General features: G+C 70.9%; 40 protein-coding genes, 3 tRNA genes and 2 pseudogenes. 22 read left to right on the top strand and 23 right to left on the bottom strand.

What is annotated here, in order from left to right; all coding sequences use genetic code 11:
• Window positions 1–74: 74 nt before the first annotated feature.
• Together IEY55_RS27245 and IEY55_RS27240 are read right to left on the bottom strand one after the other, a co-directional pair.
• Window positions 75–257 (bottom strand): hypothetical protein, encoded by a 183-nt coding sequence (locus tag IEY55_RS27245; protein WP_189061423.1) that lies wholly within the window; start codon window positions 255–257, stop codon window positions 75–77.
• Between the two features lie 462 nt (window positions 258–719).
• Window positions 720–802, bottom strand: a tRNA-Leu gene (locus IEY55_RS27240).
• A gap of 195 nt (window positions 803–997) precedes the next feature.
• On the opposite strand from IEY55_RS27240, the gene IEY55_RS27235 reads away from it, so the two are divergent.
• From IEY55_RS27235 to pknB, 7 genes are all read left to right on the top strand, one after another.
• On the top strand, window positions 998–2,197 hold the full coding sequence (locus tag IEY55_RS27235) for an FHA domain-containing protein (RefSeq protein WP_189061427.1): 1,200 nt from the start codon (window positions 998–1,000) through the stop codon (window positions 2,195–2,197).
• Between the two features lie 46 nt (window positions 2,198–2,243).
• Window positions 2,244–2,702, top strand: coding sequence for an FHA domain-containing protein FhaB/FipA (locus IEY55_RS27230; RefSeq protein ID WP_189061422.1), 459 nt, complete (start codon window positions 2,244–2,246; stop codon window positions 2,700–2,702).
• Window positions 2,699–4,123: a PP2C family protein-serine/threonine phosphatase gene (locus IEY55_RS27225; protein WP_189061421.1), complete on the top strand. Its 1,425-nt coding sequence runs from the start codon at window positions 2,699–2,701 to the stop codon at window positions 4,121–4,123. Before IEY55_RS27230 ends, IEY55_RS27225 begins: the two co-directional genes overlap by 4 nt.
• On the top strand, window positions 4,123–5,592 hold the full coding sequence (locus IEY55_RS27220; protein WP_189061420.1) for an FtsW/RodA/SpoVE family cell cycle protein: 1,470 nt from the start codon (window positions 4,123–4,125) through the stop codon (window positions 5,590–5,592). The genes IEY55_RS27225 and IEY55_RS27220 overlap by 1 nt, the downstream gene beginning before the upstream one ends.
• The gene (locus IEY55_RS27215; protein ID WP_189061419.1) at window positions 5,589–7,061 is read left to right on the top strand and encodes a peptidoglycan D,D-transpeptidase FtsI family protein; all 1,473 of its coding nucleotides are present in this window, start codon (window positions 5,589–5,591) and stop codon (window positions 7,059–7,061) included. The genes IEY55_RS27220 and IEY55_RS27215 overlap by 4 nt, the downstream gene beginning before the upstream one ends.
• A gap of 2 nt (window positions 7,062–7,063) precedes the next feature.
• Complete coding sequence (locus IEY55_RS27210) at window positions 7,064–8,473, top strand: serine/threonine-protein kinase (RefSeq protein ID WP_189061418.1); 1,410 nt, start codon at window positions 7,064–7,066, stop codon at window positions 8,471–8,473.
• Between the two features lie 69 nt (window positions 8,474–8,542).
• Complete coding sequence (gene pknB, locus IEY55_RS27205; RefSeq protein ID WP_189061417.1) at window positions 8,543–10,540, top strand: Stk1 family PASTA domain-containing Ser/Thr kinase; 1,998 nt, start codon at window positions 8,543–8,545, stop codon at window positions 10,538–10,540.
• A gap of 293 nt (window positions 10,541–10,833) precedes the next feature.
• On the opposite strand, the gene IEY55_RS27200 is transcribed toward pknB, so the two are convergent.
• From IEY55_RS27200 to IEY55_RS27185, 4 genes are read right to left on the bottom strand one after another with little or no spacing between them, the layout of a single operon-like run.
• The gene (locus tag IEY55_RS27200; RefSeq protein ID WP_189061416.1) at window positions 10,834–11,475 is read right to left on the bottom strand and encodes an aminodeoxychorismate/anthranilate synthase component II; all 642 of its coding nucleotides are present in this window, start codon (window positions 11,473–11,475) and stop codon (window positions 10,834–10,836) included.
• A gap of 55 nt (window positions 11,476–11,530) precedes the next feature.
• A complete protein-coding gene (locus tag IEY55_RS27195) occupies window positions 11,531–11,710 on the bottom strand; it encodes a hypothetical protein (protein ID WP_189061415.1) in 180 nt (59 codons plus the stop codon).
• Window positions 11,711–13,873, bottom strand: coding sequence for a class E sortase (locus IEY55_RS32325; protein ID WP_229686801.1), 2,163 nt, complete (start codon window positions 13,871–13,873; stop codon window positions 11,711–11,713). It abuts the gene before it with no gap.
• Window positions 13,870–14,625, bottom strand: a complete 756-nt coding sequence (locus IEY55_RS27185; RefSeq protein WP_229686800.1) for a DUF881 domain-containing protein — start codon at window positions 14,623–14,625, stop codon at window positions 13,870–13,872. Before IEY55_RS27185 ends, IEY55_RS32325 begins: the two co-directional genes overlap by 4 nt.
• A gap of 223 nt (window positions 14,626–14,848) precedes the next feature.
• On the opposite strand from IEY55_RS27185, the gene crgA reads away from it, so the two are divergent.
• Complete coding sequence (gene crgA, locus IEY55_RS27180) at window positions 14,849–15,115, top strand: cell division protein CrgA (protein WP_189061414.1); 267 nt, start codon at window positions 14,849–14,851, stop codon at window positions 15,113–15,115.
• 572 nt (window positions 15,116–15,687) lie between these two features.
• On the opposite strand, the gene IEY55_RS27175 is transcribed toward crgA, so the two are convergent.
• Complete coding sequence (locus IEY55_RS27175; RefSeq protein ID WP_189061413.1) at window positions 15,688–16,857, bottom strand: thiolase family protein; 1,170 nt, start codon at window positions 16,855–16,857, stop codon at window positions 15,688–15,690.
• Window positions 16,858–16,932: 75 nt separating this feature from the next.
• On the opposite strand from IEY55_RS27175, the gene IEY55_RS27170 reads away from it, so the two are divergent.
• The 3 genes and pseudogenes from IEY55_RS27170 to IEY55_RS33110 all read left to right on the top strand — a co-directional run.
• Window positions 16,933–17,361, top strand: coding sequence for a PH domain-containing protein (locus IEY55_RS27170; protein ID WP_189061412.1), 429 nt, complete (start codon window positions 16,933–16,935; stop codon window positions 17,359–17,361).
• 100 nt (window positions 17,362–17,461) lie between these two features.
• Window positions 17,462–17,635: a hypothetical protein gene (locus tag IEY55_RS27165; protein WP_189061411.1), complete on the top strand. Its 174-nt coding sequence runs from the start codon at window positions 17,462–17,464 to the stop codon at window positions 17,633–17,635.
• Window positions 17,636–17,707: 72 nt separating this feature from the next.
• Window positions 17,708–18,070, top strand: a pseudogene (locus IEY55_RS33110) (class I SAM-dependent methyltransferase); the annotation flags it as partial.
• 372 nt (window positions 18,071–18,442) lie between these two features.
• Here IEY55_RS33110 and IEY55_RS27155 read toward each other — a convergent pair.
• Together IEY55_RS27155 and IEY55_RS27150 are read right to left on the bottom strand one after the other, a co-directional pair.
• Window positions 18,443–19,318, bottom strand: coding sequence for a rhomboid family intramembrane serine protease (locus tag IEY55_RS27155; RefSeq protein ID WP_189061410.1), 876 nt, complete (start codon window positions 19,316–19,318; stop codon window positions 18,443–18,445).
• A 10-nt stretch (window positions 19,319–19,328) separates the two neighbouring features.
• Window positions 19,329–19,892, bottom strand: a complete 564-nt coding sequence (locus IEY55_RS27150) for a peptidylprolyl isomerase (RefSeq protein ID WP_189061409.1) — start codon at window positions 19,890–19,892, stop codon at window positions 19,329–19,331.
• Window positions 19,893–20,035: 143 nt separating this feature from the next.
• Between IEY55_RS27150 and IEY55_RS27145 the strand changes: the two genes are divergently transcribed.
• Window positions 20,036–20,650, top strand: a complete 615-nt coding sequence (locus IEY55_RS27145) for a hypothetical protein (protein WP_189061408.1) — start codon at window positions 20,036–20,038, stop codon at window positions 20,648–20,650.
• A 279-nt stretch (window positions 20,651–20,929) separates the two neighbouring features.
• On the opposite strand, the gene IEY55_RS27140 is transcribed toward IEY55_RS27145, so the two are convergent.
• The 8 genes and pseudogenes from IEY55_RS27140 to IEY55_RS27110 form a co-directional block, all read right to left on the bottom strand.
• Window positions 20,930–21,484: a DUF2020 domain-containing protein gene (locus IEY55_RS27140; protein WP_189061407.1), complete on the bottom strand. Its 555-nt coding sequence runs from the start codon at window positions 21,482–21,484 to the stop codon at window positions 20,930–20,932.
• Between the two features lie 634 nt (window positions 21,485–22,118).
• A tRNA-Ala gene (locus IEY55_RS27135) sits at window positions 22,119–22,191 on the bottom strand.
• 38 nt (window positions 22,192–22,229) lie between these two features.
• Window positions 22,230–22,346, bottom strand: a pseudogene (locus tag IEY55_RS32315) (DLW-39 family protein); the annotation flags it as partial.
• A gap of 180 nt (window positions 22,347–22,526) precedes the next feature.
• Window positions 22,527–22,600: transfer RNA gene (locus tag IEY55_RS27130), tRNA-Ile, on the bottom strand.
• Window positions 22,601–22,754: 154 nt separating this feature from the next.
• Entirely contained in the window at window positions 22,755–23,456 is a 702-nt protein-coding gene (locus IEY55_RS27125) for a DUF3566 domain-containing protein (RefSeq protein ID WP_308424789.1), read from the bottom strand.
• Between the two features lie 254 nt (window positions 23,457–23,710).
• Window positions 23,711–26,200: a DNA gyrase subunit A gene (gene gyrA, locus IEY55_RS27120; protein ID WP_189061405.1), complete on the bottom strand. Its 2,490-nt coding sequence runs from the start codon at window positions 26,198–26,200 to the stop codon at window positions 23,711–23,713.
• A 167-nt stretch (window positions 26,201–26,367) separates the two neighbouring features.
• Window positions 26,368–28,323, bottom strand: coding sequence for a DNA topoisomerase (ATP-hydrolyzing) subunit B (gene gyrB, locus IEY55_RS27115; RefSeq protein ID WP_229686797.1), 1,956 nt, complete (start codon window positions 28,321–28,323; stop codon window positions 26,368–26,370).
• A 712-nt stretch (window positions 28,324–29,035) separates the two neighbouring features.
• Window positions 29,036–29,332, bottom strand: a complete 297-nt coding sequence (locus tag IEY55_RS27110; RefSeq protein WP_189061404.1) for a hypothetical protein — start codon at window positions 29,330–29,332, stop codon at window positions 29,036–29,038.
• Between the two features lie 129 nt (window positions 29,333–29,461).
• Between IEY55_RS27110 and IEY55_RS27105 the strand changes: the two genes are divergently transcribed.
• Window positions 29,462–30,085 carry a LysE family translocator gene (locus tag IEY55_RS27105; protein ID WP_189061403.1) on the top strand — a complete coding sequence of 208 codons (624 nt, stop codon included), beginning with the start codon at window positions 29,462–29,464 and terminating at the stop codon, window positions 30,083–30,085.
• A gap of 122 nt (window positions 30,086–30,207) precedes the next feature.
• On the opposite strand, the gene IEY55_RS27100 is transcribed toward IEY55_RS27105, so the two are convergent.
• The 5 genes from IEY55_RS27100 to dnaA form a co-directional block, all read right to left on the bottom strand.
• On the bottom strand, window positions 30,208–30,762 hold the full coding sequence (locus tag IEY55_RS27100) for a DciA family protein (protein WP_189061402.1): 555 nt from the start codon (window positions 30,760–30,762) through the stop codon (window positions 30,208–30,210).
• Window positions 30,763–31,033: 271 nt separating this feature from the next.
• Window positions 31,034–32,188: a DNA replication/repair protein RecF gene (gene recF, locus IEY55_RS27095; RefSeq protein ID WP_189061401.1), complete on the bottom strand. Its 1,155-nt coding sequence runs from the start codon at window positions 32,186–32,188 to the stop codon at window positions 31,034–31,036.
• A 6-nt stretch (window positions 32,189–32,194) separates the two neighbouring features.
• On the bottom strand, window positions 32,195–33,106 hold the full coding sequence (gnd, locus tag IEY55_RS27090) for a phosphogluconate dehydrogenase (NAD(+)-dependent, decarboxylating) (protein WP_189061400.1): 912 nt from the start codon (window positions 33,104–33,106) through the stop codon (window positions 32,195–32,197).
• A 222-nt stretch (window positions 33,107–33,328) separates the two neighbouring features.
• Window positions 33,329–34,471, bottom strand: coding sequence for a DNA polymerase III subunit beta (gene dnaN, locus IEY55_RS27085; protein ID WP_189061399.1), 1,143 nt, complete (start codon window positions 34,469–34,471; stop codon window positions 33,329–33,331).
• A gap of 1,785 nt (window positions 34,472–36,256) precedes the next feature.
• On the bottom strand, window positions 36,257–37,849 hold the full coding sequence (gene dnaA / locus IEY55_RS27080; protein ID WP_189061398.1) for a chromosomal replication initiator protein DnaA: 1,593 nt from the start codon (window positions 37,847–37,849) through the stop codon (window positions 36,257–36,259).
• Window positions 37,850–38,357: 508 nt separating this feature from the next.
• Between dnaA and rpmH the strand changes: the two genes are divergently transcribed.
• From rpmH to IEY55_RS27035, 9 genes are all read left to right on the top strand, one after another.
• Window positions 38,358–38,501, top strand: coding sequence for a 50S ribosomal protein L34 (gene rpmH, locus IEY55_RS27075; protein ID WP_189061397.1), 144 nt, complete (start codon window positions 38,358–38,360; stop codon window positions 38,499–38,501).
• Between the two features lie 14 nt (window positions 38,502–38,515).
• Entirely contained in the window at window positions 38,516–38,956 is a 441-nt protein-coding gene (rnpA, locus tag IEY55_RS27070; protein WP_189061396.1) for a ribonuclease P protein component, read from the top strand.
• Window positions 38,953–39,264 carry a membrane protein insertion efficiency factor YidD gene (gene yidD / locus IEY55_RS27065; RefSeq protein ID WP_189061395.1) on the top strand — a complete coding sequence of 104 codons (312 nt, stop codon included), beginning with the start codon at window positions 38,953–38,955 and terminating at the stop codon, window positions 39,262–39,264. Before rnpA ends, yidD begins: the two co-directional genes overlap by 4 nt.
• 4 nt (window positions 39,265–39,268) lie before the next feature.
• Window positions 39,269–40,270 carry a membrane protein insertase YidC gene (gene yidC / locus IEY55_RS27060; protein ID WP_189061394.1) on the top strand — a complete coding sequence of 334 codons (1,002 nt, stop codon included), beginning with the start codon at window positions 39,269–39,271 and terminating at the stop codon, window positions 40,268–40,270.
• A 61-nt stretch (window positions 40,271–40,331) separates the two neighbouring features.
• Window positions 40,332–40,868: a Jag family protein gene (locus IEY55_RS27055; protein WP_189061393.1), complete on the top strand. Its 537-nt coding sequence runs from the start codon at window positions 40,332–40,334 to the stop codon at window positions 40,866–40,868.
• Between the two features lie 1,664 nt (window positions 40,869–42,532).
• Entirely contained in the window at window positions 42,533–42,715 is a 183-nt protein-coding gene (locus tag IEY55_RS32310) for a DnaA ATPase domain-containing protein (RefSeq protein WP_229686796.1), read from the top strand.
• An 878-nt stretch (window positions 42,716–43,593) separates the two neighbouring features.
• Window positions 43,594–44,289, top strand: coding sequence for a 16S rRNA (guanine(527)-N(7))-methyltransferase RsmG (gene rsmG / locus IEY55_RS27045; RefSeq protein ID WP_189061392.1), 696 nt, complete (start codon window positions 43,594–43,596; stop codon window positions 44,287–44,289).
• A 161-nt stretch (window positions 44,290–44,450) separates the two neighbouring features.
• Complete coding sequence (locus IEY55_RS27040) at window positions 44,451–45,323, top strand: ParA family protein (protein ID WP_373290067.1); 873 nt, start codon at window positions 44,451–44,453, stop codon at window positions 45,321–45,323.
• Window positions 45,320–46,321 (top strand): ParB/RepB/Spo0J family partition protein, encoded by a 1,002-nt coding sequence (locus IEY55_RS27035; RefSeq protein WP_189061390.1) that lies wholly within the window; start codon window positions 45,320–45,322, stop codon window positions 46,319–46,321. The genes IEY55_RS27040 and IEY55_RS27035 overlap by 4 nt, the downstream gene beginning before the upstream one ends.
• Before the next feature lie 247 nt (window positions 46,322–46,568).
• On the opposite strand, the gene IEY55_RS27030 is transcribed toward IEY55_RS27035, so the two are convergent.
• On the bottom strand, window positions 46,569–46,940 hold the full coding sequence (locus IEY55_RS27030; protein WP_189061389.1) for a VOC family protein: 372 nt from the start codon (window positions 46,938–46,940) through the stop codon (window positions 46,569–46,571).
• Between the last annotated feature and the right edge of the window lie 484 nt (window positions 46,941–47,424).

Here is a 47,424-nt window from a genome sequence, read left to right as displayed (position 1 = left end):
GTCACAACCCGATCTTGGACACCCTTCGCCTGTCTCCAGGGACCACCCCGACTTCGGAATTACTCGTCTAGTGCTCACGGATCACCCGGGCGGCCGGGGAGCGCGACGCGCTGGGTGAGCAGGCTCGGCAGCAACGCCAAACCCGCGGTGCCCCACCCTCGGCCCAGCCGGCCCACCCGGATCTGCCGGCAGCAGAGCATCACCACCCCGCCCGCCCGAACGATCAACGGGAGCCGGCGGCAACCCCGCGGAGACACCCCCTGAGGTGGTAGATGTGAGCGGCGACACAAATTTGCTCCCGCGGAAAGCGGGGAACCAGAACCCGCCCAACCCACCCACGCCCTGCGATTCCGCGACTACCGCAAACCAAAACCATGGAGAACCGCGCGTCAACCACCACCGAAACCCGCGCGATTCCCTACCCGCCGTCCGCCGTAACCGACCCACAGCAACACCACAACTACAAGACGCAGCAAGGGCCGAAACCGGGACCCTCCCAGCCCAGCACTCGCGCCGCCACGAGCATCCGTTCCGGCGGGCACGCAGTGGGCAACCAAGCCCCCGAGCAGCGGACGCCGTAAGCCAGAACCAGCGAAGGCGACAACAGGAGTCGGTCCGGGGCTTGCCCCAAGGGGTCTGGGCGCAAGCCTCCAGAAAAGACTGAAGGCGACGTATGTTCGCGCTTTCCGCGAACTACGTCGCCCTGTCGTTCGGGTCGGTGGGCGAGGAGGGAGTTGAACCCTCACGTCCTTGCGGACACACGGACCTGAACCGTGCGCGTCTGCCATTCCGCCACTCGCCCGCGGCGGAGTTTCCCCTCGCCGTGGTTGCCGGGAAAGGTTAGCACGGTCGTGGGAGGGGGTGCCGCAAGGGGGGTGACCCGCCCCGAGCTACCCGCTGTGACCAGCGCGTTCACCCCTCCGCGACTAGCTGGCTGTCGCAGTGCGCCGGCACGGATACGATCGGAGACTGGGGAGCCGTACGCGTGGAGGTTGCCGTGGGCCTCGTGCAGCGCTTCGAGCGCAGACTCGAAGGCATCGTGGGCAATACCTTCGCGCGCGTATTCGGCGGCCAGGTAGTACCACAGGAGGTGGCCCAAGGACTGCAGCGGGAAGCCGAGGTGCACGTCAGGGAGCTGGCCGGGGGGCGGCTGCTCGCACCGAACCACTATGTGGTCACACTCGGCCCGGGCGACCACGACCAGCTCGCGGTCGACGAGGACCGCATCACCCACCTCCTCGCCGAGAGCGTCCGGGAACACCTCGAAGAGCAGGGGTGGGACACCTATGGTGACGTCGTAGTCTCCCTGGAGCGCTCCGAGGCGCTGCACACCGGACAGTTCCGAACCAGCTCGTCCGTCGACCCCGACGCATCGCCGAGCCGACGGCCGGCGAAACCTCGCACCGCAGGAGACCGACCCATGAGCCAGCCACCCGGCCAGTACCCCCCACAGGGCGATCCGTACGGACAGCAGCACGGCGGTCAGCAGGGGTACGGCTATGACCAGGGCTACGGCCAAGGCCAAGGTCAGTACGGCTATGACCAGGGCTACGGCCAGCAGCAGGGGTACAACGACCCGAACTACGGCGGCCAGTACGGCGGGCAGCCCGGTTACGACCAGGGGTACGGGCAGGCGCCGCAGGGCTACGGCCAGCCCGGCTACGAGCAGGGCGGCTACGGCGCCCCGCCGCCCGCCCCGGGCGGGTACGACCAGGGGTACGGGCAGGCGCCGCAGGGCTACGGCCAGCCCGGCTACGAGCAGGGCGGCTACGGCGCCCCGCCGTCCCCCCCGGGTGGCTTCGAGCAGGGCGGCTACGGCGCTCCCCCGGCTCCGGGCGGGTACCCCCCGCCGCCGGACCCGGGCGCCGGCGGTTACGCGCCGCCCGCGGTGCAGACGGGCCCGCGGCAGCTCAACGCGATGTTGCAGCTCGACGACGGCTCCAACCGCACCTACCAGCTGCAGCAGGGCAGCAACGTGGTGGGCCGCGGCCAGGACGCGCACTTCCGGCTGCCCGACACCGGGGTGTCCCGACGGCACCTGGAGATCACCTGGGACGGCCAGAGCGCGATGCTGGCAGACCTCGGTTCCACCAACGGCACCACGGTGAACGGCCAGCCCATGCAGACTTGGCAGCTCAACGAGGGTGACGTGATCCGCATCGGGCACTCGACCCTGGTCTTCCGGATCCAGGGCTGACGCGGGCGCTAACGGATCAACGAGGCGACGGGAGCGGCTGCGACAGGTGCCAGAGCTGGTGATGCAACTGACCAGAGCAGGGTTCCTCGCCCTGCTCTGGCTGTTCGTGCTGGCCGCGCTGCGCGTGGTCCGCTCGGACCTGTACGCGGCCTCCGGGCTGCGGGCGACGGTGCCGGGGTTCCGGCGTTCCGCGGGCAAGCCGGTGCGGGGTAAGGCGCCCCGCCAGCTCGTGGTGACCCACGGCGCGCTGGCCGGAACCCGGATCACGCTGGAGGGCCGGCCCATCCTGATCGGCCGGGCCGACGACTCGACCCTGGTGCTCGACGACGACTACGCGTCCACCAGGCACGCCCGGCTCTCGCTGCGGGGCACCGACTGGTACGTGGAGGACCTGGGTTCCACCAACGGCACCTACCTCGACCGGGCGAAGGTCACGGCACCCACCCGGGTCCCGCTCGGCGTCCCGATCCGCATCGGCAAGACGGTGATCGAGCTGCGCTCATGACCCTCGTCCTCCGCTACGCAGCCCGCAGCGACCGGGGCCTGGTCCGCTCCAACAACCAGGACTCCGTGTACGCCGGCCCCCGACTGCTCGCGCTCGCCGACGGCATGGGCGGACACGCCGCCGGCGAGGTGGCGAGCAAGGTGGTGATCGCCGCCCTCGCCCCGCTGGACGACGACGAGCCGGGCGAGGACCTGCTCGGGCAGCTGCGGGAGGCCACGCTGGCCGGGAACGCGGCCATCGCCGAGCTGGTGTCCAGCGACCCCGACCTGGAGGGCATGGGCACCACCCTGACCGCGGTCCTGTTCGCCGGCAACAAGATCGGCATGGTGCACGTCGGTGACTCCCGCGCCTACCTGCTGCGGGAGGGCACGCTCAGCCAGATCACCCACGACGACACCTTCGTGCAGTCGCTGATCGACGAGGGCCGGATCACCGCGGAGGAGGCGGCCACCCACCCGCAGCGCTCGCTACTGCTGCGCGCGTTGACCGGGCACGAGGTGGAGCCGAGCCTGACCGTGCGGGAGGCCCGCGCCGGCGACCGCTATCTGCTGTGCTCGGACGGGCTGTCCGGTGTGGTCAGCGCGGAGACGCTGGCCGAGGCGCTGGGCATCAGCGACCCGCAGGAGGCCGCGGACCGGCTGATCGAGCTGGCGCTCAAGGGCGGCGGCCCGGACAACGTCACGGTGATCGTGGCGGACGTGGTGGACGTCGACTTCGGCGAGGACGCCCCGATCGTGGGAGGCGCCGCCGGGGAGGGTGACGACCCGCCACCACCGGACTCGCCGGCCTCGCGCGCGGCGATGACCACGCCGCGCCCGCAGCAGCCGCCGCGGACCGAGCCGATGCTGCAGCCGCCGGAGGACCCCCCGCGCCGCCGCGGCCTGCGCACGGTGTTGACCAGCCTGGTGGTGCTCGGCCTGCTGGCCGGTGCGTTCTTCGCCGGCCGGTACTGGGTGCTGCAGCAGTACTACGTGGGTGCCACCGAGGACGGCCGCGTGGTGATCTTCCAGGGCGTCCGGGGCAGTTTCCTGGGTATCCCGCTGCACCGGCAGCGGGAGGGTTCGTGCGCCGCCGGCGTACCCAACTGTGAGGAGATCGCCGTCAAGGACCTGGAGCCCGCCGCCCGCGACAGCGTGCGCAGCGGGATCACCAGCTCGAAGGGTCTGGAGGGCGCGCGGGAGACGGTGCGTCGGGTGCGGATGCGGCTGTTGCCGCTGTGCCCGACCGGCACCCAACCGTCCAACACCTCGCCCGGCGAGCCCGGGCAGCCGTCCCCGGCCGGCCCGCCTCCCACGACGCCGGCGGAGCCCGCCGGCCAGAGCCCCTCACCGGCCCACCCGTCGGAGAGCAGCGGACCGGAGGCCACCCCGCTGCCCTCGACGTCACTCAAGCCGGATGTGGAGTGCCGGACGGTGAGGTGATGACACAGCCGACAACCGGTGGAGGCGCGACGTCCACGAACCCCGGCCTGTCGACCAACCCCGGCGCCGTCCCCACGCGCCGGGGCACCGAGCTGATCCTGCTGGCGTTCGCCGCCGGGATCGTGACGCTGGCGAACGTGCTGGTCGAGGCCAACCAGACGGAGAGCGTCACCGCGGACGTGCTCTGGTACGGGCTGGCCTACCTGGGCCTGTTCGGGGTGGCGCACGTGGCGGTGCGCCTGCTCACCCCGTACGCGGACCCGCTGATCCTGCCGTGCGTGGCGTTGCTCAACGGGCTGGGGCTGGTGATGATCCAGCGGCTGGATCCCTCGATCCAGGAGCACCTGCGCGCGCTCGGGGTGGACGAGAGGTTCGTCCCGAACGACCAGGGCCCGAAGCAGGTGCTGTGGACGGCGATCGCGCTGGGCCTGTTCGTCGCGGTGCTGGTGGTGATCAAGGACCACCGCCGGCTGGCCAAGTACGGCTACACCTGCGGCCTGGCCGGCCTGGTGCTGCTGGCGTTGCCGGGCCTGCTGCCGGCCTCCATCTCCGAGGCCAACGGCGCCAAGATCTGGCTGCGGCTGGGCATCTTCTCCATCCAGCCGGGTGAGTTCGCCAAGATCCTGCTGATGATCTTCTTCGCCTCGTTCCTGGTGGCGAAGCGGGACCTGTTCATGCACGCGGGCAAGCGGGTGCTGGGCATGGACCTGCCGCGGGCCCGGGACATGGCGCCGCTGTTCGCCGCGTGGGGCCTGTCGGTCGGCGTGCTGGTGCTGGAGAAGGACCTGGGCACCTCGCTGCTGTTCTTCGGCATCGTGCTGGTGATGCTCTACATCGCGACCGAGCGCGCGGTGTGGCTGGTCATCGGCCTGACCTTCTTCATGGCCGGCTGTGTCATCGCCTACAACCTGTTCAGCCACGTGCAGCTGCGGGTGGACATCTGGCTGGACCCGTTCGCGGACTTCTTCGGCAAGGGCAACCAGCTCGCGCTGGCCCTGTTCGGCATGGGCACCGGGGGCATCTTCGGTACCGGGCTCGGTGCGGGGCGGCCGGAGCTGGTGGCGTTCGCCAACTCCGACTTCATTCTCTCCTCGATCGCCGAGGAGGTCGGTTTCGTCGGGTTCGCCGCGGTGCTGATGGTCTACCTGATGCTGTCGATGCGGGGGCTGCGCAGCGCGCTGGCGGTGCGGGACAGCTTCGGCAAGCTGCTCGGCGGGGGCCTGGCCTTCGCCATCGGTTTCCAGGTGTTCGTGGTGGCCGGCGGCGTGACGAAGCTGATCCCGCTGACCGGTCTGACCGCGCCGTTCCTGGCGCTGGGTGGCTCGTCACTGGTGGCGAACTACGCCCTGGTGGCGTTGTTGCTGCGCATCTCCGACGCCGCGCGGCGGCCGGTGACGGTGCCCAAGCCGCGCCCGCAACAGGCGCCCATTGCCGAAGCGAGCACGATCCTGGTGGAGCGTCCACGATGAACACGCCGCTGCGCCGGGTGGCGCTCTCCGTGATGGTGATGATGGTCCTGCTACTGGCCAACGCCACCTACATCCAGGTCATCAAGGCCGACGAGTACCGCAAGGACCCGCGGAACACGCGGGTGGTGATGGAGGAGTACTCCCGGCAGCGCGGGAAGATCATCGCCGCCGGGCAGCCGCTGGCCGACGCCAAGGAGACCAACGACCGGCTGAAGTACCTGCGCACCTACCCGCAGGGCCCGATGTACGCGCACGTCACCGGGTTCTACTCGCCGCAGTACGGTGGGCGCGGTCTGGAGTGGGCGGAGAACGAGGTGCTCAACGGCTCGGACGACCGGCTGTTCGTGCGCCGGCTGTCCGACCTGATCACCGGCCGCGATCCCCGCGGCGGCAACGTCGAGACGACGATCGACCCGAAGGTGCAGCAGGCGGCCTACGAGGCAATGACCGCCAAGAACTTCAAGGGCGCGGTCGTGGCGCTGGACCCGAAGACGGGTGCGGTGCTGGGCATGGTGAGCACCCCGTCCTACGACCCCAACCGGCTGTCCTCGCACGACCCGGAGGTCGTGCAGCAGGCGTGGAAGGCCTACACCGCGGAGTCGGGGGACAAGCCGATCCTCAACCGCGCGGTGTCCGAGAGCTACCCGCCGGGGTCGACGTTCAAGCTGGTGACCGCCGCGGCGGCGCTGCAGAGCGGCTTCGACAAGAACAGCCAGCTCACCGCGGCGCCGTCCATCCAGCTGCCGCAGAGCACCAAGAGCCTGCCCAACTTCGCCAACATGCGGTGCGGCAGCGGGCAGACCGCCTCGCTGGAGCTCGCGCTGGCGTTGTCCTGCAACACCGCGTTCGCCGAGCTGGCCGGCAAGCTGGGCGAGGACAAGCTGCGGGCGCAGGCCGAGAAGTTCGGCATCAACGGCGCCGAGCAGGAGATCCCGCTGTCGGTGGTGCCCTCCTCGCTCGGCGACATCCCGGACCAGGCCGCGCTCTACCAGACCGGTATCGGCCAGCGGGACGTGCGGATGACGCCGCTGCAGGACGCCGTGGTGGCGGCGACGATCGCCAACGGCGGGATGCGGATGCAACCGCACCTGGTCAAGTCGATCACGTCGGCGGACCTGACCGAGCTGGACACCACCAAGCCGAAGCAGGTCGAGCGGGCGATGAACGCCAACGCCGCGGCCACGTTGCGGGACATGATGATCAAGTCCGAGCAGAACACCAGGGGCGAGGGCAAGATCGCCGGGGTACAGATCGCGTCCAAGACCGGCACCGCCGAGCACGGTGCGAACCCCGAGCAGGTCAACCCGCACGCCTGGTACGTGGCGTTCGCCCCGGCCGAGGACCCCAAGGTGGCGGTGGCGGTGATCGTCGAGGACGGCGGTGACCGCGGCCTGGGGGCCACCGGCGGGGCCGTGGCGGCACCGATCGGCCGGGCCGTCATCCGGGCGGCGTTGCAGGGAGGTGGCTGAGGGTGCTCACCTCCGGGCAGCTGCTCGCTGACCGGTACCGCCTGGCGCGGCGCATCGCCGTCGGCGGGATGGGAGAGGTGTGGGAGGCCGCCGACACCCGGCTGGACCGCCGGGTCGCGGTGAAGGTGCTCAAGCCGGAGCTGTGCGGGAACGCCGAGTTCCTGCACCGGTTCCGCACCGAGGCCAGGACCACCGCCTCGCTCAACCATCCCGGCGTCGCGGCGGTGCACGACTACGGCGAGACGGCGGCGGTGGCCGGCGGCCCGGAGGACACCGCGTACCTGGTGATGGAGCTGGTCGGGGGCGAGCCGCTGGCGGCGGTGCTGGCCCGGGAGGGCCGGCTGGGCCCCGACCGCACCCTCGATGTGCTGGAGCAGGCCGGGCACGCGCTGCAGGCCGCGCACGAGCGGGGCCTGGTGCACCGCGACATCAAGCCCGGCAACATCCTGGTCACCCCGAACGGGCGAGTGAAGATCACCGACTTCGGTATCGCCAAGGCGGCGCACGCGGCGCCGGTGACCCGCTCCGGCATGGTGATGGGCACCGCGCACTACATCGCGCCGGAGCAGGCGGTGGGGCAGGAGGCGGAACCGGCCAGCGATGTTTACTCACTGGCGGTGGTGGGCTACGAGTGCCTGAGTGGGCACCGGCCGTTCCTGTCCGACAACGCCGTCACCGTGGCGATGATGCACATCCGCGACGTTCCGGCGCCGCTGCCGCCGGACGTCCCGATCGGGGCACGCGCCCTGATCGAGGCCACGCTGGTCAAGGACCCACGGCAGCGGTACCGGACCGGCGGGGAGTTCGCCGCGGCGGTGGCCGCCGTGCGGGCCGGTCACCCGTTGCCACCACCGTCCGGGATGGCCCTGGGGGCGGTGCCGGCCGCGGCGGTGCCGGCGATGACCGTCGCCCCCGGCGGGATGCCGGGCGCCCCGGTGTCCGGGGGGTTCCCAATCGTCGTGGCGCCGGCCCCGCGCCGGCACCGGATGTGGGTATGGGTGCTGGCCGTCTTGTTGGCCGTGGCCGCTTTGGTGTTGGGTGCTTGGGGCGTGCGCGAGGTGGTGCGGTCCGGTACGGCCGCGCCCGCGCGTTCGCCCTCCGTGGCCCCCTCCGACGAGGAGGAGCGGGTGCGGGAGGCTGAGTCCGGGCGGATCGGCCGTCCCGGGCGGTCGGGGGTGGCGGCGAACCCGCTGCCCCCGGTCGTGATCGATCGGGAGGATTACGTGGGACGAGCGGCCGCCGACGCCGCCGACCGGCTCACCGGTGCGGGCCTGCTACCGCGGGTGCGCACCGATGCCGGTCGAACACCCCAGGACCTGCACCGGTGCCTGGTCACCGGGGTGGACCCGGAGGGTGCGGCCCCGGTGGGCTCCCACGTGACGGTGTCGTGCAGGCCGGACGAGGGACGCTGACCAAGGCAGCGACCAGGAGCCCAGGCATGATGAGACATCACAGTTGACGAGGAGCGGGACGACGCACCGATGAGCACTCCGCGACTGCTCTCCAACCGCTACGAGCTGGGTGAGACGCTCGGCTACGGCGGCATGTCGGAGGTCCACCGCGGCCGCGACGTTCGCCTGGGCCGTGACGTGGCGGTGAAGGTGCTACGCGCCGACCTCGCCCGCGACCCCCAGTTCCAGCTGCGCTTCCGTCGGGAGGCGCAGAACGCCGCCGCGCTGAACCACCCGGCCATCGTGGCGGTGTACGACACCGGCGAGACCGAGACGGAGTACGGGCCGCTGCCCTACATCGTCATGGAGTACGTCGACGGCCGGACGCTGCGGGACATCATCAAGTCGGAGGGCCCGGTGCAGCCGCGGCGTGCCATGGAGATCATGGCCGACGTTTGTGCGGCGCTGGACTTCAGCCACCGGCACGGCATCGTGCACCGCGACGTCAAGCCGGCGAACGTGATGATCACCCGCTCCGGTGCGGTCAAGGTGATGGACTTCGGCATCGCGCGTGCGGTGGCCGACGGGCAGGCCGCGGTGACGCAGACGGCGGCGGTGATCGGCACCGCGCAGTACCTGTCGCCGGAGCAGGCACGGGGCGAGTCGGTCGACGCGCGGTCGGACGTGTACGCGACCGGGTGCGTCCTGTTCGAGCTGTTGACCGGGGAGCCGCCGTTCACCGGTGACTCGCCGGTGGCCGTGGCCTACCAGCACGTGCGGGAGGACCCGCGGGCGCCGTCGGCGGTGAATCCGCAGGTGCCGCAGACGCTGGACGCGATCGTGCTCAAGGCGATGAGCAAGAACCCGGCCAACCGGTACCAGTCGGCCGCCGAGATGCGGGCGGACCTGGTGCGGGTGTTGTCCGGGCAGCGGCCGTCCGCACCGATGGTGATGTCGGAGGAGGAGCGCACCACGATGATGGGCGCTCCCAACTCCACCCAGGTGATGGGCGGGCGGCACCGGCCGGACGCGCTGGTGGAGGATCCGGAGGACCTCGAGGACGAGCGGGCCGCCCGACGGCGCAAGGGCCTGGTGATCGCGCTGGTGACGGTGCTGTGCATCGGTGTGCTCGCGCTGGCGGCGTGGTTGACCTCGAGCCTGCTGGGTGGCCAGGGCACGGCGGAGAAGATCTCCATGCCGAACCTGGTGGGCAAGCGGGTGGAGGCCGCCCAGCAACAGCTCACCAGCCAGGGCCTGAACAACGTGGCGGTGCAGAACGTGCCCTCCACCCGGGAGCAGGTCGGCTTCGTGGTGAAGACCGAGCCCGGGGCGAACACCCAGATCGACAAGAGCACGAAGATCACGCTGCACGTGGGGCAGGGCCCGGAGACGGTGTCGGTACCGGACCTGACCGGCAAGACCCCGGAGCAGGCGCGGGCCGAGCTGGAGAAGCTCGGGCTGACGTTGTCCGGGAACCAGGGCCAGGAGGAGACGGACAACCCGTCGCTGGAGGGCAAGGTCGTCAAGCAGGACCCGGCGGCGAACGAGACCGCTCCCAAGGGCGCGACGGTGCGCATCACGGTGGGCAGGGCGCCGGAGCTGGTGACCGTCCCGGACGTCACGAACACCCCGGTCGAGCAGGCCAAGAAGAACCTGGCGGCGCTGGGGCTGGAGGTGCAGACCCAGCAGACCGCGAGCGACAAGGACGCCGGGATCGTCCTCCGGCAGGACCCGTCCGGCGGGAACAAGGTGAAGAAGGGGACGACGGTCACGCTGAGCGTCTCCGACGGCAGCCAGAAGGACATGTTGCAGATGCCGTCGTTGAAGGGGATGACCCTGGACGACGCGAAGCGGCTGCTGCGGAGCAAGGGCTGGAGCGGCACGATCGAGGAGCAGGAGGTCCCGGTCAACAGCGCCTCCCAGATCGGTCGGATCCAGGAGCAGGACCCGGCGGCCGGCAACAAGATCGACAAGAACCAGCGCATCCGGGTCGCGATCGGCAAGCGGGCGAGCGCGACGACGTCACCGAACCCGGGTGCGCCGGGCGGCATCTTCCCGCCGGGTAACCGCGAGGGCGACGGCAGCTGACCGGCCGCCCCCGACCGCGTGCGGACGGGCTCCACACCGGATGAGGTGTGGAGCCCGTTTTCCGTTGCGGTGGAGGGGGAAGTGAGCCGGACCCGGTTCCGGCGATGGCTGAGGCTGCCCCCGGAGCAATGCCACCGTCACCATGTGGCTCAGTGAGCGCCAGCTGCCGAGTGAGGGAGCGCCGCAGGCACCGCCGTTCGTCGAGCGCCGCCCGGACACACGTCGTGGCGAGACAGGACAATCCCGTCAGGCGGGGGCGTCGGCCTCGTCGTCCGCCGCCGGGCGCGGGCCGGTCAGACCTGGGCGGCCGAGGCCAGCGAACGCATGGCACCGTCCAGCTCGGCGACCCGGCCGGCGGGGACCTCGTGGCCGCAGGCGGCCATCCAGTTGGCGAGCAGCAGGTGCCCGCCCTCGGTGAGCACCGACTCCGGATGGAACTGCACACCCTCGACCGGCAGTTCGCGGTGCCGCACCGCCATCACCACACCCGACTCGGTGTGACCGGTGACCTCCAGCTCGTCCGGGATCGTGTCGGCCCGGACGGCGAGCGAGTGGTAGCGGGTCGCGGTGAACGGCCGCGGCAGGCCGGTGAGCACCCCGGCCCCGTCGTGGTGCACCTGGCTCGTCTTGCCGTGCAGCAGCTCGGGTGCCCGCTCGACCGTCGCGCCCCACACCGCACCGATCGCCTGGTGCCCGAGGCACACCCCGAGCACCGGCACCCGGCGCTCGGCGCAGCGCCGGATGACGTCCATGCTGGTCCCCGCCCGCTCCGGGGTGCCCGGACCGGGGCTGACCAGCACGCCGTCCGCCGCGTCCACCTCGTCGAGCCGGACCACGTCGTTGCGCCGCACCACCGGGTCGGCGCCGAGCTGGGCCAGGTACTGGACGAGGTTGTAGACGAAGCTGTCGTAGTTGTCGACGACGAGGACGCGCACCCGGCCAGCTTACGGGTCGACGCCAGTGTCCCCGGTCACGGCGGGCCGCGGGCGCTCAGCCGACGGTCACCGGCTCGCCCGGGTCGGTCGTCACCTGGTTGAACGGCAGCATCGGCTCGACCCAGGGGAAGACGACGAACAGCAGCAGGGCGACGACGGCAGCGGTCAGGAACAACGCCTCGACGATCTTCACCACGAGCGGTCCGGGCAGGTGCCGCCAGATCCAGCCGTACACTCAGCCCTCCTTCAGCTCGTCCGGAAGCTTGCCGGGCTCGATATCGCTCTTCTTCATCTCCTTGACCAGCACGGCGTGGATGATGAGCCGCTCCCGGGCCGAGAACTTCGGGTGGCAGGTGGTCAAGGTCAGCAGCTTGAGCTGCTGGTCCTTGGGCAGCCGGGCGTTGGGGTTGTTCGGCACCGGCGCGATGACGTCGGAGCGGTCGGGCGTGACGATCTGCTGCCCGAACGTCTTGGCGTACGGGCCGCCGCCCGGGGCGGAGGTGCGCAGGGGCGTCACCTTGTCGCAGCGCGCCTGGTTGCCCTTGCTGGTGTTGTCCTTGAACCAGCCGTCGGCCTCGGACCGCATCGGCAGGACCCGGTAGACGTACCAGGACGATGCCGTCTCGACGACGACGGCATCGCAGGACTCCAGCACGTCCAGGTCGTTGAACGGCGCCCCCTTGCCGACGCGGTGCCCGGCGACGGCGAAGTTGCCGGGCTGCCCGGGTAGCGCGGTGTCCTTGTAGTGCCCGGGACCGGCCTCGATGGTCTTGTCGTCGGTTCCTTCCAGGACGGTGAACGCGAAGTCGGGGCCGAACTTGGGGATGTACATCTTGGCAAAGCCCTCGCCGGTGGCGAGGTTGAAGTGCTCACCGCGCTCCAGGGGGTCCTGGCCGTCGCGCCAGCGCTGGTCCAGCGCCTGGGTGACGTCGTTCTGCTTGCCCGCCGAGATCCAGTCGGTCACGTAGACCTCGTAGACGACGAACAGCAGCACCACGAGGCCCGCGGTGAGCATCAGCTCGCCGAACGTGCGGAGGGCGATGTGGACGGGATCGCGCTTCTTCGGCTCCGGGCGCTCCTGTGCACGCGCGTCGTCGGAGATCTCGTCCTCGTCGTCGAGGTCGTCGTCGACCTCGGCCACGGGCTCCGGCCCAGGGGTGCGGGCGCGGCGGGGCACCGGGGGCAGGACCTGGGTGAGCTGTGCGTCGGGACCCTGCGGCGCGGGGACGCGCGGCAGAACCACGGTCTCGTCCCCGGCCGGCGGTGGCGCCGGTGGGTGGTGCCGGCGACCCGGCGCCGCGAGCCGGTCGGCCTGCTGGGGGCCGGTCCCGGACAGGGGGTCCCGGTGGGGCGGGCGAGCCCCGGCGAGCGGGTTGGGGTGGAACCGGGTCGGTCCGGCACCGGGGTCCCCGCGGCCCGGACCGGCGAGCAGGTCCGGTGGCTGCGGCCCGGACCCGGTCAACGGGTCGCGCGGCGGGCGGCCGGACCCGAGCGGGTCCCCCTGGGGAGCGGGCCAGGCCGGCCCGGTCGCCGGCGAGCTCGGCGGCCCACCCGGTCCCGTGACGGCCGGGCTTGCCGGCGGCTCCGGGCGGGTCGGTACGCCGGGTAACGAGTTCAGGCCGGGCGCCACCGGCGGCGCCAACTCGGAGCGGACCCGACGCAGGGCCGCACCGCCGCCATGGGCGGTGCGGCCACCGGGCTGCGGCGGGGGTGGCGTGGCCGGCAAAGCGGCCGAGGGCGGCTGTGAGGTGGGGGGTGCGGCCGGTGGCGGAGCACCCTCGTCGTCCTCGGCCCGACGTCGCCTGCGACGGGGCCCCTCCGGGGGAACGACCGGGCGGACCGGTCCAGCCGCCGGCGAGGGGCTCTCGTCGAACCAGCCACGCTCGTTGCCCGCACCCGGGATCGCGTGCCGGCCGGTGCCCGTGGCAGCGGACGCGGACGACTCCGGGACCGCGTGCCGGCCCGTTCCGGTCCCGGCATCCTCCGGGGCAGGGGCCGCGTGCCGCCCGGTGCTCCCGGCGCCGGCGAACGGGTCGAAGGCGGGGTCGAGCGGGTCGACGGCCCGGCGCGCGTGCGGCGTACCCGGCCCGTTGCGCGGCTCGGGCTGCTGGCTCGGAGTTCCGAGGAAGGCGTCGGGCCGGGGACCGGGAGCCGGGAACAGGTCGCCAGCATGCCGGCCGGGACCGTCGAACGGGTCACCGTTCGACCCGGCGAAGGAGGCACCGTGCCGATGGCTCGACCCTGCAAGCAGGTCTCGCGACTGCCCTCCCGAACCCGGCAGCTCCTCCGGCGGGCCCGACGCCCCGGGGAACGTCTCCCGGCTCAGCTGGTCGACGGACGGGGCCGAGCGGGCGGTCGGACGGGGGCGGGGTCGTCGCGCCCTGCGGTCCTCGGTCACCGGGGCACCTCCTGGGCATTGTCGAGCCGCGGCGTACCCGGATAGCCGGGCACCCGGATGTCGTCCGAGCGCTCCACCCGGTAGCCGAGCCCGAAGGTCTGGACGTACTGCCGGAAGACCCGGACGCCGGGCTCGGCGTCGAGGGCGGCGGCCATCCGGTCGGGGTCGCCGATCGCACGGATCACGTACGGCGGAGAGTAGGTGCGGCCGTGCAAGAGCAGCGTGTTGCCAACGCACCGCGGTGCGGAAGTGCTCACCAGGCGCTGGTCGGCCACGGAGACCGCTTCGGCACCACCGGTCCACAACGCGTTCAGCACGCTCTGCAGGTCCTGCTGGTGCACGACCAGGTCGTTGGGGTTCGCGCCGGCCGGGTAACGGCCGTCCGGGCCGCGGGGCGCGTCGGTGAGCGTGACGGTGAGCCCGCCGCCGGCCAGCCCGGTCAGGCCGGCGGCCGGCCCCAGCTTGTCGGCGCGCTGCTGCAGGTCCCGCACCCGCTGGTCCGAACCGCCCGCCGCGCTCTCGGCCTCCCGCAGCTGGGCGCGCAGGTCGGCGAGGTGGTGCTCGGCCGCGCCCACCCTGGCGTCGGCGTCGCGGACCAGCCCGGACAGTTCGGTGGTACGGCCACCGCGGAGGTCGTAGCCGTCGGCCGTGTTGTGCGTGACGGCGAACAACACCCCGGCCAAGAGACAGAGGGCGGGGGCAGCGACCCACCAGCCCAGGGAGGCACCCGGTTGCTGGCTCAGCCGGCGCACGCGGGCTCCTTCCCTCGGTTCAGTGACATCACCGGTCGCGTCCGGCAGGACACGGCGGATTCGCTCACCTACTCGGCTACGTTAACGTGTCGAGTGGGCGGGAGTGTCGCACCAAACGACCAATAGTGGGTCGGGCGGTGTGTCCGACCCGTGACGAACGCGGTGTCCGACAGCACCGGTCGCGGCGCGGCCGGGCTGTCCGGTCAACTCGAGGCGAGGACAGATGCCCAAGTCGAAGGTCCGGAAGAAGGCCGTATACACCCCGCCGCCCGACCGGCGTACCCCCGTGCGGGCGAAGGCCGCGGGCCCGTCGCACCCCGTCTACATCACGGTGATGCTGGGGTTGATGCTGCTCGGGCTGGCGTGGCTGGTGGTCTACTACCTGGCCAGCGAGCAGATCAAGGTCATGGCGGATCTGGGTGCGTGGAACTTCGCGATCGGGTTCGCGCTGATGATCGTCGGCCTGCTGATGACGATGCGCTGGCGGTGAGCCCGCCGGCACCGTCCCGGTGACGAGCACGATGCCGGTCACCAGCACCGGTCGCCGGGTGGTCGCGGGGGCGGAGGGCCCAGCTCCCGCCGAGCGATGTCCCGGCAACCAGGTTCCCGCCAACAGGCCCCCTGTGACAGCCGCGCCGGCGCCCCGGCGTGCGGCGTACGGCCCCGTTGCGGCCCGCGTCCGAGGTAAGCCAGACGGGAGAGGCACACCGGTCGCAAGCCTGGAGAAGATCGCGGAAGGTGACGAAGGCCCGGATGTTCTCGCGTCCGGGCCTTCCGCTTGCGGTGGTTCGCGCGGCGGACCGTAGCTGAACCACATGGTTGTAAGTCATCCCCACTGGGGATAACTCCTGTGGACAACTTGCGATGTTGGCTCGGTTCTTCCACAGCCAAGCCGCAGTTATCCACCGTTCTGTCCACAGAGCCTGTGGACAACTCGGTGACGGCCTGTGCGCTCCGGGTCCCTGTCCGCCCCGCGGATCTCTGGACGGTGATCCAGGTGTACCGAAGGCACCGTTGAGAGATCAATGATCTGGACCAAGCCACACCCGGACGTGTCACCCGTCACACCAACTCGAACAGGGTCGCGTTGGCCATGCCGCCGCCCTCGCACATGGTCTGCAGGCCGTAGCGGATCCCCTCGCGCCGCATGTGGTGCACCAGTGTCGTGGTCAGCCGGGCGCCCGAGGCACCGAGCGGGTGGCCGAGCGCGATGGCACCGCCGAGCGGGTTGAGCCGGTCCGGGTCCGCGCCGGTCTCGGCCAGCCAGGCCAGCGGCACCGACGCGAACGCCTCATTGACCTCGAAGGCGCCGATTTCGGCGATGTCCACGCCGGCGCGGCGGAGCAGGCGGGCGGTCGCCGGGATGGGTGCGGTGAGCATGACGACCGGGTCGTCGCCGGCGACCGCGGTGGCGGCCACCCGCACGATCGGCGTGAGCCCGAGCTGGCCGGCCCGCTCCGGGGTGGTGACCAGTAGGGCGGCCGCACCGTCGGAGATCTGTGAGGAGTTGCCGGCGGTGATGACGCCGTCCGGACGGAAGGCGGGCCTGAGGCCGGCCATCGCCTCCGGCGTGGAGTCGCGGCGCACGCCCTCGTCCGTGGTGAACGTGCCGCCACCGGGCAGCGCGACCGGCACGATCTCGTCGGCGAAGCGGCCGGAGTCCTGGGCCCGGGCGGCCCTGGCGTGCGAGGCCAGCGAGAACTCGTCCAGCCGGGATCGGGACAGGCCCCACTTGGCGGCGATCAGCTCGGCGCCCAGGCCCTGGTTGAACGTACCGCCGGTGGCAACGAGTGACTCGGCGTAACGCGCCGTCGCCGCGGGCCCGAACGGCTCACCCGGGCCGTTGACGAAGTTCGCACCCATCGGCACCCGGGTCATGGCCTCCGCCCCGCCGGCCACGACGACGTCGGCCTGGCCGGACACCACCGCGGCGGCGGCCTGGTGCAGGGCCTGCTGCGAGGAACCGCACTGGCGGTCCACGGTCACCGCGGGCACGCTCTCCGGCCAGCCGGCGGCGAGCACGACCTGGCGCCCCACACAGAACGCCTGTTCTCCCACCTGGGTGACGCAGCCCCAGTGCACGTCGTCGACGAGGGCGGGGTCGACACCGGTCCGCTCGACCAGGCCCCGCAGGGCGGCGGCGCCGAGGTCCACGGCGTGCACCTCGGAGAGCCCACCCCTGCGTCGCCCGACCGGTGTGCGGACCGCGGCGCAGATGACCGCCTGACGCATGGTTACTCCTCAGTAGCCGCCTGTGCCGGCGATGTTACTCGCGTTCCGGGCGGCCGAGGCGGGATGCTGGAGCACGTGACGACCCGAACCTGGTCCCCGGCCGCCGGCCTGGTCGCGGTGGTCTGGGTGCTCCTCGCCGGTGCGGCGCTGTGGCTGGTGTTCACCGGCGACCCGGCCGGCCGGCTGCTCGCCGGGGTGGCGGTGGTCGCGCTGGCGCTGCTGGCCATCCAGGGCACCCTCGGCCGGCCGCGCCTCACCGCGGACCCGGACGGGATCGCCATCCGGTCCCTGTTCGGCCCGCGGCGCTACCCGTGGTCCCGGGTTGACCGGGTCCGTGTGGTGCGGGGCCGCCGGCTCGGCCGGGAGCTACCGGTGCTGGAGATCGACGTGACCGAGGAGGACGGCGGCGAGCATCTGCTCGTGCTCACCCGGCTCGACCTCGGCACCGAACCGGACGACGTCGCGGACGAGCTCACCGAGATCCGTCAGGAAAGCGGGAGCTGACCAATCGGCGAGGTTCGGTCTGCTCCGCCGACCGACCGGCGCGCCCAGAAGGGCCGCGACCACCAGGTCTGACGCATCGTCTTGACGAAGGAGCGGGTACGTGACCGAAAGCCAGCCCATCGCCAATTCCTACAACGACAGCAACCCGTTATTCCGCTTTCTCTGCCACCTCAGCTGGGGCGACCTGCTCAACAACGGCTACTTCACCTGGCCGACGCTGCCCGCGCTCGTCGGAGGGTTGGGCTGGTTCCAGCGCCGGCTGGTAGGCCGGTAGCTGGCGCTGCTGGACGCCCGCCCGGGACACCGCGTCCTCGACGCCTGCTGCGGACGTGGGCTGGCCACGGCGATGCTGGGCGTGAAGGGATGTCCAAGCCTGGGGCTGGATATCCAACCCGAGCAGATCACCGAGGCGCACCGCAGGTTTGGCGACCGGCCGAACACCCGTTTCGCGGTCGCCGACGTCACCGCACTACCGGCCCGGGCGGCCGGCGTCGACCTCGCCGACGGTTCGTTCGACCGCGTCCACTGTCTGGAAGCGGCATTCCACTTCGGCCCGCGGGGGCGACGCGCGTTCCTGGCGGAGAGTTACCGTCTCCTGCGACCCGGCGGCCGCCTCGTCCTGGTCGACGTTACCTGGCCCACCGACGACCCCAGCACCATCGACGCCGTCGACCCCGAGGGTGCTGTCCGGTCCACCTGGTGTTTCCAGGAGTTCGAACCCCTGGACCGCTATCTCGCCCATGCCGCCGAGACAGGCTTCACCGTCCACTCGGTCCAGGACTGGACCCGGCCGGTGCTCCGCCTCCACACGAGGGTGGCACGCCTGTTCGCGTGCCAGCTCGCCACCAGGACAGGCCGCCGGGCCCTGTGCCTGCGCTGGCCAGGCCTACGCGAGTTGAGCCAGGTCGACTGGACGGCCCTCGCCACATCCCTACCGGCCCACATCGGGGTGTTCGGCCGCGTCTGCCGCTATACGGCGCTGGTCCTGGACCGCCGGCCACCGCCGGAGCCGACACCGACCAACGACAGCCGACCGCGTGTCGCCGCTGGCGGATCACGGGCTGCCCCGCGCACGCCCCGATCAGTAGTAGGCGAGGATCCCTACGGATATCAGCACCGCCAGGACAACAGCCACCCCCGCGACGGTCGCCACCTGGAAGGGAGCCCGGTTCCGAGCCGGCGCGTAGACCATGCCGGCGGTCACGGCGGCGCCGGCGACCAGGCCGCCGAGGTGGCCGAGCATCGAGATCCCGGGCAGGAAGCTGATCACCAGGTTGATGCCGAGCACCATCAGGATCGGCCGTAGGTCCAGCCGGAGCCGGAACGCCGCCACGGCGATGCCGCCCAACAGCCCGAAGACCGCGCCGGAGGCACCGGCCACCGGCCCCAGCGGTTCCCCGAACAGCAGCACCGCGGTGGAGCCGCTGAGGAGGGAGAGCACGTAGACGAGGCTGAACCGGAGCCGGCCGAGGATGATCTCCATGTCCCGGCCGAGGATCCACAGCGCGAACATGTTCAACGCGACGTGGAACGGTCCGATGTGCAGGAACCCGCTGGTGATCATCCGCCACCAGTCCCCGGCAGCAACGCCCACCGGGTACATGGCCCACTGCCGGAACAGCTCGGCCTGGTAGTTGACCGCGAAGCCACCGCCCTGGATCGCGGTGATGACGAAGATCGCCAGGTTCACCGCAATGAGTACCGGTACCACGATCGGCTTGGTGCGCAACTCGGCGCCGGCCACGGTGCGTGGCCGGCGCACGGTGCGGCGGCCGTCGGACACGCAGTCGACGCACTGGTAGCCGACGGCCGCCTCGCGCAGGCATTCGGGGCACGCCGGCCGGTCGCAGCGGGTGCAGCGGAGCGCGGTCGTCCGGTCCGGGTGCCGGGGGCACGGCTGTGCCGCCGGCGGGTGGTTGCCCGCCGGCTCCTGGGCGGGGCCGGGTGGGACCGTCACGCTGGTCGCGTCAGCCCTGGACGCGCTCGATCGTGACCTTCTCGATCACGATGTCGTTCACCGGGCGGTCGCCGGGGCCGGTGGTGGCGCGGGCGATCGCGTCCACGACGTCCCGGGACTCCTGGTCGGCGACCTCGCCGAAGATGGTGTGCTTGAAGTTCAGCCAGTTCGTGGCCGTCACGGTGATGAAGAACTGCGAGCCGTTGGTGTTGGGCCCGGCGTTCGCCATCGCCAACAGGTAGGGCTTGTCGAACTGCAGGCTCGGGTGGAACTCGTCGCCGAACTGGTACCCGGGGCCGCCGCGACCGGTGCCGGTCGGGTCGCCGCCCTGAACCATGAAGCCGTCGATGACCCGGTGGAAGATCGACCCGTCGTAGAACGGGCCGGACGCCCCACCCTTGGCGTTCGGCTGGTGGTACTCCTTGTTGCCCTCGGCGAGGCCAACGAAGTTGGCCACCGTCCTGGGCGCCTGGTCGGGGAACAGGTTCAGCCGGATCTCCCCCTGCGTGGTGTGCAGGGTGGCGGTGACCTTCATCCCCACCAGCGACTCGTTGCTCTCTGCCACGACCGCCATCGTGCCATCCACGGCGGGATCACGGGGACGGGGGCACGATGGACCCCGATCGTCACGCACCGAGGGGCGCCGAGCGGGCGCGCCCCGGGGTTGGTGGCCGACGCGACCGGCTACCCGGGGAACACAGCCGAGGAGGCAGGACGATGGATGAGGTGAGGGTGTTGACCCGAGCCGGGGAACGGATCGGACACGCCGTCGGGACCGGGGTCCACCAGGCCAGGCTGTCGGCGGCGCAGGTGGGACGCCGCAGCTACGACGTGTCCCGCCGGATGGCGGCCCAGGCCGCCACGCGGACACGGGAGCGCCTGGCCGAGGGCAACCGGTCCGGGGACGTGGCACGGCAGGTCGTGGCCGGCAAGCAGCTCAAGGTCACGAGCGCGGACGCCCGCAGGGCGTACGAGCGGCAGCGCAAGCGGATCATGCGGCAGATGAAGGACCAGAGGAAGCGGCTCGCCGAGCTGCAGCAGGACCTGAGCCGTGCCGCCGAGGCAGCAGACGTCAGGGGCCGGAAGGTACGCCGCCAGCTGGCCCGGCAGAGCCGGCGGATGCGTCGGGACGTGCGCCGGGCCCTGCGGCCGCGTGCCCGCCGCCGTTGGCCCTGGGTGCTCGCGCTGCTGGTGGCCGCGGGCGCCGCAGTCGCCGCGGTGCTGGCCCAGCGCCCACAGGAGACCGAGCTCGACGAACAGCCGGAGGTGGAGGTGCCCTACAGCAGGGACGGCCAGCTCCGCGATTCCGAGGAGCCGACCTCCGTACCGTGACCCGCTCAGGATGTGCCACCGCGGCTCCAGCCGGCAGGCCGCCGCGGGTGCGCGCGCCTGGGACGGCTCCTGTCGCCGGGCAATCCGGACCGGTCGGTCCGTGAAGGGCTGACTCGTTGGGTGCCGGCGACGCGCGCCCGAGGCCCCGGTGTACCGAAGGCAGGTACACCGGGGCCTCGCCATCCGAGCTTGGCCATCCGAGCTTGGCCACCCGGCGCCTACCAGAGCACCGAGTCTGTGCAACTCAGCCGCGGTGTGACCAGCCAATGACCGGGTGGCTCACAGACCGAGCTTCGCGATCACCTTCTGCGCGATCCGCTGTGCCTTGAAGGTCGTCTCCTGGTTCGACGTGATCACGACGGCCTTGCCGTCCTTGGCCACGGCGAAGACCGAGCCGTTCGAGGTCGGCATGCGGCCGCCCTTCCAGCCACCGGTCAGTTCGGCCTTCGACGACTCCGAGACCGGCGCCGCCTGGTCGACCAGCTCCCTGGCAACGCCCGGGTCGCCCACATAGACGCGGGAGCGCAGCTGCTCCTTGCCGTCGAGCCCGGTGAAGAAGCAGGTCGGGTGCGGCTTGTCCGCAGATACCTTCACGGTGCCGACCTTCTGCCCGTTCGCCTCAGCCACGAACTTGGTCTCCAGGTACGGGCACGGCCCGTCGCGCTCCGGCTTCGGCTCGGCGGGCAGCTCCACCGCGGTCGCCGCCGCGGTGTCCGGCGGCGTGGGCCGCTCACCGGGAGAGGCCACCGGCTGCTCACCTCCGCACGCCGCGAGGAGAGCACCGGCGGCGAGTACCGCGGCCGGAAGCAGGGCACGGGTCGAGGGACGGGTCATGGCTCGCCTGATCCCCTTCGTGGATCGCTCAACCTGGTCAGGTCGCCCCGGGGACGACCCAATGTCTCCGACTTCCCCCTGTTCCCCCAGGTAGGCACCCCCGCCCTCCCTTGGGGGGCGAGCCCCGCGCTCAGCCTATCGGGCTAGGCCCGGTGGACAAATCGGCGGTCCACAGGCCCGACGACTTATCCACAGGAAGGAAATCCCGAGTTGACAGCCAGCGATCCACGGCCGCCCACGTGAAGAAGTCGAGGCGGCCCAGCGGATTCCGTCCTCGCAGGCCGTCCTGGCGACCCGGTCTCCAGCTACTCGTCCCCAGCGGGCTCAGGACTGATGGCGGCGCGCCCACAACGACAAAGGCACTCCCAGACCCGCTGGAAGTGCCTCGATCACGCAAGGCGTCGGAAGCCGATCCGGCGTCCGCTGCCCCACCCGGCCTTGCCGTGGTGACCGCAACCAGTCAGGGTTACCACGGTGGGGGTCCGGGGGCTTGCCACACCCAGCCGCGTCTCGACAACAGTGACCACGCTAGGTCGGGAGAAGCACGCACCGTGGGGGTACGGGGCTCGGCACCCAACGTCATCGACGAGCGACGTGGTCCGCGCTCTCCGCGGACACACCTCCCTTGAGCGAGTGGAGACGAGGGGAATCGAACCCCTAACCCCCGCCTTGCAAAGGCGGTGCTCTGCCAATTGAGCTACGTCCCCCGGTGAGCGGGAGAGGTCCGCTCGTGGTCGGCTCAGCCCTCGGTCGGCGCGGTCGCCTCACGCCAGAGGTCGGCCTCGGCCTTGGCGGAACGGCTACGCCGAACCAGCAGCAGGACCGCGGCAGCCACGGCGGCAAGAGCGAGCAGCTTCTTCACGTCCGGTCGCCTCCTCAGCGGCGCGAGAGCCGGGATAACCCCCACTGCTCCACACTAGGCGGAGCTGATGGGGGTCCGGGGGCTTGCCCCCGGGTAGGGTCTGGGGGCTTCGCCCCCAGTGTGATGACGATCGCGATGAAGGCTCGTTCGCAACGAGCACACCTCATCGAATCGCGATCGTGGGCCTAGCTGGACTTGAACCAGCGACCTCTTCGTTATCAGCGAAGCGCTCTAACCGTCTGAGCTATAGGCCCGTGATCCGTCAGTGAGGTTACCCGACGGCCCCCGGCGTCCCCAAATCGGGGTGCGTGCCTCCCACGGCCGGTCCAAGCGGGGCCACCACCCGTCGAACGGGTGTGTCCCGGGTGCCGCGAGCGGCACCCGGGACACACCCGCCAGGTGAGCTTCTCACTCCCGCTCGGACAGGGTGACCTCCACCCCGCCGACCAGGTCGGCGGAGACGTTGTAGACGAACGCCGCCACGGTGGCCAGCGCGGTGAACAGGACGATGTTGACCGCACCGATGATCGCGGTCACCCCGAACACGCGGCCGGCGCTGATCAGCGGCTCGGCACCCTGGCCGTCGGAGGTCTGCACGAGGTCGCCGTAGGCACCGTTCACGCTCTCCCAGACGCCCATGCCGTTGAGCACGCCGTACAGCACCCCGACGGCGACCATCCAGACGAAGAACAACGCCACGGACAGCACCAGCGCCAGCTTCAGCACCGACCACGGGTCGACCCGCTTCACCTGCAGGCTCGCCCGCCGCGGCCCGCGGCCGGGCCGGCGCGAGCCCGACCCACTGGCCTGCCCGGTGCCCTGGCTCGGCCGGCCCAGGGTGGCGTTGATCCCGCCGAGCTGCACCGTCGTGCGGCCGGTGGAACCACCCGCCTGCCCGGCGGCGGCCCCGGCCGGCTCGGCGAGTGGCGAGCCCAGGCCCGGGGTGGGGCCGGCCGGCGGCTGCCCCAGGCCCATCGGCTGCTGCTCGGTCGGCTGGCTGGTCACGGTGACCCGTTGCCACGGGGGTGTCCCGGCCGACTCCACCGCATCGTCGGCCGGTACGCCCGCCGACCCCACCGGCTGTTGCTCCGGCGGCTCCGGTTGCGTCACCTGCTCCGTCGGCGCCTCGGCCGGTGCGGCCTGCTCCGGGCGCGGCACCGGCTGCTTGACGGTCGGTTGGTCGGCCACCGCGGGCCGAGCCCCCACCTCCCCGTCCCCTTCCGGGCCCGCCTGCTCGTCGGGCTGTGCCGGGTGCGTGATCACCGAGGTCTTCTCGGCGTCACCGGAGGGACGCTTCGGGTCCTGCGGAGAAGTCATGCGCGGTCCTTTGCCGACGGTCGTCTGTCAGTGGACGTGTCTGACGGCTATTTGTTGCCCTCGGCGTCGGGGTCCGACGCCTCGTCGGCGTTGCGGGCGACGGCGAGCAGGGTGGCGCCGTCACCAAGGTTCATCAGGCGCACCCCCTTGGTCTGGCGGCCCGCCTTCCGAACCTCACCGGCGTTGGTACGGATGACCCCGCCCGCCGAGGTAATGGCGTACAGCTCGTCGTCCTCGTCGACGATGAGCGCTCCCACCAGCCTGCCACGACGACGGTCATGTTGAATGGTCAGCACGCCCTTACCGCCCCGTCCCTGGACCGGGTAATCCTCGATCGGGGTGCGCTTCGCATAGCCCCCGTCCGTGGCGACCAGCACGAACCGGCCCTCGCGGACCACGCCCATGGCCAGCAGCTCGTCCCCGGTGTTGAACCGCATGCCCAACACGCCGGAGGTGGCGCGGCCCATCGGGCGCAACGCCTCGTCCGTCGCATGGAACCTGATCGACTGGCCCTCGGCCGAGACCAGCAGCAGGTCGTCGTCGGCGGAGCAGAGCACCGCGCCGACGAGCTCGTCGTCGTCCCGCAGGTTGATGCCGACGATGCCACCCGACCGGTTGGAGTCGAAGTCGAACAGCTTGGACTTCTTCACGTAGCCGCCCTGCGTGGCGAGCACCAGGTACGGCGCGGCGTCGTAGTCCTTGATGTGGATGACCTGCGCGATCTGTTCGTCCGGCTGGAACGCGAGCAGGTTGGCCACGTGCTGCCCGCGGGCGTTGCGGCTGGCCTCGGGTAGTTCGTATGCCTTGGCGCGGTAGACCCGACCCTTGTTGGTGAAGAACAGGATCCAGTCGTGCGTGGAGCACACGAAGAAGTGCGCCACGATGTCGTCCTGCTTGAGCTGTGCACCTTGGACGCCCTTGCCGCCACGCTTCTGCGCCCGGTACAGGTCGGTCTTGGTGCGCTTGGCATAGCCCGTGCGGGTGATGGTGACGACGACGTCCTCGACGGCGATGAGGTCCTCCATGGACACCTCGCCCTCGAACGGCACGATCCGGGTGCGCCGGTCGTCGCCGTACTTGTCCACGATCGCCATCAGCTCGTCGCGGATGATGACGCGCTGCCGCTCCGGCTTGGCCAGGATGTCCTGCAGGTCGGCGATGGTCTTCTCGATCTCGGCCAGCTCGTCGACGATCTTCTGCCGCTCCAGGGCGGCCAGCCGGCGCAGCTGCATCTCGAGGATGGCGTTGGCCTGTGTCTCGTCGACGTCCAGCAGCTCGATCAGGCCGGTGCGGGCCTCGTCGACCGTGGGCGAGCGACGGATCAACGCGATCACGGCGTCGAGCTGGTCGAGCGCCTTGACCAGGCCGCGCAGGATGTGGGCCCGTTCCTCGGCCTTGCGCAGCCGGTATCGGGTGCGCCGGACGATGACCTCGATCTGGTGCTTGACGTAGTGCCGCACGACCTGGTCGAGCCGCAGCGTGCGTGGCACGCCGTCGACCAGGGCCAGCATGTTCACGCCGAAGGAGTGCTGCAGCTGGGTGTGCTTGTAGAGGTTGTTCAGCACGACCTTGGCTACCGCGTCCCGCTTCAGCGTGATCACGATGCGCATGCCGGAACGCTTGTTGGTCTCGTCGGCGACGTCGGAGATGCCGGTGAGCTTGCCGTCCCGGACCAGGGCGGCGATGTTCTCGATGAGGTTGTCCGGGTTGACCTGGTAGGGCAACTCGGTGACGACGAGGATGGTGCGCCCCTTGGCGTCCTCCTCGATGTCGATCACCGAGCGCATCCGGATCGAGCCGCGGCCGGTGCGGTACGCCTCCTGAATGCCCGAGGTGCCCAGGATGAGGCCCTTGGTCGGGAAGTCCGGACCCTTGATCCGCCGCATCAGCTCGGCGAGGGTGGTCTCCTCGTCCACGTCCGGGTTCTCCAGCGCCCAGACCACGCCGTCGGCGACCTCGCGCAGATTGTGCGGCGGGATGTTGGTCGCCATCCCGACCGCGATGCCGCCACCGCCGTTGACCAGCAGGTTCGGGATTCGGGACGGCAGGACGTCCGGCTCCTGGGTCTTCCCGTCGTAGTTCGTCGAGAAGTCGACGGTGTCCTCTTCGATGTCGGCCAGCATGTGCATGGCCAACGGCGTGAGCCGGCACTCGGTGTAGCGCATGGCGGCTGCCGGGTCGTTGCCGGGGGAGCCGAAGTTGCCCTGGCCGTCGACCAGCGTGTAGCGCATCGACCAGGTCTGGGCGAGCCGTACGAGGGTGTCGTAGATCGACGAGTCACCGTGCGGGTGGTAGTTGGCCATCACGTCGCCGACGACGCGCGAGCACTTCACGTAGCTGCGGTCCGGGCGCAGGCCGGTGTCGTACATCGAGTACAGAACCCGGCGGTGCACGGGCTTGAGGCCGTCGCGCACGTCCGGCAGCGCCCGCGACACGATCACGCTCATCGCGTAATTGATGTAGGAGTTCTGCATCTCCTGCTGGATGTCGACCGGGCGGACGCCATCGCTGCTGCCCGGTGGCAGGGTTTCGGTCACGACTGGGAATTCCTTTCGAGCGGAGGGGGCGTCAGCGCCCGCTTCCTGAACCACCGCGACGGGGACTGCAGTGCCTGGGGTCCGACCGCCCGGTCCCGTTGCTGACCGGGCTCCTCTCCGACGGACTCACGGCCGCGATCTCCTCGCCGCTCCAACATGGACGGATGTCACACGTCCAGGAACCGCACGCCCTTGGCATTACGGGTGATGAACGAGCGGCGCGCCTCGACGTCCTCGCCCATCAGCACGCTGAACAGCTCGTCGGCCGTGGCCGCGTCGTCCAGGCTGACCTGGAGCAGGATGCGGTTGGCCGGGTCCATGGTGGTCTCCCACAGCTCGTCGGCGTTCATCTCGCCCAGACCCTTGTACCGCTGGATGCCGTCGTCCTTGGGCAGCCTCCTGCCGGCCTCGGTGCCCTGCTGGATCAGGCCGTCCCGTTCCCGGTCGGTGTAGGCGAACTCCGGCTCGGAGCGGATCCACTTGAGCTTGTACAGCGGCGGCTGGGCCAGGTAGACGTGCCCGTGCTCGATGAGCGGCCGCATGAAGCGGAACAGCAGGGTCAGCAGCAGGGTGCGGATGTGCTGGCCGTCGACGTCGGCGTCGGCCATCAGCACGATCTTGTGGTACCGCAGCTTGCTGAGGTCGAACTCGTCGTGGATGCCGGTGCCCAGCGCGGTGATGAGGCTCTGCACCTCGTTGTTCTTCAGCACCCGGTCCAGCCGGGCCTTCTCCACGTTGATGATCTTGCCGCGGATCGGGAGGATCGCCTGGAAGTAGGAGTCGCGGCCCTCCTTGGCGGAGCCGCCCGCCGAGTCACCCTCGACGATGTAGAGCTCGCACTCGTCCGGCTTGGTGGAGCGGCAGTCCTTGAGCTTGCCGGGCAGACCGCCGATCTCCAGCGCGCTCTTGCGCCGCACCAGCTCCTTGGCCTTGCGTGCCGCGATGCGCGCCTGCGCCGAGGACACCGCCTTGGTGACGATGGCCTTGGCCTCGGTGGGATTGCGCTCGAACCAGTCGGCCAGCCACTCGTTGCAGGTCTTCTGCACGAACGACTTGGCCTCGGTGTTGCCGAGCTTGGTCTTGGTCTGGCCCTCGAACTGCGGCTCGGCGATCTTGATGGAGACGATCGCGGCCAGGCCCTCGCGGACGTCGTCGCCGGTGAGGTTGGCGTCCTTGTCCTTGAGCAGCTTCTTGTCGCGCGCGTACTCGTTGACCACCCGGGTCAGCGCAGCGCGGAAGCCCTCCTCGTGGGTGCCGCCCTCGTGGGTGTTGATGGTGTTGGCGAAGGTGTAGACCGACTCGCTGTAGCCGCTGTTCCACTGCATCGCCACCTCGACCTCGAGGCCGTCGCCCTTGGCGTCGAAGGAGATGACCTTCTTGTGGATGGCGTCGCGGGTGGCGTTGATGTGCTGGACGAAGTCCTCCAACCCGCCCGGGTAGTGGTAGACGCGCTCGCGGACCAGCCCGGTCTCGGCGTCCTCGTCCTCGCTGACCCGCTCGTCGCGCATGACGATGCTCAGGCCCTTGTTGAGGAACGCCATCTCCTGCAGCCGGCGGGCGACCGTCTCGGCGTTGAAGGTGGTGGTCTCGAAGATGTCCGGGTCCGGCCAGAACGTGACGATGGTGCCGGTCCGGTAGGTGACCTCACCCTTCTGCAGCGGTTGCGCCGGCTTGGAGTGCTCGTAGCGCTGCCGCCACACGTAGCCGTCCCGGTGGATCTCCACCTCCAGCACGGTGGCGAGGGCGTTCACCACGGAGACACCGACGCCGTGCAGGCCGCCGGAGACCGCGTAGGACTTGCCGTCGAACTTGCCGCCGGCGTGCAGGGTGGTGAGCACGACCTCGACCGCCGGCCGGTTCTCCACCGGGTGCAGGTCGACCGGGATTCCCCGGCCGTCGTCGTACACCTGCACACCACCGTCGGCGAGCAGGGTGACCTCCACCGTGTTCGCGTGCCCGGCCATCGCCTCGTCGACGGCGTTGTCCACGACCTCCCACACCAGGTGGTGCAGACCCCGCTCGCCAGTCGAGCCGATGTACATACCGGGCCGCTTGCGGACCGCCTCGAGTCCCTCGAGGACGGTGATGGAAGACGCGCTGTAGTCGTTCTTCTTGGCTGCCACGGGCCTCGGTGTCTCCTCGTACAGGGGCATGTTCAGCGGGCGGGGCGCCGACGCGCCGGCGTCGCCGTGCGGCGACGAGCGAACCAGGGGCCGTCGGGGCCGTCCGACCACCCGTGAAGTCTACCGGGCGAGACGGCCGGAAGGGGGTCAAGGACACCCCTGAGAACGTCACAGAGCGCCCGTCGCGAACGCGGTTGGGTTCGGAGAGCCGAGAGAGGGGGTCGGGGCGGCTGCGTGCCTCTCGATCGCCCAATACCGGCTACAACCCGCGAGTGACGAGGTCAGCGCCAGATGCAACCCCTCCAGGTATACCGGCCCACACCACCCGACGGCAGCACGCGTGATCGGGGGGCCCGAACGCCGGGAGCAGGACACCCATGGACTGTGTCCCAGTTCACCCGGTGCCCTTTCCGGCGGCGGGTATCGCGATCCGCCTTCACTGCATCGTGTAACTAGGCGGGCCAACCCGGGAAGAATTACGGTGCGTGCTGATTCAAGCGCGAGGAGTTCCGTGAGGCACGTCGTGGCATGGCGCGCCGGCCGGGCCGGGCGAGGTCACCCCGCGCCGGCGACACCGCGGAGGGCACGGCGATGAGGTGGGCCGAGGATGCCCGCTGGGTGCTCGACGGGATCGGCTACGGGGCGGTGCTGGCGATGCTGGTGCTGGCCGTTCCGGTGCTGCGGGACCTGGCCGCGCTGTGGTCGCTGCGGTTCAGACGGTGGCGGATTCGTCGGTCCCGGGCTCGTCCGGCCCTCGCCGCGAGCCAGGCCGGGTCCACTGCTCCGGCTCCCAGTCCAGGTGCGCGATCCGCTCCTCCACCGTCTCGGCCTCGGCGATGACGGCCCGGGCCTTGGCCGCGGTCAGCGCCATGTCGGCGTAGACGTCGACCAGGAGTTCACGGGCCTCCGGGGAGAGACCGAAGTCGCCACGCGCGATGAAGTCGACGAGCTGGTCGGCGACCATGGTCAGCTCGAGCAGTCGACGCTTGTCATCAGCGGAGATCAACACGGTGCCCCGACGCTAGCACCCCGGGCGCCGGTTCGGATGACTTTCTGCCGCCATTTCGGGCGGTGCCCCGTGGAATCATGACGGTCCCCGCCCTTCCGGCGCGGAAGCAACCGGGGTAGAACGATCACGATGACGGAAATCCTGCTGGCGTTCGCCGCGCTGTCCCTGCTGCTCGCCGTGGCCCCGGGGCCCGACATCCTCCTCGTGCTGCGGTCCACCGTCAAGGCGGGCTGGCGGGCCGGGGTGCTCACCGCCGTCGGTGCGGCCGTGGGGTCGATGTGGTGGGCCGTCGCCGCGGCGGTCGGTCTTGCCGCGGTACTGCAGACGTGGAGCGTCGGGTACACCGTGATCCGCGTCGCCGGCGCCCTCTACCTCGTCTCTCTGGGTGTGCAGGCGCTGGTCCGGCGCGCGGTGGAGCAGGCGCCTGCACAGCCCGAACCGGAGCCGGGTGCGATGGACCGGTGGCGGGCGTGGCGGGCCGGTTTCCTGTCCGCCATGCTCAATCCCAAGATCGGTTTGTTCTTTCTCGCCGTCGTCCCGCAGTTTTTGCCGCACGATCAACCGGTCGCGGCCATGACCCTGTTGTTCGGGGCGGTCGACGCCGTCGTGGCGTTGGTCTGGCTGACGCTCGTCGCGGTCGCCGCCGGCCGGTTGATGCGCTGGCTCTCGCGACCGCGGGTCGGCTCCGCGTTGGACCGCTGCACCGGCGTCGCGCTCACCGGGCTCGGTGTGGCGACGCTCGCGAGCCAGTAGGCCCGGATTCCAGGCCCCGGCCCGACCCGCAGCTGGGGTCTCGGGGCCGCCGCGGGCAGTCGCACCATCAGCCGCACCGTCCCACTGGCCGGTTCTCCCCTCGCGGTGGGGATCCGCCTCGCTCAGCCGTAGGTGTCGCGCGGTCCCCGGCCGGGAATGTGCAGTCGTCCCTTGCGCCAGTTGGGTGCGGCCGGGCCCTGCACCTTGATGCGCTTCACCACGTCCGGGCCGACGGAAGCCGCGATGCGTTGCAGGAGCTGGCGTTGCAGCAGTCGAAGCTGTGTCGCCCACGCCGTCGAGCTGGCCTGGACCGTCAGCTCGCCCTCGCGCAGGACCACCGGCTTGGCGTGCTCGGCCACGTCCGGGCCGACCAGGTGCGCCCACCGGCCGAACACCTGGCCGCCCGCCAGCCGCTGCGACCACCCGCGCTCCGCGGCGAGCCGAGCGGCCAGCCGGCCGAGGGGCTGTGGATCGCGGTCGTCGGGTCGGGCACCGGACCAGCCACGGCGGCGTGGCGGAGCCCCACGGCCGATCACCGACCGGCGCGGTCGTCCCCGGCCCCGGGCGCGGGCCGCGGCCCGCGCCGCTTCCAGTGCTGCTCGGGCCAGGTCAGGGCCTTTCAACGCGGAACCGGCCGATGACGGAGCGGTGTCATGTTGATCACGGCCCGTTATCATGTCCGCGCCCGCCGGCGCATCGCCACTCCGGGTGACATGGTTATCCACAGAGGGACGAGCTGAATCGCTCCGGAGCCCCCGCGTCACCGAGTTATCCACAGTATCCACAGGGTTATCCCCAGTTGTGGGGAAGTTCTCAGACCGGCGGCTCACGGCCTGTGGATGGTTCGGGGAGAACGCAGGGTGATCAACGGGCGCATCGCCGGCCGTGCGACGGGAGGCCCCGCGCCGTGCGCCGCGCCCCGAGCGGGCAGTGTTGTTATCGGGCTTGTTATCGGACACGCGACACCTCGCCGTCCCGTACCTCGTAGCGCGCGCCGTCCAGCTCGTCCGGCACGTCCTCGGCCACCGCCGCCGTCACCAGCACCTGCTCGGCCGTTGCCGCCACCTCGGCCAACCGCCGCCGACGCCGGTGGTCCAGCTCGGCGAACACGTCGTCGAGCACCAGCACCGGCTCGCCACCGTCGCCCTTGAGCAGCTCGAACGAACCCAACCGCAACGCCAGCGCGAACGACCACGACTCGCCGTGGCTGGCATAGCCCCTGGCCAGAATGTCGCCGAGGACCAGTTCCAGCTCGTCCCGGTGCGGCCCGACCAGGCACACCCCGCGCTCCAGCTCCTGCTGGCGCACCTCGTACAACTCCGCGAGCAGGGCCGCTTCCAGTTCCTCGACGCTCGCCCGCGGACCACCCGGCTCGCCGTAACCCTCGGGCAGCGACCCACCCAACGTGCTGCGGTAGGTCACCCGCACCGGGCGCGACTCCGGTGCCACCCCCGCGTACGCGGCGGCAACGTGCGGCGCCAGGTCCGCGACCAGGTCCAACCGCGCAGCCAGGAGCTGCGCGCCGTGCCGGGCGAGGTGGCCGTCCCACACGTCAAGGGTGCGGATATCCCCGCCGGATCCGGCGCGACGCGCCGAGCCGGCGGTCTTCAACAACGCACTGCGTTGCTTCAGTACCCGGTCGTAGTCCGCGCGCACCCCGGCGAACCGCGGTGCGCGCAACACCAGCAGCTCGTCCAGGAACCGCCGACGCTCCCCCGGGTCGCCGCGTACCAGCGCCAGGTCCTCCGGTGCGAACAACACCGTGCGCAGGATGCCGAGAACATCGCGCGGCCGCGGCACGGGAGCGCGGTTCAGCCGTGCCCGGTTGGCCTTGCCGGGCGTGATCTCCAGCTCGACCAGCAACTCCCGGTCCTGGTTCACCACGGCGGTGCGCACCACCGCGCGGGACGCGCCGTGCCGAACCAACGGGGCGTCCGTGGCGACGCGGTGCGATCCCAACGTGGCGACGTATCCCACCGCTTCGACCAGGTTCGTCTTACCCTGGCCGTTCGGCCCGACCAACACGCTCGGGCCGCGCTGCAGGGGCAGGTCGGCGTGTGGCCACGACCGGAAGTCGGTGACCTGCAGGTGTCTGACGAACACGGGCCCTTACTTGAGCTCGCCCGCGCCGGACGTCGGTCCGGTCCTGTGCACCGCGTGGCCGCCGAACTGGTTGCGCAGCGCGGCGACCGCCTTCATCGCCGGTGAGTCCTTCTGCCGCGAACCGAACCGGGCGAACAACGCCGCCGACATCACCGGTGCCGGCACCGAGTGGTCGATGGCGGCCTCGATCGTCCACCGGCCCTCGCCGGAGTCCTCCACGTAGCCGGCGACGTCCCGCAGCTCCGCGTCCTCCTCCAGCGCGTTGACCAGCAAGTCCAGCAGCCAGGACCGGACGACGGTGCCCCGCGTCCACGCCTTGAGCACCCCGGGCACGTCCTTGACCGCCTCGGCGGCCGCCAGCAGCTCGTAGCCCTCGGCGTAAGCCTGCATGAGGCCGTACTCGATGCCGTTGTGGACCATCTTCGCGAAGTGGCCCGCGCCGACCTCACCGGCGTGCGCGAAGCCCTCCTCGCGCGGCCCCTCCGGACGCAGCGCGTCGAAGATCGGCATCGCGCGTTCGACCAGCTCGGCGTCCCCGCCGACCATCAGGCCATAGCCGTTCTCCAGGCCCCACACCCCGCCGGAGACCCCGCAGTCCAGGTAGCCAATGCCCTTCTCGGCCAGCAACGCCGCGTTCGCCTGGTCCTCGGTCCAGCGCGAGTTGCCGCCCTCGATCACCAGGTCACCGGGTGCCAGCAGGGTGGCCAGCTGTTCCACGGTCTGCCGGGTCGGGGCCCCATGCGGAACCATGATCCACACCGTGCGCGGGGCGGCCAGGCGGGCGACCATGTCTTCCAGTGAGCCGGCATCGCTCACCTCGGGGTTGCGGTCGTAACCGACCACGTCGTGGCCGGCGCGGCGCAGCCGCTCCCGCATGCTGAAGCCCATCTTGCCCAGGCCGACGAGTCCGAGCTGCACGGTTGGTGTCCTCCTGCCGTCACTGTCGTTGGCCGCGACACCCGTACCTGGGCGCGGCCACGGGTCCGGCCACGGGCGCCCCTGTCGGAATCGCCGGTGTGCCGTCTCCGGTGTTTTCCGTGTTGGCTTGCTCGGCTCCGGGCTTCGCTGCGCGCCTTGTCGCCTCCTTGCGACGCTCGCTCCGCCCGTCACCTCGCGGTGCGGCGGCGAGGGCGCCGGGGATCAGCCCGGGAGTCGCACCGGCATCAGCAGGTACAGGTAGCCCTCGGCCACGTTCCCATCCTCCGTCACGGGCTTGAGCAGTGCCGGCCGGGAGGGTGTGGTGAAGGACAGGTGGGCGCGGTCGGTGCGCACCGCCGCCAGGCCGTCCAGCAGGTAGCCCGGGTTGAACGCGATGGTCAGCGGCTCGCCGGTCAGCTCGGCCGGCAGTTCCTCCTCGGCACTGCCCTCGTCGTCACCACCCGCGGAGAGCCGGACCGCGGACTCGGTGAACTCCAGCCGGACCTGGGTGCCGCGCTCGGCCACCAGCGACACCCGCTTGACCGCCTCGACGAACGGGGCGACCTCGACGATCGCGGCCGTGGCGTGCTCGGCGGGCAGCAGCTGGCGGTACTTGGGGAACTCGGCGTCCAGCAACCGGGTCGTGGTGCGCTTGCCGGCGCCGGCCAGGCCCAGCAGCCCGTCGCCGGAGCCGAGTGCCAGCTCGACCTCACCGCCGGCGGTGCCCAGCGTCTTGGCCGCCTCGGACAGCGTGCGGGCCGGCACCAGCACCGCGGTCGGCTCCACCGAGCCCTCCGGCTCCCACGGGAACTGACGCATGGCGAGCCGGAACCGGTCGGTGGCGACCATGGTCAGCGTGCCGCCGTCGATCTCCAGCCGGACCCCGGTGAGCATCGGCAGGGTGTCGTCCTTGCCGGCTGCGACGGCCACCTGGGAGACCGCCTCGCCGAACACCTCACCCGGGACCGCACCGGTACGCGGCGGGAGCGCCGGCAGCTGCGGGTAGTCCTCGACCGGCATGGTGGGCAGGCTGAACCGGGAGCTGCCGCAGGTGATGGTCACCCGGGCGCCGTCGACCGCGATCTCCACCGGACGGTTGGGCAGGGCCTTGGTGATGTCGGCCAGCAGTCGGCCGGAGACCAGCGTGCGGCCACCGGCCGCGATCGTGGCCGGCACCCCGACCTGGGCCGAGACCTCGTAGTCGAACCCGGAGACCGTCAGCGCCTCGCCCGGCTCACCCCCTTCGTCGGAGCCGGCGTCCAACAACACGCCGCCCAGCACCGGCACGGGCGGCCGGGACGGGAGACTGCGTGCGACCCAGGCGACGGCGTCGGCTAGGCCGTCCCGCTCGACGCGGATCTTCATGGGGCGTCCTTTCGAGTTCGGCTCCTGGCCACCAGGACGGGCCGGGACGAGGTGGAACGCGAACTGGTGGTGCCCGGCTACGAGGCGACCCACGCGGCGGCCGGGAGGGACTCCCGTCGCGGCGGCGGGCCGTGGGGCGCGGCCGGGGCACCGGCGCTGAGGCTCTCAACCGTAGAGCGTCCCGGCGGTTCCCGTCATCCGGGGGGAGGCGGGTCCGGTCAGGTTTCTGGCGGGCCGCGTCGTCGCGCCATCCCCAGCCCCTATTTCTTCTCTTCTTTTCCCTAGAGAGAAGAACAGTCGTAGTAGTAGGGGCTGTGGATTGTGTGGATAACCGCCGAATCCGCAGCTCATCATGGGTCACCCGGTGTGGATGGACGGTGGATGGAGGCTGTGGATCACCGGGCCCTGCTGTGGACGGATCGCGGCCTGCTCTGTTTGGTCCACAGGAGGCCGTCAGTTGTCCACACGGTGATCCACAGCTGAAGCCCGGGTTACCCACAGGCCATACACAGCCCTCGAGTGGCCCGAATCCCGGACTTTTCTGGCTGTGGACAACTCGAGAACTACCCACAGGGATGAAAAAGTCCAGCTCGCCACCGGGGTGCGCGGCTCGTGTCACGACCGGCGCGGACCCTGTCCGGTGCGGCGACCGGGCATCGTGGCAGGCGCGCGGAAAACGAATCCAGTGGAGGCTGGGCGGCCCGCTGTCCAGATCGTCAACCAGCGCGTTCGTCTCGAGTTGGGTGGGGGCGGGGCGGTCGTTGTCGGCAGCTGTCCGGCCGGCTCGGCCCGCTGGGGACGGTTGCCGCGAGCGGCGGTGCGAAAGACGGTCGTCACCGGGGCCCGCATATCGCCCACAGTGGTGAAACGGTCCGGAGGCGACATTTGCTGGTGCACGGAATTACCCACAGCCTGTGGATAACCTGTGTACACAGGATCTGACGTGGCTATTTCCTATTTCGTCCACACGCCTTCCCCAGGTCTGTCACCAACTTTTCCACAGCTGTGCCACCCGACAGGAACGCGGGAAACGCGACTGTGGACAGCCGAGGCGATACCTCACCGGGGGATCAAGAGACCCGGCAAGAACGACGATCTTTCTTAGTTTGGGTGGTGGGCTTGCAGCCTCCACGGGGCCAGAAAAATCTTCCCGGAGAGCTCCGGATCGGTGGCCTGGCCAGCGGAAATAGGCTGGCTCGCCACCCGGTGCGGGCCGAGGGGCCGGACCGGTAGGACCCCCTGATGGGGTTGCCCCCAGGAGCGGTCGCGGGTGGGACCGCACCACGGTCGCGCCCACGCACCAGGAGATCCGTAAGGAGATGGCCGAGCGGCGCCGGATCTACGGCCAGGCGCAGGAGATGATCTCCCGCTGCGCCGGTTGGTGGTGGCCTTCTTACCGTCACTCGCCAAGCTTCACCCCAGCCGGGAGCAGGGCTCGGCGAGTGACGGCCGGCCTGCTGTACCGGGCGGTGGAGTCGAGCGAGGTGCTCGGCCCGGGCTGGCGCTCGGAAGGCCCGACGAGCTCATCCGTCCAGCCACACTGTGCCGGCGGTGAGGCCAACGCCGAGAACCGAAAGGCCATTCGGTCGCCGGATGCGGCAACCTGTCGTGCTCCTGGCGGCGCGGCATCACCAGGGCGTACAGCACCACGGCTCACCGAGGAGCAGCACAACGTCGTCAATCCGCCTTGGCGCGATCGGATCGCCGTGCTTCCAGGAGCTGGGCGTGGGAAGGGCCGGTAGGGCACGGGCGGGAGGCGGCGGGCCGTGGGTGGCAGCCGCGGGGTCACCGGGAGCGCAGCTTGATCCGGGAGGTCAGCTCCTGGACCTGGTCGTAGATCCGGCGCCGCTCGGCCATCTCCTTACGGATCTTCTTGTCCGCGTGCATGACCGTGGTGTGGTCCCGGCCGCCGAACGTCTGCCCGATCTTCGGCAACGACAGGTCCGTCAGCTCCCGGCACAGGTACATCGCGATCTGCCGGGCCGTGGCCAGCAGCTTGGTCTTGCCCGGGCCGCACAGGTCGTCGATGCCGACCCCGAAGAACTCCGCGGTCACCGCCATGATCGTGGCCGCGCTGACCTCGGGCTGGTGCGACTCCGGGATCAGGTCGCGCAGCACGATCTCGGCCAGCCCCACGTCCACCGGCTGCCGGTTGAGGGAGGCGAACGCGGTGACCCGGATCAGCGCGCCCTCCAGCTCCCGGATGTTGCGCTCGATCCGCGCCGCGATGAACTCCAGCACCTCGGCCGGCACCGGCAGCTGGTCCTGGGCCGCCTTCTTGCGCAGGATCGCGATCCGGGTCTCCAGTTCCGGGGGCTGGATGTCGGTGATCAGGCCCCACTCGAACCGGGTGCGCAGCCGGTCCTCCAGGGTCTCCAGTCGCTTCGGCGGCCGGTCGGAGGACACCACGATCTGCTTGTTGGCGTTGTGCAGCGTGTTGAACGTGTGGAAGAACTCCTCCTGGGTGCCTTCCTTGCCCTCCAGGAACTGGATGTCGTCGACCAGCAGTACGTCGACGTCCCGGTAGCGGCGCTGGAAGGCGACCTTGCGGTCGTCCCGCAGGGAGTTGATGAACTCGTTGGTGAACTCCTCGGTCGACACGTAGCGCACCCGCATGCCGGGGAACAGGCGCTGGGCGTAGTGCCCGACCGCATGCAGCAGGTGCGTCTTGCCGAGCCCGGACTCACCCCAGATGAACAGCGGGTTGTAGGCGCGCGCCGGGGCCTCCGACACCGCGACCGCCGCGGCGTGGGCGAACCGGTTCGACGCACCGATGACGAACGTCTCAAAGGTGTACTTCTCGTTCAGCCGGGTCTGCGAGGTCGGGCGGTTCGGCTGCGGGGCGCTGCCGCCGGAGAACGTCGGCCAGATCTCGTGGACCGTGGCGAGTGCGGCGCGCTCCTCGTCCTCCTCGTCGTCGCTTTCGCCCTCTTCGCCGGAAGCGGTGCCCTGCTGCGGTGGTGCCGGTGGCGGTGCCTCGGCGTCCTCGCCGGTGGAAAGGCTGGGCAGGTTGGCCGGCGGGGGAACCGTCGTCGGCATGGAGTCGGGCAGGATCGGTGGCGGCAGGGTGACGTCGGCCGGTACCGGGGCGGGTGCGTCGACAGTGGCCATCGGGCCCTCGGCGTCGACCTTCACCGCCAGCGACACCGGGCGGCCCAGGTGCCGGGACAGCGCGCTGGTGATCGGCTCGCTCAGCCGGCGCTCGATCGCGTCCTTGGCGAACTCGCTCGGTGCGGCCAGCAGGGCGGTGCCGTCCAGCAGGCCGATGGGCCGGGTGACCCGCATCCAGGCGCGTTGCTGCGGGGACAGCGTGCCCGAGGACAGCTCGTGCACCACCTGGTCCCACACGCGACCAAGGTCGGAATGGTGGTCCGACACCTGCGGGCTCCCCTCCCCTCGCCGGTTGCCGGGCCGCCTGTTCCCCCCGCCCCGGCTCGACAGGGCCCCACCGGGGCCCATGACCGTGGACACCGAACGATACGGGTATCCACAAAGTTGTCCACAACTGCCACGAAGGTACGACGAGTCGATCCGACGGCCCCTTCGGCCCCCGGTGCGGAGCGCCGGGCCCGCCGTCCCCCGCCGTCGGAGAACGATCGCGAAGGGGCACGCTAACAAGGTGTGGGCGATGCCACAACATGACGTTGTTCGCAAGCATGGGCCCCGGACGTGGCGTGTCGCGGCACCACTCGTACCACCCCTGATTTGAGCCGCGGTGGCCAGGGTGCGTACTCTCGTACGGTCTCCCGCTGTGTGCGGGTGTGTCGTGCTGGCCGCGTGCGGCCCCATGTGCACTCATGACACTGCTCAAGATGGTGACCCCCTGGGGTCACCGTGCTCGGGAGACGACCAGACCTGCCTGCAGTGAGCACCGGGAGAACCGACCGTGAGCAAGGGCAAGCGCACCTTCCAGCCCAACAACCGCCGCCGCGCCAAGACCCATGGGTTCCGGCTGCGTATGCGCACCCGCGCCGGCCGCGCCATCCTGGCCGCTCGCCGCCGCAAGGGCCGCGCACGGCTGTCCGCCTGACACCCGACCGCGCCGTGCTTCCCGCGGCCGCCCGGCTGACCGGCAGCCAGGACTTCGCACTGGTGGTCCGCCGCGGCCGGCGGGCCGGGCGGCCCCGGCTCGTCGTGCACGCGTTGCCGGCGCCGGGCAGGCGGCCCGGGCCCGGCGAGCGGGACACGGGGCGGGACACCGGGACATCGCCCACCCGGGACGGCGTCCAGCCGACCCGGGTGGGTTTCGTCGTGAGCAAGGCCGTGGGCAAAGCCGTGGTGCGGCACCGTGTGCTGCGCCGGTTGCGGCACGTGCTGCGCACGCGGCTGGCGATGTTGCCGCCCGGCACGATGCTGGTCGTGCGGGCGTTGCCGCCCGCGGCCGACGCGAGCAGCGCCGAGCTGGCCGCGGACGTCGATGCGGCGTTGCGCCGGTTGCGGCTGCTCCCGGACGGCACCCGGGGCGGCGCTGCGGGTGCGGCATGAGCACGGCGACCCGACCCGGCCCGCTGGCCCGGCTCCTGTTGCTACCGATCCGGTTCTACCGGCGGTGGATCTCCCCCTACCTCCCGCCCACGTGCCGCTTCTACCCCAGTTGCAGCACGTACGCGGTCGAGGCGTTGAGCACGCATGGGGCGCTGCGGGGCTGCTGGCTGACCCTGCGCCGGTTGCTGCGCTGTGGGCCCTGGCACCCTGGAGGTCTGGACCCGGTACCACCACGGCGGGGCGGACCCGCCGAGCCGGGGCCCGGTGCGGGCTCCGACCGGTCCCACCACATCCCTGCCGAGGAGTAGGTCTGTGCTGAACTTCATCTACTACCCCGTGTCAGCCATCATGTGGTTCTGGCACAAGGTTTTCGGCTTCGTGCTCGGGCCGTCCAACGGCTTCGCCTGGGCACTGTCGGTGGTCTTCCTGGTCTTCACCCTGCGGGCACTGCTGTTCAAGCCGTTCGTGCACCAGGTCCGCTCCATGCGGAAGATGCAGGAGTTCGCTCCGCAGATCAAGAAGCTGCAGGAGAAGTACGGCAGCGACCGCCAGAAGCTCGCGCAGGAGATGCAGAAGCTCCAGTCCGAGCACGGCGTCAACCCACTCGGCGGCTGCCTCCCGGCGTTGGTGCAGATCCCGGTCTTCATCGGTCTCTTCCACGTGCTGCGCGAGTTCCAGCCGTGGAAGGGCGAGAACTACGTCTTCGGCCGCAGTGAGATCGTGTCGTTCAACGACGCCACGATCTTCGGTGCGAAGCTCTCGACGTTCATGACGATGCCGGCCAAGGAACTGGCCGACTTCGGGGTCGAGCGGATGGACGTCATCTTCGTGGCGATCCCGCTGATGATCATCGCCAGCTTCGCCACCCACTTCACGGCCCGGCACTCGGTGGCGCGGCAGACCGAGGCGGCGGCGTCGAACCCGCAGACCGCCATCATGAACAAGGTCACGCTGTACCTGTTCCCGATCGGTGTGCTCGCCGGTGGCCCGTTCTTCCCGATCGCGATCCTGCTCTACTGGCTGTCCAACAACATCTGGACGCTGGGCCAGCAGTACGTCGTGTACCACAAGATCGACCGGGAAGAGGCGGAGAAGAAGGAGACCACGACCGCGCAGCGGCAGTCGCTGGCCCCGCGGCCCGGGCAGAAGCCGGTGCGGCCCAAGGGCGCGCGGCGGCCCGCGGAGAGCGGCGCGACGGACCGGGCGACGGCCGGTACCGCGCCCGGCGAGGCGAGCGGGACGTCCGGCACGGCCCCGGACCGGACGCATCCCAAGAAGCAGCAGAAGCAGAAGCAGGCGCGCAAGCGCCGCTGAGTCCAACGGTCCGCGGCCCGCGGCCAATCCCGGGACGCGGCGGACCCCGAGAGGAGAGACCGTGTCGGAGACGTTGCAGGCGTCCGGTGCCGACCGGGAGACGAACGCCGGGGCCACCTCCCCGGCCGAGCTCGAGGAGCTCCTGGTCCGGGAGGGCGACATCGCCGGGGACTACCTGGAGCGCCTGCTCGACCTGCTCGACTACGACGGGGACATCGACCTCGACGTGGAGGCCGGGCGGGCCGTGGTGAGCATCGACGGCGGCGAGGACCTGGACAAGCTGGTCGGCCGGCGCGGCGAGACGCTGGAGGCGTTGCAGGAGCTGACCAGGCTCGCGGTGCAGCAGGAGACCGGGGTGCGCAGCCGGCTGATGCTGGACATCGCCGGCTGGCGGGCCGACCGCCGGCGGGAGCTGGCCGAGCTGGGCAAGGCCACCGCGGAGAAGGTGCTCGCGAGTGGTAAGCCGGCGCGGCTGCAGCCGATGACGCCATTCGAGCGCAAGGTGGTGCACGATGCCGTCGCGGCGATCAGCGGCGTGCACAGCGAGAGCGAGGGCGAGGAGCCCAGCCGGCGCGTGGTGGTCTTCAAGACCGACTGACTTCCACGGCCTTTTCGAGCGGCCCCGTGACTGCGGTGCGGTCATGGGGCCGCGTCGCGTTGGGCGGTGGTCTGGGTGTGGGTTGCTGATCCCAATGTCTTGGTGGCCCCCGTGTTCGGGGGAGCGTGAGGGGCGTGGCTCGGCTGAGGAGCCGGAAAGCGGTTGGCACCGATGATCGTGGGTGGCGGGCGACTGGCCGGGTTGGTTCGAGCTGAGGACGTGTGGCGGAGCATCTCGCCGAGCGGGTCGATCCGGATGCGGAGGGGCTGGCGCTGGGGCTCCGGGTTGCCGTGGGCCTTGCGGGGTGGCTAGAGCTCGCCCGTAGGTGACCCGGTTTGGCGCGGTGAGGAGTGTCTCCGTAGGTGACCCGGCGCCTTCCGCTGGCGCGCTGAGCAAACTGTCGCTGCCCGGGAACGGCGTCGCGAGCTGGTCGAGGCCGGCTACAGGTCAGCGCGCGTCTCTCAACGGGAGCAAGGGTTTGTGGCTCGCAGCGCCGGGTTTTCCCAGCACCTGCCTTCGTGAGGTTGGGATAGCCGAGTCCTGGCCAGGCGCGGCCGCTCGGTCTTGACGCCCCGTCCATGCCGAGCGTGGCCCATCCACTCTTGGTTGGCTCCGAGATCTCGAAGCGTTGTGCCGGCACGCGGTGAGAACTGAACGCGACTCGAGACGCCAGCACAGTTCGCGCATCGAGGTATCAACAGCCGACCCTGTGGGGTGTGGCGCTGGATGAGGTCGGTTCAGAGAGCCGTCGACGTCTCTCCCGAAGTCCGATGTTCCTCTCCCGGTGGTGGTGCGTGCTCGTGTCGTTGAGGCTCGGCGGCCCCAGGGCTCGGTGTGTCGGGCGGGCGGATCACGGCAGCCTGGGGGCTGGGACGCAGCCGGAGTTTCACGTGAAACATCAAGTCGGGTACCGCTAGCGGGGCCTGGGCAGTGGGACTGCCGTTCCACATTTGTCGCAAGTGTCCGCCCGGCCCGTTCGAGTTGGAGAGGCGGGTCGGATGCGTTGATCGGGTTGCTCGCGGATCCGGGGCGTTGCTGGATAGGACTCTGAGGCTCGCATCGGTGTTCTCATAGCGGTCGGGCTGCCTTCCTTGCCTGGGCGCCGCTCCGCTCGCCCGCACGACTGCGCCTGAACCCACCGTTTCACGTGGAACCACGCGGGCAGAGCGGGTAGCTGGTTCTGGCCTGGCGCTGGACCCATCCGGCTCGGCGGCTGTCGCGCGCCATCCCGGCACCGGCTGCCGGTTGAGCGAGGCGAACGCGGTGACCCGACCCGATTGACCGCTCGAACTCGACCGTCGGTGGCCCGCGCCGCGACCAACGGGCAGGGATGCCATTCACGGCTCGCGTTCCAACACACTCAGGGTCGAGCCAGTCACTACCCAGGTCCCCTGCGCGAAGCGCTGCCTCCACGGTTCGGGCAGGTAAGGCTGCCCCGGCTCCCACGAGGAGTGGCGGCAGGGCCGGGGATGGGGATTCACCGCCCTGCCTGCTCTGGACGAGCGGCCCGTGCCCCGGATCGGCGCCGGGTTCGGCTCCACTGCCGTTTGGGCGCCGACGCCCCTTCGCCGAGAAGCCGAGGTTCCACGTGAAACACGGGATCGCTGGGCAGAGCGGACGGCGGGTCGGGTGAGTCCGGCTGCGTGATGGGCCAGCCTCTCTCCGTGGGACAGCGTCCCGGTCTGCCGCAACGTGGTCGGCTTGTGCCCCGGACGGCTCTTCAGGGGGCCCAGGACCAGCTGCCGGTGCCGGCCGAGGTGCTGGAGTTCATCGCGGCGCGGATCGAACGCAACATCCGGGAGCTGGAGGGCGCGCTGATCCGGCCTCAGACCCGGTGTGGGCGCTGAGTGGAGACGCTGCTACCGCTGAGAGTCCTCCCCTCAAGCCCTGCTCCTGAGTTCGTGAGCCCCGGCTCTCGGGTGCCGGAAGGGGTCACCGGGTTCTCCTGCCCCTATGCGATGCTGCGGCGTTGGTGCTCGCCTGCGGAGGCTGGCGCCGTGTTTCACGTGCAACCGCTGTTTCACGTGAAACGGGGCCGCAACGACCGGGCGAGGTGGAGCTGACAGGCCCGTTCCCCGGCCGTGAGACGGTACGGCGCTGTCCATCGGCAGCGGGGGTGGCTCGCTGTCCTTGGAGAGCCAGTGAGGTCCTCCGGGGCTTCGGATGGTCGGCGAGCGGTCGCCCACGCACGGGATACGGCCGCCGGCTGAGCCCCGCGGGGTCGCCGCGGTGCCGGGCTCCCGCCGGCGAGGCGGGGGCCGATGCCGGTCCGGTTGCCAGGCCGGCGGACCAATCTGCTCCCACCGCTGAGCGGGCTTGGTGGGGCAGGCGCGGGCTGCTGCCCTGCCGACCGGGCCGCCCGCCGGCCACCCAGGGGTCCGGTCCGGCGCCCGCTTCTGGCCTTGGAGCAGGCGTGCGAGCGCCGGCCTCGGAAAGGGTTCGGGAGGCCGCGGGGTGGCCCGTGGCGGCCGGATACGTGGGGTTGGAGGCCGGCCGGTTCGCCTCGCCTGGCATTCTTCTGCACGGGCCCGGGGCGCCGTGGTTTCACGTGAAACAGGCGGCGAGGCCCCGGGGAGAGCCGCTCCGCCGGTGGCTCGGGCGCGGGGTGGTGCCCGCGGCGGAGGCATGGTGCCCGAGATCCGACGGCGCCCCTCCGGGCGGTGTTTCACGTGAAACGCCACCGGTCGGGGCCCTGACGTTTCACGTGAAACACGGGGTGGACGAAGTGAGCGAGCCGGCCAGAGATCCGATCCAGCCCCCGCCCGTGGCCGAGCGGGTGTTCGGCCTCCGGCTGCCGCTGGCCGTCCGGTACGCCCGGTTGCTGGCCGAGCACGGCGTGGTCCGCGGCCTCATCGGCCCCCGCGAGGTGGAGCGGATCTGGGACCGCCATGTGCTGAACTCCGCCGTCGTCTCGGAGTTGCTTCCCGAGGGTTGGCGGGTCGTGGACGTAGGCTCTGGAGCGGGCTTGCCCGGCATCCCGTTGGCCATCGCCCGACCCGACCTCGAGGTGGTCCTGCTGGAGCCGATGGCCCGCCGGGTGGCCTGGCTGGAGGACGTCGCGTGGGAGCTCGGCCTCGCGATGTCCATCGTGCGGGGGCGGGCCGAGGAGGGCGTGGTGCGGGAGCGGCTGGCCGGAAGCGACGCCGCCACGGCGCGGGCGGTGGCCCCGCTGGCCCGGCTCGCCCAGTGGTCCCTCCCCCTCGTCCGACCCGGCGGTCGGCTGCTCGCCCTCAAGGGCGCCAGCGCCGCCGAGGAGCTGACCCGGGACGCCGCGGCGGTGAGCGCGGCCGGTGGCGTCCGCTCGGAGATCGTGTCCTGCGGTGGCGGCGTGCTCGACGCCCCTACCACCGTCGTGGTGATCGAGCGCGGTGCGGGCACGTCGGACCGTGACGGCGGAAGGCGGAGACGGAAGGATCGGTGACCGTGTACCGGGAGTCGCAGTCGCAGCCCCAGACCGAGGCGGCGCACGTTTCACGTGAAACACCGCCGGCCCCGTACCCCGACGGCACCGCCGGCGCGGCCGCCGACGTGCTGTTCCCGACCTCTCAGCACAGCCCCCAGCAGACCCCCGAGGAGAGCTCCGTGTGGACGCCGATCGCCGAGGAAGCCGAGCGGGCAACCCGTGTCCTGCACCCCGAGTCGCTGCGGCTGCCCCGCCCGCTGCGGCGCCGGGTCATGACGGTCGCGAACCAGAAGGGGGGCGTGGGTAAGACCACGACCACGGTCAACCTCGCCGCGGCCCTCGCCCTGCACGGCCTCCGGACGCTCGTCATCGACCTCGACCCGCAGGGCAACGCCAGCACCGCCCTCGGCGTCGAACACCGCTCCGGCACCCCCTCGGTGTACGAGGTGCTGCTCGGCGAGCTGTCCCTGGCCGATGCCGCGGCGGTCAGCAACCAGTCCAGGAACCTGCTGTGCGTCCCGGCCACGATCGACCTGGCCGGCTCCGAGATCGAGCTGGTGTCGATGGTGGCCCGGGAGTCCCGGCTCAAGGAGGCCATCACCGGCGAGGTGCTGGACCGGATCGACGCGGACTACGTCTTCATCGACTGCCCGCCCTCGCTCGGCCTGCTCACGGTGAACGCGATGGTCGCGGCCCAGGAGGTCCTCATCCCGATCCAGTGCGAGTACTACGCGCTGGAGGGCCTCAGCCAGCTGCTCCGCAACATCGAGCTGGTGCAGAGCCACCTCAACCCGGCGCTGATGATCTCCACGATCCTGCTGACGATGTACGACGGGCGCACCAAGCTCGCCGACCAGGTGACCAGTGAGGTGCGTGGCCACTTCGGCGACCTCGTGCTGCGCACCGTCATCCCCCGTAGCGTGAAGGTGTCGGAGGCACCCGGCTACGGCCAGACGGTGCTGACCTACGACCCCGGGTCGAGGGGTGCGATGAGCTACCTGGACGCGGCCCGTGAGGTCGCCCAGCGCGGCGCGCAGGAGGAGACATCATGAACGAGCGCAAGGGAGGACTCGGCCGCGGCCTGGCCGCCCTCATCCCCACCGGCCCGGCGAACAACGGCGGATCTGCGATCTTCGGTGGCCGCCCGGGCGGCCCCGGCCTGCCGGCCCCGGACCGCGTCACGTCCGGGAACGGCCAGGTTGAGGTCGAGCTGGGGCCGGTGCACGGCGCCGTGTACCGGGAGGTGCCGATCGACTCGATCCGGCCCAACCCGAAGCAGCCCCGCCAGGTGTTCGACGAGGAGGCGCTGGCCGAGCTGGCGCACTCGATCGGCGAGTTCGGCCTGATGCAGCCGATCGTGGTGCGCGAGGCCGAGCGGGACGGGTTCGAGCTGATCATGGGTGAGCGCCGCTGGCGGGCGAGCCAGCAGGCCGGGCTCACCACGATCCCCGCGATCATCCGGCAGATCAACGACGACGCCCTGCTCCGGGACGCGTTGCTGGAGAACATCCACCGCGTCCAGCTCAACCCGCTGGAGGAGGCGGCCGCGTACCAGCAGCTGCTCGAGGAGTTCGACGTCACCCACGAGGAGCTCGCTGCCCGGATCGGCCGCAGTCGCCCGGTCATTACGAACACCATCCGGCTCCTCAAGCTTCCCTTCCCCGTCCAGCGGCGGGTCGCTGCCGGCGTGCTGTCCGCCGGCCACGCCCGCGCCCTGCTGGGCCTGGACGACCCAGGCACCCAGGAGGAGCTGGCCGCCCGGATCGTGGCCGAGGGGCTCTCGGTGCGTGCCACCGAGGAGGCGGTCGTGCTTGCCAAGCGGAGCGGTCCGGCCAAGCCGAAGCCGCAGCAGCCCCGCCGGGCCGCGCAGGACCCCGGCCTCTCCGATCTCGCCGACCGACTGTCCGACACCTTCGACACTCGGGTGAAGGTCGAACTTGGCCGACGCAAGGGCAAGATCGTCGTGGAATTCGGCTCCGTAGACGATCTTGAGCGCATCGTTCAGTTGATGGCGCCCGAGGGCGCCGAACAGCCCCGCGATCTCGGGTAACCCTGACCTGCCCCACTTTCGTCACGGTGACGATCGTGTTCGGAGGCGGGACAGCTTGATCAGGTCGACCTTCGCGGCGAGCAGGACCAGGAGTGCTGTCGTGGATGGTTGGATGGCGTGCGCCTACCGGCGGTCGTAGGGCGTTGCGTGTCATGGGGCGACCGGTGACCGCTTCCGACCCGCTCGTGTCACCTTTGCTTCGAGGTCGCCAAGTCATCTTGTCGACAAATCACTCTCGGTCGACAAGTCACTCCCGCACGAGACAGAACGGGTGGCCGACCGGATCCGCGTAGACCCGGAACCGCTCTACGCCGTCCTCGACCCCGCCATCCTCGAGCCGGTGCGCACCCAGCGCCAGTGCCTTCCGCTCCGCCTCGCCAAGGTCCGCGACCAGCAGGTCGATGTGCATCTGCTGCGGATGCTCTGGGTCGGGCCACTGCGGCGCCCGCAGCGCGGGCACGCGTTGAAACGCAATCCCGGGCTGCTCGGGTGCCTTGCCGATCATCACCCAGTCGTTCTCCTCCTCGATCCGCTGCATCCCCAACAACTGTTCGTAGAAGCTCGCCAACGCCGCCGGATCCGGGCAGTCGATCACGACTGCCTGCCAACGTCCAATCATGTGCTGGACCCTGCCAGGCGGGCCCGACAACGAGGGAGTGTCCAACGGGCGCTGCCGGGCGGGCGGTTTTCATCGCCGTCGGCGGCCTCCCCCCTCCCCTCCCCCACCCTCCCCTTTCCCTTCCCTTATCCCGTCCACCGACCACATACATCCCACCCACCACACCCCGGGCAGTTCGGCTTCGCTGGTTGGTTGTGCTTTGGTCGCTGTGGGTTGGGCTGCGCGGTGAGCGGCAGCCAGTCCGTAGGTGTGGTTCACGTGTTTGGTTTTCGTACGCCTGGTGATGGCAGCCTGGCCGAGGGCCGACCAGGTGCAGTGCTCCCAGAACCGGTTCGGGCAGTAGCCGGTCCGGTTGTCCTGGCCAGTGTCGCGCGCAGACACCTGGCATAGCTGGCTTCGCTTGGCAGGCCCGGCAAACACCGCTAGACGAGTAAGTCCTAACTGGTCAGTGATCGAACGAGATCAGTGACCTGGTGACAGGCTG

The organism is Longimycelium tulufanense, assembly GCF_014645795.1.
Lineage (GTDB): Bacteria > Actinomycetota > Actinomycetes > Mycobacteriales > Pseudonocardiaceae > Longimycelium > Longimycelium tulufanense.
Note: the sequence above shows the minus strand (reverse complement) of the source record. Positions and strands in the feature narration are given on the sequence as shown.

What these genes read in the sequence shown, in the direction of transcription:
- yidD (WP_189061395.1), top strand. Translation starts at nt 38,953, where the DNA reads ATGAGCACGGCGACCCGACCCGGCCCGCTGGCCCGGCTCCTGTTGCTA.
- dnaN (WP_189061399.1), bottom strand. Translation starts at nt 34,471, where the DNA reads ATGAAGATCCGCGTCGAGCGGGACGGCCTAGCCGACGCCGTCGCCTGG.
- IEY55_RS27175 (WP_189061413.1), bottom strand. Translation starts at nt 16,857, where the DNA reads ATGCGTCAGGCGGTCATCTGCGCCGCGGTCCGCACACCGGTCGGGCGA.
- IEY55_RS27140 (WP_189061407.1), bottom strand. Translation starts at nt 21,484, where the DNA reads ATGACCCGTCCCTCGACCCGTGCCCTGCTTCCGGCCGCGGTACTCGCC.
- IEY55_RS27030 (WP_189061389.1), bottom strand. Translation starts at nt 46,940, where the DNA reads ATGATTGGACGTTGGCAGGCAGTCGTGATCGACTGCCCGGATCCGGCG.
- IEY55_RS27225 (WP_189061421.1), top strand. Translation starts at nt 2,699, where the DNA reads ATGACCCTCGTCCTCCGCTACGCAGCCCGCAGCGACCGGGGCCTGGTC.
- crgA (WP_189061414.1), top strand. Translation starts at nt 14,849, where the DNA reads ATGCCCAAGTCGAAGGTCCGGAAGAAGGCCGTATACACCCCGCCGCCC.
- IEY55_RS27220 (WP_189061420.1), top strand. Translation starts at nt 4,123, where the DNA reads ATGACACAGCCGACAACCGGTGGAGGCGCGACGTCCACGAACCCCGGC.
- IEY55_RS27145 (WP_189061408.1), top strand. Translation starts at nt 20,036, where the DNA reads ATGGATGAGGTGAGGGTGTTGACCCGAGCCGGGGAACGGATCGGACAC.
- IEY55_RS27100 (WP_189061402.1), bottom strand. Translation starts at nt 30,762, where the DNA reads ATGATAACGGGCCGTGATCAACATGACACCGCTCCGTCATCGGCCGGT.
- IEY55_RS27150 (WP_189061409.1), bottom strand. Translation starts at nt 19,892, where the DNA reads ATGGCGGTCGTGGCAGAGAGCAACGAGTCGCTGGTGGGGATGAAGGTC.
- IEY55_RS27035 (WP_189061390.1), top strand. Translation starts at nt 45,320, where the DNA reads ATGAACGAGCGCAAGGGAGGACTCGGCCGCGGCCTGGCCGCCCTCATC.
- pknB (WP_189061417.1), top strand. Translation starts at nt 8,543, where the DNA reads ATGAGCACTCCGCGACTGCTCTCCAACCGCTACGAGCTGGGTGAGACG.
- IEY55_RS27105 (WP_189061403.1), top strand. Translation starts at nt 29,462, where the DNA reads ATGACGGAAATCCTGCTGGCGTTCGCCGCGCTGTCCCTGCTGCTCGCC.
- IEY55_RS27215 (WP_189061419.1), top strand. Translation starts at nt 5,589, where the DNA reads ATGAACACGCCGCTGCGCCGGGTGGCGCTCTCCGTGATGGTGATGATG.